Source organism: Pseudomonas knackmussii B13, from assembly GCF_000689415.1.
GTDB lineage: Bacteria > Pseudomonadota > Gammaproteobacteria > Pseudomonadales > Pseudomonadaceae > Pseudomonas > Pseudomonas knackmussii.
On sequence record NZ_HG322950.1, the window covers coordinates 5,249,873 to 5,305,156 of the forward strand.

The 55,284-nt window shown below is 64.5% G+C and carries 58 protein-coding genes, 1 other RNA gene and 1 riboswitch (2 of these 60 only partly in view); of the genes, 15 read left to right on the top strand and 44 right to left on the bottom strand.

Features of this window, described 5'->3' with window-relative positions; all coding sequences use genetic code 11:
- The 5 genes from carA to grpE all read right to left on the bottom strand — a co-directional run.
- Positions 1–933 carry the 5' portion of a glutamine-hydrolyzing carbamoyl-phosphate synthase small subunit gene (carA, locus tag PKB_RS24540; protein ID WP_043255332.1) on the bottom strand. The gene continues 204 nt to the left of window position 1, outside the view, so only the first 933 of its 1,137 coding nucleotides appear in the window; the start codon lies at positions 931–933; its stop codon lies off the left edge, out of view.
- A gap of 196 nt (positions 934–1,129) precedes the next feature.
- Positions 1,130–1,936, bottom strand: coding sequence for a 4-hydroxy-tetrahydrodipicolinate reductase (dapB, locus tag PKB_RS24545; protein WP_043255333.1), 807 nt, complete (start codon positions 1,934–1,936; stop codon positions 1,130–1,132).
- An 81-nt stretch (positions 1,937–2,017) separates the two neighbouring features.
- The gene (gene dnaJ, locus PKB_RS24550) at positions 2,018–3,151 is read right to left on the bottom strand and encodes a molecular chaperone DnaJ (protein WP_043255335.1); all 1,134 of its coding nucleotides are present in this window, start codon (positions 3,149–3,151) and stop codon (positions 2,018–2,020) included.
- A gap of 129 nt (positions 3,152–3,280) precedes the next feature.
- Positions 3,281–5,197, bottom strand: a complete 1,917-nt coding sequence (gene dnaK, locus PKB_RS24555; RefSeq protein WP_043255338.1) for a molecular chaperone DnaK — start codon at positions 5,195–5,197, stop codon at positions 3,281–3,283.
- 90 nt (positions 5,198–5,287) lie between these two features.
- Positions 5,288–5,851, bottom strand: coding sequence for a nucleotide exchange factor GrpE (gene grpE, locus PKB_RS24560; RefSeq protein ID WP_043255340.1), 564 nt, complete (start codon positions 5,849–5,851; stop codon positions 5,288–5,290).
- A 170-nt stretch (positions 5,852–6,021) separates the two neighbouring features.
- Here grpE and recN point away from each other — a divergent pair, with 170 nt between their 5' ends.
- A complete protein-coding gene (gene recN, locus PKB_RS24565; RefSeq protein WP_043255343.1) occupies positions 6,022–7,698 on the top strand; it encodes a DNA repair protein RecN in 1,677 nt (558 codons plus the stop codon).
- A 77-nt stretch (positions 7,699–7,775) separates the two neighbouring features.
- Here recN and fur read toward each other — a convergent pair whose 3' ends face one another.
- Positions 7,776–8,180, bottom strand: a complete 405-nt coding sequence (gene fur, locus PKB_RS24570) for a ferric iron uptake transcriptional regulator (RefSeq protein WP_043255346.1) — start codon at positions 8,178–8,180, stop codon at positions 7,776–7,778.
- A 96-nt stretch (positions 8,181–8,276) separates the two neighbouring features.
- On the opposite strand from fur, the gene PKB_RS24575 reads away from it, so the two are divergent.
- Positions 8,277–8,810, top strand: coding sequence for an outer membrane protein assembly factor BamE (locus PKB_RS24575; protein WP_043255349.1), 534 nt, complete (start codon positions 8,277–8,279; stop codon positions 8,808–8,810).
- Positions 8,811–8,867: 57 nt separating this feature from the next.
- Here the strand turns inward: PKB_RS24575 and PKB_RS24580 are convergent, their stop codons facing one another.
- The gene (locus tag PKB_RS24580; protein WP_408004249.1) at positions 8,868–9,167 is read right to left on the bottom strand and encodes an RnfH family protein; all 300 of its coding nucleotides are present in this window, start codon (positions 9,165–9,167) and stop codon (positions 8,868–8,870) included.
- 1 nt (position 9,168) lies between these two features.
- Positions 9,169–9,603, bottom strand: a complete 435-nt coding sequence (locus PKB_RS24585) for a type II toxin-antitoxin system RatA family toxin (RefSeq protein ID WP_043255353.1) — start codon at positions 9,601–9,603, stop codon at positions 9,169–9,171.
- Between the two features lie 184 nt (positions 9,604–9,787).
- Between PKB_RS24585 and smpB the strand changes: the two genes are divergently transcribed.
- Positions 9,788–10,267 (top strand): SsrA-binding protein SmpB, encoded by a 480-nt coding sequence (smpB, locus tag PKB_RS24590; RefSeq protein WP_043255356.1) that lies wholly within the window; start codon positions 9,788–9,790, stop codon positions 10,265–10,267.
- Between the two features lie 77 nt (positions 10,268–10,344).
- On the opposite strand, the gene PKB_RS24595 is transcribed toward smpB, so the two are convergent.
- On the bottom strand, positions 10,345–11,109 hold the full coding sequence (locus PKB_RS24595) for an FCD domain-containing protein (protein ID WP_043255358.1): 765 nt from the start codon (positions 11,107–11,109) through the stop codon (positions 10,345–10,347).
- A 302-nt stretch (positions 11,110–11,411) separates the two neighbouring features.
- Between PKB_RS24595 and PKB_RS24600 the strand changes: the two genes are divergently transcribed.
- The 11 genes from PKB_RS24600 (at position 11,412) to PKB_RS29375 (ending at position 26,593) form a co-directional block, all read left to right on the top strand.
- Positions 11,412–13,085 carry a lactate permease LctP family transporter gene (locus PKB_RS24600; RefSeq protein WP_043255360.1) on the top strand — a complete coding sequence of 558 codons (1,674 nt, stop codon included), beginning with the start codon at positions 11,412–11,414 and terminating at the stop codon, positions 13,083–13,085.
- A gap of 74 nt (positions 13,086–13,159) precedes the next feature.
- Positions 13,160–14,305: an FMN-dependent L-lactate dehydrogenase LldD gene (lldD, locus tag PKB_RS24605; protein ID WP_043255363.1), complete on the top strand. Its 1,146-nt coding sequence runs from the start codon at positions 13,160–13,162 to the stop codon at positions 14,303–14,305.
- 61 nt (positions 14,306–14,366) lie between these two features.
- Complete coding sequence (locus PKB_RS24610; RefSeq protein ID WP_043255364.1) at positions 14,367–17,180, top strand: FAD-binding and (Fe-S)-binding domain-containing protein; 2,814 nt, start codon at positions 14,367–14,369, stop codon at positions 17,178–17,180.
- A gap of 263 nt (positions 17,181–17,443) precedes the next feature.
- Positions 17,444–18,118 carry a response regulator gene (locus PKB_RS24615; RefSeq protein ID WP_043255366.1) on the top strand — a complete coding sequence of 225 codons (675 nt, stop codon included), beginning with the start codon at positions 17,444–17,446 and terminating at the stop codon, positions 18,116–18,118.
- Complete coding sequence (locus PKB_RS24620) at positions 18,115–19,500, top strand: ATP-binding protein (protein ID WP_043255367.1); 1,386 nt, start codon at positions 18,115–18,117, stop codon at positions 19,498–19,500. The genes PKB_RS24615 and PKB_RS24620 overlap by 4 nt, the downstream gene beginning before the upstream one ends.
- Positions 19,501–19,598: 98 nt before the next feature.
- Complete coding sequence (locus tag PKB_RS24625; protein WP_043255369.1) at positions 19,599–19,853, top strand: hypothetical protein; 255 nt, start codon at positions 19,599–19,601, stop codon at positions 19,851–19,853.
- Positions 19,854–19,996: 143 nt separating this feature from the next.
- Positions 19,997–23,278, top strand: coding sequence for an acetyl-CoA carboxylase family protein (locus PKB_RS24630; protein WP_043255370.1), 3,282 nt, complete (start codon positions 19,997–19,999; stop codon positions 23,276–23,278).
- Between the two features lie 38 nt (positions 23,279–23,316).
- A riboswitch (yybP-ykoY riboswitch) is annotated at positions 23,317–23,493 on the top strand.
- A 57-nt stretch (positions 23,494–23,550) separates the two neighbouring features.
- Positions 23,551–24,561, top strand: a complete 1,011-nt coding sequence (locus PKB_RS24635) for a sodium:calcium antiporter (RefSeq protein WP_043255372.1) — start codon at positions 23,551–23,553, stop codon at positions 24,559–24,561.
- A gap of 100 nt (positions 24,562–24,661) precedes the next feature.
- Positions 24,662–25,339: a type 1 glutamine amidotransferase domain-containing protein gene (locus PKB_RS24640; RefSeq protein ID WP_043255374.1), complete on the top strand. Its 678-nt coding sequence runs from the start codon at positions 24,662–24,664 to the stop codon at positions 25,337–25,339.
- Between the two features lie 68 nt (positions 25,340–25,407).
- Positions 25,408–25,764: a transfer-messenger RNA gene (gene ssrA, locus PKB_RS29370) on the top strand.
- A gap of 115 nt (positions 25,765–25,879) precedes the next feature.
- On the top strand, positions 25,880–26,593 hold the full coding sequence (locus PKB_RS29375; protein ID WP_242411194.1) for a DUF4145 domain-containing protein: 714 nt from the start codon (positions 25,880–25,882) through the stop codon (positions 26,591–26,593).
- 188 nt (positions 26,594–26,781) lie between these two features.
- Here the strand turns inward: PKB_RS29375 and PKB_RS29705 are convergent, their stop codons facing one another.
- From PKB_RS29705 to PKB_RS24780, 27 genes are all read right to left on the bottom strand, one after another.
- Positions 26,782–26,958 (bottom strand): hypothetical protein, encoded by a 177-nt coding sequence (locus PKB_RS29705; RefSeq protein ID WP_156958070.1) that lies wholly within the window; start codon positions 26,956–26,958, stop codon positions 26,782–26,784.
- Positions 26,955–27,617 (bottom strand): hypothetical protein, encoded by a 663-nt coding sequence (locus PKB_RS24650; RefSeq protein WP_043255376.1) that lies wholly within the window; start codon positions 27,615–27,617, stop codon positions 26,955–26,957. The genes PKB_RS29705 and PKB_RS24650 overlap by 4 nt, the downstream gene beginning before the upstream one ends.
- 137 nt (positions 27,618–27,754) lie before the next feature.
- Positions 27,755–28,015, bottom strand: a complete 261-nt coding sequence (locus PKB_RS24655) for a hypothetical protein (protein WP_043255377.1) — start codon at positions 28,013–28,015, stop codon at positions 27,755–27,757.
- Entirely contained in the window at positions 28,012–28,386 is a 375-nt protein-coding gene (locus PKB_RS24660; protein WP_043255379.1) for a hypothetical protein, read from the bottom strand. The genes PKB_RS24655 and PKB_RS24660 overlap by 4 nt, the downstream gene beginning before the upstream one ends.
- A 9-nt stretch (positions 28,387–28,395) precedes the next feature.
- Complete coding sequence (locus PKB_RS24665; RefSeq protein ID WP_043255381.1) at positions 28,396–28,809, bottom strand: cell wall hydrolase; 414 nt, start codon at positions 28,807–28,809, stop codon at positions 28,396–28,398.
- 65 nt (positions 28,810–28,874) lie between these two features.
- Positions 28,875–29,933, bottom strand: coding sequence for a tail fiber domain-containing protein (locus PKB_RS24670; protein WP_043255383.1), 1,059 nt, complete (start codon positions 29,931–29,933; stop codon positions 28,875–28,877).
- Positions 29,934–30,138: 205 nt separating this feature from the next.
- Positions 30,139–30,654 (bottom strand): hypothetical protein, encoded by a 516-nt coding sequence (locus tag PKB_RS24675; RefSeq protein WP_043255385.1) that lies wholly within the window; start codon positions 30,652–30,654, stop codon positions 30,139–30,141.
- 3 nt (positions 30,655–30,657) lie between these two features.
- Complete coding sequence (locus PKB_RS24680) at positions 30,658–31,191, bottom strand: hypothetical protein (RefSeq protein ID WP_052355373.1); 534 nt, start codon at positions 31,189–31,191, stop codon at positions 30,658–30,660.
- A gap of 7 nt (positions 31,192–31,198) precedes the next feature.
- Positions 31,199–31,771, bottom strand: a complete 573-nt coding sequence (locus PKB_RS24685) for a hypothetical protein (protein ID WP_043255387.1) — start codon at positions 31,769–31,771, stop codon at positions 31,199–31,201.
- A 43-nt stretch (positions 31,772–31,814) separates the two neighbouring features.
- Positions 31,815–32,516: a hypothetical protein gene (locus PKB_RS24690; RefSeq protein WP_043255389.1), complete on the bottom strand. Its 702-nt coding sequence runs from the start codon at positions 32,514–32,516 to the stop codon at positions 31,815–31,817.
- A gap of 9 nt (positions 32,517–32,525) precedes the next feature.
- Positions 32,526–34,358: a hypothetical protein gene (locus PKB_RS24695; protein ID WP_043255391.1), complete on the bottom strand. Its 1,833-nt coding sequence runs from the start codon at positions 34,356–34,358 to the stop codon at positions 32,526–32,528.
- Entirely contained in the window at positions 34,358–34,684 is a 327-nt protein-coding gene (locus PKB_RS24700; protein WP_052355374.1) for a hypothetical protein, read from the bottom strand. The genes PKB_RS24695 and PKB_RS24700 overlap by 1 nt, the downstream gene beginning before the upstream one ends.
- A gap of 2 nt (positions 34,685–34,686) precedes the next feature.
- A complete protein-coding gene (locus tag PKB_RS24705) occupies positions 34,687–36,420 on the bottom strand; it encodes a hypothetical protein (protein WP_052355375.1) in 1,734 nt (577 codons plus the stop codon).
- Positions 36,421–36,930, bottom strand: a complete 510-nt coding sequence (locus PKB_RS24710; RefSeq protein WP_043255393.1) for a hypothetical protein — start codon at positions 36,928–36,930, stop codon at positions 36,421–36,423.
- Positions 36,931–36,974: 44 nt separating this feature from the next.
- Complete coding sequence (locus tag PKB_RS24715; RefSeq protein WP_052355376.1) at positions 36,975–39,569, bottom strand: tape measure protein; 2,595 nt, start codon at positions 39,567–39,569, stop codon at positions 36,975–36,977.
- A gap of 102 nt (positions 39,570–39,671) precedes the next feature.
- Positions 39,672–39,983 (bottom strand): hypothetical protein, encoded by a 312-nt coding sequence (locus tag PKB_RS24720; RefSeq protein ID WP_043255394.1) that lies wholly within the window; start codon positions 39,981–39,983, stop codon positions 39,672–39,674.
- Positions 39,984–40,378: 395 nt separating this feature from the next.
- A complete protein-coding gene (locus tag PKB_RS24730) occupies positions 40,379–41,131 on the bottom strand; it encodes a phage tail tube protein (RefSeq protein ID WP_043255398.1) in 753 nt (250 codons plus the stop codon).
- Between the two features lie 38 nt (positions 41,132–41,169).
- A complete protein-coding gene (locus PKB_RS24735; RefSeq protein ID WP_043255400.1) occupies positions 41,170–41,634 on the bottom strand; it encodes a hypothetical protein in 465 nt (154 codons plus the stop codon).
- The gene (locus tag PKB_RS24740; protein WP_052355377.1) at positions 41,631–41,945 is read right to left on the bottom strand and encodes a head-tail joining protein; all 315 of its coding nucleotides are present in this window, start codon (positions 41,943–41,945) and stop codon (positions 41,631–41,633) included. Before PKB_RS24740 ends, PKB_RS24735 begins: the two co-directional genes overlap by 4 nt.
- 3 nt (positions 41,946–41,948) lie before the next feature.
- Entirely contained in the window at positions 41,949–42,302 is a 354-nt protein-coding gene (locus PKB_RS24745) for a DUF2190 family protein (RefSeq protein WP_043255402.1), read from the bottom strand.
- Between the two features lie 70 nt (positions 42,303–42,372).
- Positions 42,373–44,394, bottom strand: coding sequence for a prohead protease/major capsid protein fusion protein (locus tag PKB_RS24750; RefSeq protein ID WP_242411195.1), 2,022 nt, complete (start codon positions 44,392–44,394; stop codon positions 42,373–42,375).
- Complete coding sequence (locus tag PKB_RS24755) at positions 44,369–45,874, bottom strand: phage portal protein (RefSeq protein ID WP_043255403.1); 1,506 nt, start codon at positions 45,872–45,874, stop codon at positions 44,369–44,371. Before PKB_RS24755 ends, PKB_RS24750 begins: the two co-directional genes overlap by 26 nt.
- Position 45,875: 1 nt before the next feature.
- Positions 45,876–46,079 carry a phage head-tail joining protein gene (locus PKB_RS24760; RefSeq protein WP_043255404.1) on the bottom strand — a complete coding sequence of 68 codons (204 nt, stop codon included), beginning with the start codon at positions 46,077–46,079 and terminating at the stop codon, positions 45,876–45,878.
- On the bottom strand, positions 46,079–48,025 hold the full coding sequence (locus PKB_RS24765; RefSeq protein ID WP_043255406.1) for a phage terminase large subunit family protein: 1,947 nt from the start codon (positions 48,023–48,025) through the stop codon (positions 46,079–46,081). Before PKB_RS24765 ends, PKB_RS24760 begins: the two co-directional genes overlap by 1 nt.
- Positions 47,997–48,530: a terminase small subunit gene (locus PKB_RS24770; RefSeq protein ID WP_043255407.1), complete on the bottom strand. Its 534-nt coding sequence runs from the start codon at positions 48,528–48,530 to the stop codon at positions 47,997–47,999. Before PKB_RS24770 ends, PKB_RS24765 begins: the two co-directional genes overlap by 29 nt.
- A 156-nt stretch (positions 48,531–48,686) precedes the next feature.
- The gene (locus PKB_RS24775; RefSeq protein WP_043255409.1) at positions 48,687–49,439 is read right to left on the bottom strand and encodes a hypothetical protein; all 753 of its coding nucleotides are present in this window, start codon (positions 49,437–49,439) and stop codon (positions 48,687–48,689) included.
- Positions 49,436–49,807: a hypothetical protein gene (locus tag PKB_RS24780; protein ID WP_043257734.1), complete on the bottom strand. Its 372-nt coding sequence runs from the start codon at positions 49,805–49,807 to the stop codon at positions 49,436–49,438. The genes PKB_RS24775 and PKB_RS24780 overlap by 4 nt, the downstream gene beginning before the upstream one ends.
- A 183-nt stretch (positions 49,808–49,990) precedes the next feature.
- Between PKB_RS24780 and PKB_RS29710 the strand changes: the two genes are divergently transcribed.
- Positions 49,991–50,473 carry a hypothetical protein gene (locus tag PKB_RS29710; protein ID WP_156958071.1) on the top strand — a complete coding sequence of 161 codons (483 nt, stop codon included), beginning with the start codon at positions 49,991–49,993 and terminating at the stop codon, positions 50,471–50,473.
- Positions 50,474–50,530: 57 nt separating this feature from the next.
- Here the strand turns inward: PKB_RS29710 and PKB_RS24785 are convergent, their stop codons facing one another.
- The 8 genes from PKB_RS24785 to PKB_RS30040 form a co-directional block, all read right to left on the bottom strand.
- On the bottom strand, positions 50,531–51,076 hold the full coding sequence (locus PKB_RS24785; RefSeq protein ID WP_052355378.1) for a YfbU family protein: 546 nt from the start codon (positions 51,074–51,076) through the stop codon (positions 50,531–50,533).
- Positions 51,077–51,251: 175 nt separating this feature from the next.
- The gene (locus PKB_RS24790) at positions 51,252–51,458 is read right to left on the bottom strand and encodes a hypothetical protein (RefSeq protein WP_043255410.1); all 207 of its coding nucleotides are present in this window, start codon (positions 51,456–51,458) and stop codon (positions 51,252–51,254) included.
- 186 nt (positions 51,459–51,644) lie between these two features.
- Positions 51,645–52,010, bottom strand: coding sequence for a hypothetical protein (locus PKB_RS24795; RefSeq protein WP_043255412.1), 366 nt, complete (start codon positions 52,008–52,010; stop codon positions 51,645–51,647).
- Between the two features lie 123 nt (positions 52,011–52,133).
- Positions 52,134–52,691, bottom strand: coding sequence for a hypothetical protein (locus tag PKB_RS24800; protein WP_043255414.1), 558 nt, complete (start codon positions 52,689–52,691; stop codon positions 52,134–52,136).
- Positions 52,688–52,969, bottom strand: coding sequence for a hypothetical protein (locus tag PKB_RS24805; RefSeq protein WP_043255416.1), 282 nt, complete (start codon positions 52,967–52,969; stop codon positions 52,688–52,690). Before PKB_RS24805 ends, PKB_RS24800 begins: the two co-directional genes overlap by 4 nt.
- Positions 52,966–54,366 (bottom strand): replicative DNA helicase, encoded by a 1,401-nt coding sequence (locus PKB_RS24810; protein ID WP_043255418.1) that lies wholly within the window; start codon positions 54,364–54,366, stop codon positions 52,966–52,968. The genes PKB_RS24805 and PKB_RS24810 overlap by 4 nt, the downstream gene beginning before the upstream one ends.
- Positions 54,363–55,205, bottom strand: a complete 843-nt coding sequence (locus PKB_RS24815; RefSeq protein ID WP_043255420.1) for an ATP-binding protein — start codon at positions 55,203–55,205, stop codon at positions 54,363–54,365. The genes PKB_RS24810 and PKB_RS24815 overlap by 4 nt, the downstream gene beginning before the upstream one ends.
- Positions 55,186–55,284: the final stretch of a hypothetical protein gene (locus tag PKB_RS30040; protein WP_197539239.1), read on the bottom strand. It continues 822 nt past the right edge of the window; only the last 99 of its 921 coding nucleotides appear in the window; its start codon lies off the right edge, out of view — the gene reads right to left on this strand; it ends in the stop codon at positions 55,186–55,188. The genes PKB_RS24815 and PKB_RS30040 overlap by 20 nt, the downstream gene beginning before the upstream one ends.

Consider the following 55,284-nt stretch of genomic DNA (forward strand, 5'->3'; position numbering starts at 1 on the left):
GTTCTGGCTGGTGATCATCACCACGCCGCTGTCGAGGTCCTGCACCGGGTGGTTCGCACCGTGGTGGCCGTGGCCCATCTTCACGGTCTTGGCGCCGGAGGCCAGGGCCAGCAGCTGGTGACCGAGACAGATGCCGAAGACCGGGATGTCGGTATCGAGGAACTCGCGGATCGCCTGGATGGCGTAGTCGCAAGGCTCGGGGTCACCAGGGCCGTTGGAGAGGAAGATACCGTCCGGGTTCAGCGCCAGGACTTCGCTGGCCGGGGTCTGGGCCGGAACGACGGTCAGGCGGCAGCCACGAGCAACCAGCATGCGCAGGATGTTCAGCTTGACGCCGAAGTCGTAGGCAACCACGTGGTACGGCAGCTCGGCAGCGGCGATTTCCGGGTGGCTGTCGGTTTCCAGGTTCCACACGCTGGAGCGCCATTCGTAGCGCTCGGTGGAGGAAACGACCTTGGCCAGGTCCATGCCTTTCAGGCCCGGGAAGGAGCGGGCCAGCTCGAGGGCTTTCTCTTCGGTGGCGTCGTCGCCGGCGAGGATGCAGCCGTTCTGCGAACCCTTCTCGCGCAGGATGCGAGTCAGGCGGCGGGTGTCGATACCGGCGATGGCGACGGTGCCGTTTTCTTTCAGGTAATCCGGCAGCGACTGCTTGTCGCGCCAGCTGCTGGCCAGCAGCGGCAGGTCGCGGATGATCAGGCCGGCGGCCCAGACCTTGTTCGACTCGGCGTCTTCCGGGGTGGTCCCGGTGTTGCCGATGTGCGGGTAGGTCAGGGTGACGATCTGTTGGGCATAGGAAGGATCGGTAAGGATTTCCTGGTAGCCGGTCATGGCAGTGTTGAACACCACCTCACCAACGGTATGACCGTCGGCACCGATGGCTTCACCGCGAAAAATGCTGCCGTCGGCAAGTGCAAGTATGGCTGGCTTAGTCAAGAAGACCTCCCGTAAATCAAGCCTGGCTGGGCGTGCGCAGATTGTAAAAAAGCGGGATGACGTCAGAAGAGGTCATCCCGCTTTTTTATGGTTCATGCTGCGCTGCTTTTAGTGGACACACTAAATCTGTAGTTTACAGAAAAGCGACATCCAGGTCCACCCAAAGCACGACATACGGCGCTACCGCCTGACCAACTCAACGCAAGCCGAGCACATCCTGCATGTCGTAAAGACCACTGCCCTGCCCGTCCAGCCAGAGCGCGGCACGCACCGCACCACGAGCGAAGGTCATGCGGCTCGAAGCCTTGTGCGTGATTTCCACGCGCTCGCCATCGGCGGCGAACAGCACAGTGTGATCACCGACCACATCGCCCGCGCGCACAGTGGCGAAGCCAATGGTTTCACGAGCACGAGCACCGGTCTGGCCTTCACGGCCGTAGACGGCAACCTTCTCCAGATCACGCCCCAACGCATTGGCAACGACTTCGCCCATGCGCAGCGCAGTACCGGACGGCGCATCGACCTTGTGGCGGTGGTGCGCCTCGAGGATCTCGATGTCGACATCATCACCCAGCACACGAGCAGCAGTGTCCAGCAGCTTAAGGCAGAGGTTCACGCCAACGCTGTAGTTGGCGGCGAAGACAATCGGGATCTCCTTGGCCGCCTCGGCGATCAGCACCTTCTCCTCAGCAGAGAAACCGGTGGTGCCGATGACCATGGCCTTGCCCGCCTTGCGGCAGATTTCCAGGTTCTTCAGGGTGACGGTCGGGTGGGTGAAATCGATCAGCACATCGAACTCGTCAGCCACCTTGAGCAGGTCGCCCGACAGCGGCACGCCGATGCGCCCCAGACCTGCCAGCTCTCCAGCATCGGCACCGACCAGCGTGCTGTCCGGACGATCGATGGCGGCGGTCAGGCCGGCGCCACCATTGGTCTGCTGCACCGCCTCGATAAGGATCTTGCCCATGCGCCCAGCGGCGCCCATTACAGCTATACGTCGCATTTAGTCAGCTCCAAGCTGCAAGCCCCAAGCTGCAAGCGGCGCCCGTCTCGAGGGCCGCCGCCTGCAACCTGCAGCTTCAAGTCATAGGTCGTCGAAGAAGCGCTTCATGCCTTCGAACCAGCCACTGGCACGGGGCGAGTGGGAAGTGTCGCCCTGCAGGCTGCCGCGGAACTCTTCGAGCAGTTCGCGCTGGCGCTTGTCCAGGTTGACCGGCGTTTCCACCACCACCCTGCACATCAGGTCGCCGGCACCGCCGCCGCGCACCGGGGCCACGCCCTTGCCGCGCAGACGGAACAGCTTGCCGGTCTGAGTACCCTCGGGGATCTTCAGCTTCACGCGACCATCCAGGGTCGGCACTTCCAGCTCACCACCCAGGGCTGCGTCGGCGAAGCTGATCGGCACTTCGCAGTACAGATGCTTGCCATCGCGCTGGAAGATGTCGTGCTCGCGCACGTTCACCACCACGTAGAGATCGCCCGCGGGGCCACCATGGGCACCGGCCTCGCCTTCGCCGGACAGACGAATACGGTCGCCGGTATCGACACCCGCCGGCACCTTGACCGACAGGGTCTTCTGCTCTTCCACTCGCCCCTGGCCGTGGCAGGTGCCGCATGGATCGCTGATCATCTTGCCGTTGCCATGGCAACGCGGGCAGGTCTGCTGCACCGAGAAGAAGCCCTGCTGCATGCGCACCTGGCCGATGCCGCCGCAGGTGGTGCAGGTGACCGGCGAGGTGCCGGGCTTGGCGCCGCTGCCGCTGCAAGTCTTGCAACCAACCAGGGTCGGCACGCGGATGGTCACGGTGGTGCCGCGCACGGCATCTTCAAGATCCAGGTCCAGCGTGTAGCGCAGATCGGCGCCGCGCTGCGGGCCGCCGCGACCGCCACGACCACCGCCGCCGCCACCGAAGAAATCGCTGAAGACGTCGCCGAAGATGTCCGAGAAGCTCGCGCCGCCGAAGCCGGCTCCAGCGCCACCACCCATCTGCGGGTCGACACCGGCGTGACCGTACTGATCGTAGGCTGCACGCTTGCTGGCGTCAGACAGGATCTCGTACGCCTCGTTGGCCTCCTTGAATTTATCCTCGGCTTCCTTGTCGCCGGGATTGCGGTCCGGGTGGTGCTTCATGGCCAGCCGGCGATAGGCCTTCTTCAGGTCCGCTTCGCTGGCGCCACGCTCGACACCCAGTACCTCGTAAAAATCACGTTTGGCCATAAATTCTTTGCACCTTCAAAACCTCTCCCCCAGACACGCCGACGCGGGAGCAAGCCCCCGCGCGACGGTTCATGCGCACCGACACGCTGGTCGGGGGTCGGTGCGCCGGAGCGGAAGCAAGCACGCGGCTTACTTGTTCTCCTTGACCTCTTCGAACTCGGCGTCGACGACATCGTCGCCAGCCTTGTCGTCAGCGCCATCGCCTTGAGCGGCAGCACCAGGCTGCGGTTGCTCGGCGTACATCTTCTGAGCCAGCGGAGTGGACGCCTGGGACAGCGCGTTCATCTTCGCCTCGATCTCGGCCTTGTCGTCGCCTTTCACGGCAACTTCCAGCTCGCCGAGAGCTTTCTCGATGGCAGCCTTCTCGTCAGCGGTGGCCTTGTCACCAGCCTCGGTGACCATCTTGCGAGTCGCGTGGACCAGCGCATCACCCTGGTTGCGGGCAGCGGCCAGTTCTTCGAACTTGCGGTCTTCCTCGGCGTTGGCCTCGGCGTCGCGAACCATCTGCTGGATCTCGTCCTCGGACAGACCGGAGGAAGCCTTGATCACGATGGACTGCTGCTTGCCGGTGGCCTTGTCCTTCGCGCTCACGTGCAGGATGCCGTTGGCGTCGATGTCGAAGGTCACTTCGATCTGCGGCACACCGCGCGGAGCCGGCGGAATGTCGGCCAGGTCGAACTTGCCGAGCGACTTGTTCTGGCCAGCCTGCTTACGCTCGCCCTGCAGCACGTGGATGGTCACGGCGCCCTGGTTGTCGTCGGCAGTGGAGAACACCTGCGACTTCTTGGTCGGGATGGTGGTGTTCTTGTCGATCAGCGCGGTCATCACGCCACCCAGGGTTTCGATACCCAGGGTCAGCGGGGTGACGTCGAGCAGCAGCACGTCCTTGACGTCGCCAGCCAGCACGGCGCCCTGGATGGCAGCACCCATGGCCACAGCTTCGTCCGGGTTGACGTCCTTGCGCGCTTCTTTACCGAAGAACTCGGCAACGGTCTTCTGCACCAGCGGCATACGGGTCTGGCCGCCGACCAGGATCACTTCGTCGATCTTCGATACGTCCAGGCCAGCATCTTTCAGCGCGACGCGGCACGGCTCGACGGTACGGGCGACCAGGTCTTCCACCAGCGATTCCAGCTTGGCGCGGGACACCTTCACGTTCAGGTGTTTCGGGCCGCTGGCGTCAGCGGTGATGTACGGCAGGTTGACGTCGGTCTGCTGGGTCGAGGACAGCTCGATCTTGGCTTTCTCGGCAGCTTCTTTCAGGCGCTGCATGGCCAGCGGGTCGCCCTTCAGGTCCATGCCGGTTTCTTTCTTGAACTCGTCGACGAGGTAGTCGATCAGGCGCAGGTCGAAGTCTTCACCACCGAGGAAGGTGTCACCGTTGGTGGCCAGCACTTCGAACTGGTGCTCACCGTCGACTTCAGCGATCTCGATCACCGATACGTCGAAGGTACCGCCACCCAGGTCGTAGACGATGATGGTGTGGTCGCCCTTGGCCTTGTCCAGGCCGTAGGCCAGCGCAGCCGCGGTCGGCTCGTTGATGATGCGCTTGACGTCCAGACCGGCGATGCGGCCGGCGTCCTTGGTGGCTTGACGCTGGCTGTCGTTGAAGTAGGCCGGAACGGTGATGACCGCTTCGGTGACCGGCTCGCCCAGGTAATCCTCGGCGGTCTTCTTCATCTTCTTCAGGACTTCAGCCGAAACCTGCGGCGGAGCCATCTTCTGGCCCTTGGCTTCGACCCAGGCGTCGCCGTTGTCAGCCTTGACGATGTTGTACGGCACCATCTTGATGTCTTTCTGCACGACTTCTTCTTCGAAGCGACGGCCGATCAGACGCTTCACCGCGTACAGGGTGTTCTTCGGGTTGGTCACAGCCTGGCGCTTGGCCGGCTGACCTACCAGGATTTCGCCGTCGTTGGCGTAGCCGATGATCGACGGGGTGGTACGAGCGCCTTCGGCGTTCTCGATGACCTTGACGTTACCGTTCTCCAGGATGGACACACAGGAGTTGGTGGTCCCCAGGTCGATACCAATGATTTTGCCCATATTTCACTCTCCAGAAATTAGATTCCGTGCGGGCCCCGCTGCGGGCCTATTGCTCGGTTGAATACCCAGATGGGGACCGGGTGGTGGATTTCAAGCCTTCTCGTCGATCGAAGGCGGAGTCTGTTCGGGTGCCTTGCTGACCACGACCATCGCCGGACGCAGCAGGCGGCCGTGCAGCAGGTAGCCCTTCTGGAACACCTTGACCACGCTACCCGGCTCCATGTGCGCGCTTTCCTGCATCGCCATGGCCTGATGGTGCTCGGGGTTGAACGGCTCGCCGTGCGGGTCGACCGGCTCCAGGTTGTAGCGCTTGAGGGTGTCGTGGAACATCTTGAGGGTCAGCTCGATGCCTTCGCGCATCGGCTTGATCGCCTCGTCGTCCGGGTTCGACATTTCCAGCGCGCGCTCCAGGGTGTCGACCACCGGCAGCAGGTCGCCGGAGAACTTCTCCAGGGCGAACTTGTGCGCTTTCTCCACGTCCTGCTCGGCACGCCGGCGGACGTTCTGCAATTCGGCAACCGCACGCAGGCTCTGGTCCTTGGCCGCGGCCAGCTGCTCTTCCAGGTTCTGCACGCGGACGTTCAGGTCTTCGCCGGCACCCTGTTCCGGCTGCTCGTTCATGCGCGAATCCTGGGTCTGTTGTTCGTCAGACATGCCACTCTCCTACCAAAAGAAATAAGCCTTAGAAAACAAAGCGAACCGACGGGTTCGCGGCTCTGCCGGCTATATGGGGGCCAAATCTGCCGCTTCAAGGGTCGGACGGATAATTGCCAGTCAGCGAAAATACTGTATAAATATCCAGAACACTCCACGGAGCCATTCCCATGCTGGTTCACCTGTCCGTACACAACTACGCCATCGTCGAACACCTCGATCTCGAGCTCGCCGCCGGCATGAGCGTGATCACCGGCGAGACCGGTGCGGGCAAGTCGATCATGCTCGACGCCCTCGGCCTGGCCCTTGGCGACCGCGCCGACAGCGGCGTGGTGCGCCCTGGTGCGGACAAGGCGGACATCCTCGCCAGCTTCGACGTCAGCGCCATAGCCGAGGCCCGCGACTGGCTCGCCGAGCGCGACCTGGAGCAGGACGGCCCATGCATCCTGCGCCGGGTCATCACCGCGGAAGGCCGTTCTCGCGGCTATATAAACGGCAGTCCCTGCCCGCTAGGCGACCTCAAGGCACTGGGCGAGCTGCTCATCGATATCCACAGCCAGCACGAACACCAGTCGCTGCTCAAGGCCGACACCCATCGCCGTCTGCTCGACGAGTACGCCGGCAGCCAGGACCTGGCGCGCCAGGTACAACTGGCCGCGCAGCGCTGGAAGCAGACACGCCAGGAACTCGACCGCCTGTCGCGCAGCGGCGATGAGCAGCGCGCCCGCCACCAGTTGCTCAGCTACCAGCTCGACGAACTGGAAAACCTGGCCCTGAGCGAGAACGAACTGGAGTCGCTGGAGGCCGAACACAAGACCCTGAGCAATGCCGGCGCGCTTCTTGGCGCCTGCCGCCAAGTCGTGGACATGTGCAGCGAAAGCGATGCCGGAAACGTGCTTTCGGTCCTGCCCGCGAGCCTCCACCGGCTGACCGCCTTCCAGAGCCAGCCGCAGGCGCTGGCCGAAGCCGTCAACCTGCTGTCCAGCGCACAGATCCAGGTCGAGGAAGCGGTCGGCGAGCTGAACCGCTTCGTCGATAACTTCGATGCCGACCCCAATCGTCTGCAGCAACTCGAAGAACGGATGGACAGCATTTACGGGCTGGCACGCAAGCACCGCGTGCAGCCCAGCGAACTGCTCGACCTGCAGCAGCGCCTGCTTGACGAACTGGAAGCGCTCAACGCCGACGACGAAGCCGTGGAGCGCCTGGGCGAGGAGCTGGCCGCCTACGAACGCCACTATCAGGAGAAGGCCGCCGAACTCGGCGCCCTGCGCCGCCAGGCCGCACCGCAACTGGCCACGGCAGTAGAGACGGAAATGCAGCGCCTCGGCATGCCCGGCGGCCGCTTTGCCATCGAACTGAGCGAAGCTCCCCATGCCGAACCCCAGGCCAACGGGCTGGAGCAACTGGAATTCCTGGTCAGCGCCAACCCCGGGCAGCCGCTCAAGGGCATCGCCAAGGTCGCTTCCGGAGGCGAGCTGTCGCGCATCAGCTTGGCGATCCAGGTCATCACCGCGCAGACCTCGCGCATCCCCACGCTTGTGTTCGACGAAGTCGACGTCGGGATTGGCGGGCCGACTGCGGAAGTCGTTGGCCAGCTTCTGCGTCGCCTGGGCGAGCGCGGCCAGGTACTGACCGTCACCCACCTACCGCAGGTCGCCGCCCAGGGTCATCAGCATTTGTTCGTGCACAAGGATCGCAGCAGCAGCGAAACCCGCACCGCGGTTGCCAACTTGAAGAAGGCCGAACGCATCGAAGAAATCGCCCGAATGCTCGGCGGTGTCGACCTCACCAAGGAGTCGCTGGCGCACGCTCGCAAGATGGTCGATCGGGCGCTGCAAGGCTAAACGCCCCGCCATCATTCACTCGACGCACAAACGAAAACGGCGACCCTTGGGTCGCCGTTTCACGCATCAAACGCGGCTTATTTCTTCTTGCGGATGTACAGGACCAGATTGTGGTCCACCAGCTCGAAGCCGCGCTCCTTGACGATCTCGCGCTGACGCTTCTCGATTTCGGCGTCCATGAACTCGATCACCTCGCCGGTATCGACGCAGACCATGTGGTCGTGGTGGCCGCTGTCGGCCAGCTCGAACACTGCGTGGCCGCCGTCGAAGTTGTGGCGAACCACCAGGCCCGCGGCCTCGAACTGGGTCAGCACGCGGTACACGGTCGCCAGGCCGACGTCCTCACCCGCCTCCATCAACGCCTTGTAGACATCCTCGGCGCTCATGTGGCGCTGCTCGGCGGAATCGAGCATCTGCAGGATCTTGACGCGCGGCAGCGTGACTTTCAGTCCGGCTTTGCGCAGTTCGTTGTTTTCAACCATGTTTGCTTTCTCGGCGCGGAATGCTTCGCAGCATCCTTCAATGCAGGTATGATCGGGGTTTCGTTGCCCAGCCAAGATAGTGGAAGTCACCCCCCGATGCAAAAAGCCAAGCTCACGCTGACCAGTCTCGCATTCGCGATGGGACTTGCCGCACTCGCCGGCTGTTCGTTCCCAGGGGTCTACAAGATCGACATCCAGCAGGGCAACGTCGTGACTCAGGACATGATAGACCAGTTGAAGCCCGGAATGACCCGGCGCCAAGTGCGGTTTATCATGGGCAATCCGCTGATTGTCGACACCTTCCATGCCAACCGCTGGGACTACCTGTACAGCCTGCAGCCCGGCGGTGGTCAACGCAGCCAGGAGCGTGTCAGCCTGATGTTCAACGACAACGACCAGTTGATCGGCCTGAACGGCGATTTCCGCCCGGGCGTCAGCCGCGACGAGGCAATCCTCGGCAAGGAAGCGGCTCCCGGCACTCCGCAGCAACCGACGCAGCAGAAACCCGAGCAGCCCAAGGAAGAACCGGCCAAGCCCGGCTCCGTGGAAGAGCAACTGCAACGCGAAGTCGACGAGGCCAAACCGGTCGCCGTACCGACGCCGCAGCCGCTGGACAAGAATCCGCAGTAATTCGCCTGCGACGAAAAAGCCCGGCCAATGCCGGGCTTTTTCATGCCTGCGCAAAACTCAGGACTTGCTAGCGCGGGCCCGCGCCGCGCGCTGCTTGCGCACTTCCTTGGGATCAGCGATCAGCGGCCGGTATACCTCCACCCGCTCCCCCTCTTCCAATACGCGCTCCTCGGGATTGGCCACAGCCTTGCCGAAGATACCCAGCGGACTCTGCCGCAGGTCCAGCTCGGGAAAGTGTGCAGCGATGCCCGACAGCTCCACCGCTTCGCGCATCTTCGTGCCATAGGGCACGCTCAGACGTAGCAGGCGCTGCCGCTCTGGCAGCGCACAGACCACTTCGATGGCGATGCTGCGGATTTCAGCCATACAGCTGCTTGGCGCGCTGGCAGAAGGCATCGACCATGGTGTTGGCGGCCTGGGTGAACAGCGGACCGAGGGTGGCCTTCACCAGCGCGCCGGCGTAATCGAACGTCAGCTCGAGACTGATCTTGCAGGCCTTGTCGCCCAGCGCCTTGAAGGTCCAGACACCGTGCAGCTCACTGAACGGACCCTCTTCCAGCTTCATCTCTATGCTCTCGCCGGGGACCAGCGCGTTACGGGTGGTGAAGCGCTGCGACAGGCTGCCCTTGGCGACGCAAAGCTCGGCGCGCATGGCCGTCTCGCTCACCTCGAGCACGGTGCTCGCGGAACACCAGGGCAGGAACTCCGGGTAGCGCGCCACATCGTTCACCAGGTCGTACAGCGCCCGCGCGGGAAATGGCAGGAGGGCCGAACGCTGGATATGCGTGCTCATAAGGTTCTCGCTCATTCAATGAAGGGAAGCCCGCGAACGCCGGGCGACGCGGCTTCCATCGGCAAAAAAAACAGCGCGCATTCTCCGAGATTAGCCACGCCCCCTCAAGCGCGCATCCCGCGCCGCGGCGAAATCCACGACGCCGATAGCGGCGCGGCCGACGACTCCCTATAATGCGCGGCCTATGGCTAAACAGAAGAAACACCCCGCGGGGACCATCGCGCAGAACAAGAAGGCTCTGCACGACTACTTCATCGAGCAACGCTTCGAAGCGGGCATCGCCCTGTCCGGCTGGGAGGTCAAGAGCCTGCGCGCAGGCAAGGCCCAGCTGGTGGACAGCTACGTCCTGCTCAAGGACGGCGAAGCCTGGCTGCTGGGCAGCCACATCACGCCGCTGACCGCCGCCAGCACCCATGTGATCGCCGACCCCGTGCGCACGCGCAAGCTGCTGCTGCACAAGCGCGAGCTGGGCAAGCTGTTCGGTGCCGTGCAGCAGAAAGGCTATGCCTGCGTCGCCCTGTCGATCTACTGGAAGAAGCACCTGATCAAGTGCGAGATCGCACTGGCCAAGGGCAAGAAGGAGTACGACAAGCGCGACACCGAGAAGGTGCGCGACTCCGATCGCGAGATCCAGCGCGCCATGCGCCACGGCAAGGGCGACTAAGGTCCTGCCTTTCTTACTCGCGAACAGGCTCCGAAGCGGGGCCGTTCGCGAGCAAGCTCGCTCCTACAGCTTCCGCCTCAGACACCCAGCCTGCGCTGCGCCCTTTGCAGCCGCCGCGCTTCGTCCTGCGCTTCATCGAGCACTTCCTGCACATAGGAAATGTGCCGATGGGAAATCTCCCGCGCCTCCTCCGCACGCCCCTGCATGATCGCGTCGTAAAGCTCGCGGTGCTGGCGCATCAGTTGCTCGCGGGTTTCCGTGCGCTGCGCATACATGCCGCCGATGTTGATCACCACGTTGCGTTTGAGCAGGTCGAACAGGCCGCGAATCGTGTGCAGCAGCACCGCGTTGTGGCTCGCCTCGGCGATTGCCAGGTGGAAGCTGGCGTCGGCCGCCCCCTCTTCACTGCTGACCTTGTCGCTCTCCTGATAGCAGCTCTGTAGCCGCTCGAAGGCAGTGGTCAGGCGCTGCTGGTCCACTTCGGTGGCACGCATCGCGGCGTAGTAGGCGCAGGAGCCTTCCAGGGTATGGCGGAATTCGAGCAGGTCGCGCTGCGCTTCGGGGTTCGCTTCCAGCAGATGCAGCAACGGATCGCTGAAGGTCGAGCCCAGGGCCTGGGCGACGTAGTTGCCACCGCCCTGTCGACTAACTAGAAGCCCCTTGGCCACCAGTTTCTGGATCGCCTCGCGCAGTGACGGCCGCGATACGCCGAACTGCTCGGCCAGCACGCGCTCCGCGGGCAGGCGCTCGCCCGCCTTGAGGGTGCCCTCGAGGATCATCGACTCCAGCCGCTCGACGATGTCGTCCGACAAGCGGCGCTGCCGCACCTGGTTGAAACTCATCTTCCACCTCTTCGGCCGACGTCACTCGCCGCCCGTGAATACGCAGGCCGGCAGCCTACCCAGCCACCGGCACGACAACAAGGCCAGCCGCCGGCTCCCGACAAAAGTAGTAGCGCGGCAAATTGACAGCCCGCAGGACATGCTTTTACCCTGAGCACCTGCTTTTGTAAATTGGTATTACCAATTTAGAAAGCATTGCCGAACCCGGTCGTCCGCCTTTTCCGCCTCGCCACAGCGCCGGGTGGCAATCACACGACACGGCAACAGACTCCACACCAAAAACAATTAGGAGCCGCATCAGCATGCAAACCTGGCAGCAGATCTACACGCCGCTCGGCAGCCTCGGGCTGTCCGCACTGGTCGCCGTGGTACCCATCGTCTTCTTCTTCCTCGCGCTGGCCGTGTTCCGCCTCAAGGGGCACATCGCCGGCACCATCACCCTGATCCTCTCGCTCATCGTCGCCATCGCCGCCTACGGGATGCCAGTCGACAAGGCACTGGGCGCGGCCTTCTATGGCTTCCTCTACGGCCTTTGGCCGATCGCCTGGATCATCGTGGCCGCCGTGTTCCTCTACAAACTCACGGTCAAGAGCGGCCAGTTCGACATCATCCGCAGCTCGGTGCTGTCGATCACCTCGGACCAGCGCCTGCAGGTGCTGCTGATCGGCTTCTCGTTCGGCGCCTTCCTCGAAGGCGCAGCCGGCTTCGGCGCGCCAGTGGCGATCACCGCCGCCCTGCTCGTCGGTCTCGGCCTGAACCCGCTCTACGCCGCCGGCCTGTGCCTTATCGCCAACACCGCGCCGGTAGCCTTTGGCGCCCTGGGCATCCCGATCATCGTGGCCGGCCAGGTGTCGGGCATCGAAGCGTTCAAGATCGGCGCCATGGCTGGTCGCCAACTGCCGCTGCTGTCGCTGGCGGTCCCGTTCTGGCTGGTGTTCATGATGGATGGCGTGAGAGGCGTGAAGGAAACCTGGCCGGCCGCACTGGTCGCCGGCGGCAGCTTCGCCGTCAGCCAGTACTTCACCTCCAACTTCATCGGCCCGGAGCTGCCGGACATCACCTCCGCGCTGGTCAGCCTGGTGTCGCTGACCCTCTTCCTCAAGGTCTGGCAACCGGCCAACGCCGTGGCAGTGCTCGGCATGTCCGGCGGCGCGGCAGTCGCCGGCGGCGGCAATCCGCGCCCGGAGCCCTCGCCCTACAGCGGCGGTGAAATCCTCAAGGCGTGGTCGCCGTTCCTGGTGCTCACCATTCTGGTCACCATCTGGACCCTGAAGCCGTTCAAGGCAATGTTCCTGCCCGGCGGCGCGCTCTACAGCCTGGTGTTCAACTTCCCGATCCCGGGCCTCGACCAACTGGTGATCAAGGGCGCCCCCATCGTTGCGACAGCCACCGCCATGCCGGCTGTGTTCAAGTTCGACCCGCTGGCCGCAACCGGCACCGCGATCCTGCTCTCGGCCATCGTCTCGATGTTCATCCTGCGCATCGGCGTGAAAATTGGTCTGACCACATTCAAGGAGACCCTGGTCGAGCTGAAGTGGCCGATCCTGTCGATCGGCATGGTGCTGGCCTTCGCCTTCGTCACCAACTTCTCGGGCATGTCCACCACCCTGGCGCTGGTCCTCGCCGGCACCGGCGCGGCCTTCCCGTTCTTCTCGCCGTTCCTCGGCTGGCTGGGTGTGTTCCTGACCGGTTCGGACACCTCGTCCAACGCCCTGTTCGGCGCCCTGCAAGGCACCACCGCGCACCAGATCGGCGTGCACGACACCCTGCTGGTGGCCGCCAACACCACCGGCGGCGTGACCGGCAAGATGATCTCGCCGCAGTCCATCGCCGTGGCCTGCGCAGCGACCGGCATGGTCGGCAAGGAGTCGGACCTGTTCCGCTTCACCCTGAAGCACAGCCTGCTGTTCGCCACGGTGATCGGCGTGATCACCCTGCTCCAGGCCTATGTCTTCACCGGCATGCTGGTTCACTAAGCTGTCTGCTGCCGGGCCGCACGGCCCGGCAGGTTTTTCGTCTTCACCGTCTTCCATCACCGGTGCCCCGCCAGATGATCATTTCCGCCTCAACCGACTACCGCGCCGCCGCCCAACGCAAGCTGCCGCCGTTCCTGTTCCACTACGCCGACGGCGGCGCCTATGCCGAGCACACCCTGCGCCGCAACGTCGCCGACCTGTCCGACATCGCCCTGCGCCAGCGCGTGCTGAAGAACATGGCCGAGCTGAGCCTGGAAACCCGGCTGTTCGACGAGACACTGAGCATGCCCGTGGCGCTGGCGCCGGTCGGCCTGACCGGCATGTACGCGCGCCGCGGCGAAGTGCAGGCGGCGCGAGCGGCGGCGGCGAAGGGCATTCCCTTCACCCTGTCGACAGTCTCGGTGTGCCCGATCGAGGAAGTGGCGCCGGCTATCGACCGGCCGATGTGGTTCCAGCTTTACGTGCTCAAGGACCGCGGCTTCATGCGCAATGCCCTGGAGCGCGCCAAGGCCGCCGGCGTCAGCACCCTGGTGTTCACCGTGGACATGCCGGTGCCCGGCGCCCGCTACCGCGACGCGCACTCCGGCATGAGCGGTCCGAACGCCCCGCTGCGCCGCGTCTGGCAGGCCATGACCCACCCGCAGTGGGCGCTGGACGTCGGCCTGCTCGGCAAGCCGCACGACCTCGGCAACATCTCCAAGTACCGCGGCAACCCCACGGGCCTGGCCGACTACATCGGCTGGCTGGGCGCCAACTTCGACCCGTCGATTTCCTGGAAGGACCTGGAGTGGATCCGCGACTTCTGGGAAGGCCCGATGGTGATCAAGGGCATCCTCGATCCGGAGGATGCGAAGGACGCGGTGAAATTCGGCGCCGACGGCATAGTCGTCTCCAACCACGGCGGCCGCCAGCTCGACGGCGTGCTGTCCAGCGCCCGCGCGCTGCCGGCCATTGCCGATGCGGTGAAGGGCGATCTGAAGATCCTCGCCGACTCGGGCATTCGCAATGGTCTGGACGTGGTGCGCATGATCGCCCTGGGCGCCGACACCGTGCTCATCGGCCGCGCCTTCCTCTACGCCCTGGCCACCCACGGCGAAGCGGGCGTGAAGAACCTGCTGGAACTCTTCGAGAAGGAAATGCGCGTGGCCATGGTGCTGACCGGCGCCAAGTCCATCGGCGAGATCACCCGCGACTCGCTGGTGCGCGAACTGGGCGCCTGAGCAACCCGCCAATAACCGACGGGCCGTCCAGCGGCCCGCACCGATGATGACTGGAGCCGTGATGAGCCTGCCCGCCGCATTCATCGATACCGTCGAACACCTGATTCCCCGCGAACGCCGCTTCGACGACCCGCTGTCGACCCTGGCCTTCGGCACCGACGCCAGCTTCTACCGACTGATCCCGAAACTGGTGATCCGCGTCGAGAGCGAAGACGAGGTGCGCACACTGCTGCGCGCCGCCCACGCGCAACAGGTGGCCGTGACCTTCCGCGCCGCCGGCACCAGCCTCTCCGGCCAGGCCGTAAGCGACTCGGTGCTGCTGGTGCTGGGCGATAACTGGAACGGTCGCGACATCCGTGGACAAGGCGAGCAGATCCGCCTGCAGCCCGGCGTCATCGGCGCCCAGGCCAACGCGTGGCTGGCCCCCTTCGGCCGCAAGATCGGCCCCGACCCGGCGTCGATCAACGCCTGCAAGATCGGTGGCATCGTCGCCAACAACGCCAGCGGCATGTGCTGCGGCACCGCGCAGAACAGCTACCACACGCTCGCTGGCATGCGCCTGCTGCTGGCCGACGGCACCCTGCTGGATAGCGAGGATGCCGAGAGCGTCGAGGCTTTCAGCGCCAGCCACGGCGAACTGCTGGAGCAACTCGCCGAACTCGGCCGGCAGACCCGCGCCAACACCGAGCTGGCCGCGAAGATCCGCCACAAGTACCGGCTGAAGAACACCACCGGGCTGTCCCTGAATGCGCTGGTCGATTACGACGCGCCGCTGGATATCCTCACCCACCTGATGGTCGGCTCCGAGGGCACCCTCGGCTTCATCAGCGCGGTGACCTACGACACGGTGCCCGACCACCCGCACAAGGCCAGCGCGCTGATCGTCTTCCCCGACGTGGAAACCTGCTGCAAGGCCGTGCCGGTGCTCAAGCTGCAGCCGGTGTCCGCCGTCGAGCTGCTCGACCGCCGCAGCCTGCGCTCGGTGGAGAACATGCAGGGAATGCCGGAGTGGGTGAAAAGCCTGTCCGCCAACGCCTGCGCCCTGCTCATCGAATCCCGCGCGGCAACCCAGACGCTGCTGCATGAACAGCTCGCGCAGATCATGGCTTCCATCGCCGAGTTCCCGGTGGAGAAGCAGGTCGACTTCAGCGAAGACCCGGTGGTCTACAACCAGCTCTGGCGCATCCGCAAGGACACCTTCCCGGCGGTCGGCGCGGTGCGCGAAACAGGCACCACGGTCATCATCGAAGACGTCACCTTCCCCGTCGAAAAGCTGGCCGAGGGCGTGAACCGCCTGATCGAGCTGTTCGACAAGCACGGCTACGACGAGGCGATCCTGTTCGGCCATGCGCTGGAGGGGAACCTGCACTTCGTCTTCACCCAGGGCTTCGACTCGCCCGAGCAGGTGGCGCGCTATTCGGCGTTCATGGACGACGTCGCGCACCTGGTCGCCGTCGAATACGGCGGCTCGCTGAAGGCCGAGCACGGCACCGGGCGCAACATGGCGCCCTTCGTCGAGCTGGAATGGGGCAACGACGCCTACCAGCTGATGTGGCAGCTCAAGCGCCTTCTCGACCCGCAAGGAATCCTCAACCCGGGCGTGATCCTCACCGACGACCCGCAGCTGCACCTGAAGAACCTCAAGCCGCTGCCGGCCGCCGACGAGATCGTCGACAAGTGCATCGAGTGCGGCTTCTGCGAGCCGGTCTGTCCGTCCAAGGGGCTGACCCTCAGCCCGCGCCAGCGCATCGTCATGTGGCGCGACATCCAGGCCAAACGCCGCGCCGGCATCGACACCACGCAACTGGAGCGCGACTACCAGTACCAGGGCATCGACACCTGCGCCGCCACCGGCCTGTGCGCCCAGCGCTGCCCGGTAAACATCAACACCGGCGAGTTGGTGAAGAAACTGCGCGGCGAAGAAACCCGCCACCCTGGCACCGCCACCTGGCTGGCCCGCAACTTCGCTACTGCCATGCAGGGCACGCGATTCATGCTGCATGTCGCCAACGGTGCGCGCATGGTCCTCGGCGCGCCGCGCCTGGCAAGCCTCAGCGCGAGCATCAGCCACGCAAGCAAGGGCCGCGTTCCGCAGTGGACGCCCGCCATGCCGCAGCCAGTCCGCCTGCCGCAGCCGCCGCGCGCTATCGACGACAGCCGCCCGCGCGTCGTCTACCTGACCGCCTGCGTGTCCCGCGCCATGGGCCCGGCGGCCGGCGACGAGGAGCAGGTACCGCTGATCGACAAGACCCGCCAACTGCTGGAGAAGGCCGGCTACCAGGTGGTCTTCCCGGATAACGCCGACAACCTCTGCTGCGGCCAGCCGTTCGCCTCCAAGGGCTACAAGCAGCAGGCCGACGACAAACGCGACGAACTGCTCGCCGCGCTGCTGCAGGCCAGTCGCGGCGGGCTCGACCCGATCTACTGCGACACCAGCCCCTGCACCCTGCGCCTGGTCCAGGACCTTGCCGATACCCGGCTGGATATCTACGACCCGGTGAAGTTCATCCGCACCTTCCTGGTCGAGCGCCTGGCGTTCGAGCCGCAGGACAAGCCGGTGGCGGTGCACGTCACCTGCAGCACCCAGCACCTGGGCGAAAGCCAGGCGCTGATCGACCTGGTCGGCCGCTGCACCTCGCAGGTGGTGATTCCCGAAGGCATCCACTGCTGCGGCTTCGCCGGCGACAAGGGCTTCACCACGCCGGAGCTCAACGCCCACTCGCTGCGCAGCCTGAAAGACGCGGTGCAGTACTGCGAGGAAGGCGTATCGACCAGCCGTACCTGCGAGATTGGCCTGAGCGCCCACGGCGGCATCGATTACCGCGGTGTGGTCTACCTCGTGGACCGCGTCACCCGCCCACGTGCTGACCTGTAGAAGCAACTGTCTATTGGGCTCCCGCGTTCGCGGGAGTGACGAGATTGGGGTTCGTTTTCCCCTACGTCATCTCCGCGAACGCGGAGACCCAGCGAACAACGTATCCGTCCGCGATGGTCGCCCCCGTGCGACCATCGCGAATGAATCCGCCCCTACCGCCTTAACCGCCTGTTAACCGACCGCTGCCAGCCTCTGCCGCGAATCCACCGCTGCGGCTATCCTGCTCGGGATTGCCGCGGCGACGCCGCGAGAGAGGACAGAAGATGCGCATCCTGCTGGCTGAAGACGATCCACTGCTGGGCGACGGCATTCGCGCCGGCCTGGGCCTGGAAGGCGACACCGTCGACTGGGTCACCGATGGCGTGGCGGCGGACCAGGCCCTGACCACTGACGAATTCGACCTGCTGGTGCTCGACCTCGGCCTGCCGCGCCGCGACGGCATGGAAGTGCTGCGCGGCCTGCGCAAACGCGGCGACATGACCCCGGTGCTGATCCTCACCGCGCGCGACAAGGTCGCCGACCGCGTGGCCGGCCTCGACGCCGGCGCCGACGATTACCTGAGCAAGCCCTTCGACCTCGACGAATTGCTGGCCCGCGTGCGCGCCCTTACCCGCCGCCACACCGGCCGCGCCGTGCCGCATCTGGAACACGGCGACCTGCGCCTGGACCCGGCCACCCACCAGGTCAGCCTCGCCGGCCAGCCGGTGGAACTGGCGCCGCGCGAATACGCCCTGCTGCGCCTGCTGCTGGAACAACGCGGCAAGGTGCTGTCGCGCTCGCGCCTGGTCGAAGCGCTGTATGGCTGGGACGGCGAGCTGGAAAGCAACGCCATCGAAGTCCACGTGCACCACCTGCGGCGCAAGCTCGGCAACGAGCTGATCCGCACCGTGCGCGGCATCGGCTACGGCATCGACCGCCCGAACAAGGACCCTGCTTGAACGTACGCCCACCCCGCGCCGGCTCGCTCAGCCGGCGCCTGCTGCTGTTGCTGATCGGCGGCGTCTCGCTGTGCTGGCTGCTCGCCGGCGCCCTCACCTACCACCTGGCCTCGCGCCAGGTGGACCGTCTCTACGACGAGGACATGATCGACTTCGGCGAGGCGGCGCTGCGCCTGGTCGACGTCGCCGACGACCACCTCACCGGCCAGGGCCGCAACGACCTGATCGCGCGCAGCCGCAAGGCCATCGAGGACCTGCCGCTGGTGCGCCGCGAATCGGCGCTGGGCTATGCCATCTGGTACAACGGCCAGCAGCTCTTCGCCACCAGCGGCCTGCCGCGTGGGGTCGAGTCTCTGGGCAGCGGTTACTCCGACCTCGACCAGGACGGCGTCCACTGGCGCGTGTTGCAACTGAGCACCCGCGACCAGAGCACACGCATCTGGATAGTCGAGAACCTCCACCACCGCAGCCACACCCTGCACCTGCTGCTGCTCAGCTCGCTCTTCCCGCTGCTGCTGGCCTTGCCGCTGCTCGCCCTGCTCGTCTGGCTCGGCGTCAGCAGCGGCTTGGCACCCTTGCGCGGGCTGGCCACGCAGCTCCACCAGCGCGGCGCGCGCAGCCTGCAGCCACTTGCGCTGAGCCGTGCACCGGTGGAAGTGCACAGCCTGGTCAATGCGCTGAACCTGCTGCTGGAACGCCTGGGCAGCGCCATGGAAGCGGAACGCCGCCTGACCAGCGACGCGGCCCACGAGATCCGCACGCCGCTGGCCAGCCTGCGCACGCATGCGCAGGTGGCACTGCGCTCATCGGACCCGACCGTACTCGCCCACGGCCTGCGTCAGGTCAGCCAGAGCGTCGAGCGCATCACCGCACTGATGGAGCAGATCCTCCTGCTCGCGCGCCTGGACAACGAGGAACTGCACGAGACCTTCATCCGCGTCGACCTCGGCCAGCTGAGCGAGGAAACCATCGCCGAACTGGCGCCGCAGGCCATCGCCAAGAACATCGAACTGACCCTGGAGAACCAGGGCGGCACGGTGCTCGGCGTGCCGGTGTGGCTGGGCATCATGCTCGGCAACCTGGTCGGCAACGCCCTGCGCTACACCCCCGAAGGCGGCCAGGTGGAGATCACTCTGGAGCGCCACGGGCAATGGGTCGAGCTGTGGGTACGCGACAGCGGCCCCGGCGTGGCGGCAAGCGAACAGGCGGCGATCTTCACCCGCTTCTACCGCAGCCCCGGGGTGAGCGGCAGCAGCGGCAGCGGCCTGGGCCTGCCCATCGTCAAGCGCGTGGTGGAGATCCACCAGGGCCGCATCAGCCTGCATCCCGGCCTGGGCGGCGCCGGCCTCGGCGTGCGCGTCGAACTACCGTCCGCGCCCTAGCACGGAACCCTGGCGAACTGATAGCGGTCCACCCTTCAAGGCCACGTCGCACTAAGCACCGCGGCCTGGGACACGTTCAGCCCGACAGGAGAACCGCCATGAAACGAATCGCCATGATCCTCAGCCTTGCGCTGTTGGCGTCGCCGGTGTTCGCGGCCGACCTGTGCAGCGAGAACCTGCAGAAGATCGACCAGAGCATGCAGACCACGAACCGCAGCGAAACCGTCCAGGAGCAGGCCATGCGCCTGCAGGAAAAAGCCGCCCAGGCCCAACAGGCCGGCAACGACAAAGCCTGCGTCGCCATGACCGAGAAAGCCCTGCGCCTGCTCAAATCCTCTGCATCCAACAGCTGATCCAGCAGCCGCGCCCGACAGCGGGCGCGGCCCATCCATAAGCGCCGCTGAGCGGGCGTCATTCGCGAAACCCCGTTTCATTCCGGCGCCCCTCGCCCTCCCTAAGATGGAGCGATTTCCCCGTAGCCCAAGCGGAATCGCCCATGCCCATCGCCTCCCTGCTGATCGCCAACCGTGGCGAGATCGCCATCCGCATCGCCCGCGCCGCCGCCGAACTCGGCATGCGCAGCGTCGCCGTGTTCGCCGAGGACGACGCCACCTCGCTGCACACCCGCCAGGCTGACCAGGCCGTCGCCCTGCGCGGTCGTGGCGCCTCGGCCTACCTGGACATGCAGCAGCTGATCGAAGCAGCCCTTGCCGCTGGCTGCGATGCGGTGCACCCGGGCTACGGCTTCCTCTCCGAGAACGCCGAATTCGCCCGCCGCTGCGAGGCCGCCGGATTGCGCTTCGTCGGCCCCGACGCGGATGTGCTCGATCAGCTTGGCGACAAGGCCCGCGCCCGCGCGCTGGCCAGCGAACACGGCATCGCACTGGCTGCCGGAACCAACAGCGCCACCTCGCTGGAAGAGGCCGAACGCTTCTTCGCCCAGCTCCCCAGCGGCGCCCGCATGATGATCAAGGCCCTCGCCGGTGGCGGCGGACGCGGTATGCGCGCGGTACGCAAGCGCGAGGAAATCGCCGAAGCCTATGCCCGCTGCCAATCCGAGGCCCGCGCAGCCTTCGGCAACGACGCACTCTATGTCGAGCGCCTGATCGAGCGCGCACGGCACATCGAAGTGCAGGTAATCGGCGACGGCAGTGGCCGCGTGAGCCACCTGTGGGAGCGCGACTGCAGCCTGCAGCGACGCAACCAGAAACTGCTGGAGATCGCCCCCAGCCCCGGCCTGCATCCGCGCCTACGCGGGGCGATAGTCGCGGCCGCCGTGCGCCTCGCCGAAGTGGTTCACTATCGCGGACTTGGCACCTTCGAATTCCTCCTCGACGAAGACAGCGGCGACTTCCTGTTCATGGAGGCGAACCCGCGCCTGCAGGTGGAACATACGGTCACCGAGGCCGTCACCGGCATCGACCTGGTCCAGGCACAACTGCGCATCGCCGGCGGCGCCAGCCTCGCCGAACTGGGCTTGCTGCAAGCGGATATCCCAGCGCCCAAGGGCTTCGCCATCCAATTGCGGATCAACCTCGAAACCCTCACCGCCGACGGCACCCCGCAACCGGCCAGCGGCGTGCTGCACAGCTACCAGCCGCCCAGCGGCCCGGGCCTGCGCGTGGACGGCTACGGCTACCCCGGCTACCGCACCAGCGCCGGCTACGACTCGCTGCTGGCCAAGCTGATCGTCCACGCGGTTGATTATCCACAGGCGCTGCGCCGCGCTTACCGCGCACTCTGCGAGTTCCACCTCGACGGCGTGGCGAACAACATCCCGCTGCTGCTCAACCTGCTGCGCCAGCCGGAGCTGACCGACAACCAGGTGCATACCCGCTTCATCGAACAGCACCTGCCGGAGCTGCTGGCGGCTCAAGGCGAAGCCCACCCGCACCGCTGGATCGCCCAGGAGGCCAGCGTGCAGAGCCGCCAAACGGCGGACGTTCCGCCGGGCTGCGAAGCGCTGAACGCGCCGAGTGCCGGTGTGCTGGTCAGCCTGCTCGCTGCGCCCGGCGACGCCGTGGCCCAGGGCCAGGTGATCGCGGTGGTCGAGGCAATGAAGATGGAATTCGAGATCAAGGCCAGCGCCAGCGGCATCGTCCACAGCCTGGCGGCCACGCCCGGCGACAGCCTCGACGAAGGCGCGCCGCTGCTGTTCATCGAACCCGCCGAAGTGGCCGCGCACAGTGCTGAACAGAGCAGCGAACTGGACCTGGATTGCATCCGCGCCGACCTCGCCGAAGTCATCGAGCGCCACGCCATTGGCCTCGACGAGCGTCGCGCGGAAGCCATCGCCAAACGCCACGCACAAGGCAAACGCAGCGCGCGGGAAAACCTCGCCGACCTGCTCGACCCCGACAGCTTCATCGAATACGGCGCCCTCGCCATAGCCGCGCAACGCCGCCGGCGCAGCCTGGAGGAGTTGCAGGCGATCAGCCCGGCGGACGGCCTGGTCACAGGCCTGGGTAGCGTCAACGCAGCGCTGTTCGACGAAGAGGCCGCGCGCTGCCTGGCCATCGCCTACGACTACACGGTGTTCGCCGGCACCCAGGGCGTGATGAACCACAAGAAGAGCGACCGCATGCTGCAACTCGCGGAGCAGTGGCGCATCCCGCTGGTGCTCTTCGCCGAAGGCGGCGGCGGGCGCCCCGGTGACAGCGATTACCTGGGCGTCGCCGGGCTCGACTGCGCCACCTTCATGGGCATGGCGAAACTCTCCGGGCTGGTGCCGCTGGTGGGTGTGGCGTCCGGCCGCTGCTTCGCCGGCAACGCCGCTTTGCTCGGCTGCTGCGACGTGATCATCGCCACCCGTGACAGCAGCATCGGCATGGCGGGCCCGGCGATGATCGAAGGCGGCGGCCTGGGCCGCTATGCCGCCGAAGAGGTCGGGCCAAGCCACGTGCAGGGCCCGAACGGCGTGATCGACGTGCTGGTGGAAGACGAGGCCGAAGCCACCCGCATCGCCCGCCAGTACCTGTCGTACTTCCAGGGCGAACTGCGCGACTGGCAGTGCGCCGACCAGCGCCTGCTGCGCCACGCCGTGCCGGAGAACCGCCTGCGCGCCTACGACATCCGCCAGGTCATCGCCACCCTCGCCGACGAAGGCTCGGTGCTGGAACTGCGCCGCCAGTTCGCACCCGGCATGATCACCGCGCTTGTGCGCATCGAGGGCAAGCCCTTCGGCCTGATCGCCAACAACCCCGCGCACCTGGGCGGCGCCATTGACGCCGTGGCCGGCGACAAGGCCGCGCGCTTCATGCAGCTGTGCGACGCCTTCGACTTGCCGCTGCTTTCGCTGTGCGACACCCCCGGCTTCATGGTCGGCCCGGAGGCGGAGAAGCAGGGCACGGTGCGGCACGTCTCGCGCATGTTCGTCACCGCCGCGAGCCTGAGCGTGCCCTTCTTCACCGTGGTCCTGCGCAAGGGCTACGGCCTGGGCGCCATGGCCATGGCTGCCGGCAGCTTCCACGCTTCGCTGTTCACCATCGCCTGGCCCAGCGGCGAGTTCGGCGCCATGGGCCTGGAAGGTGCGGTACGCCTGGGCTACGCCAAGGAACTGGCCGCCGTGGAAGACCCGCAGGAGCGGCAGAAGCTGTTCGACAGGATGGTCGCGGCCGCCTACCGCAACGGCAAAGGCCTGAACATGGCGAGCTTCCTGGAAATCGACGACGTCATCGACCCGGCCGAGACGCGCCGCTGGCTGCTGCGCGGCCTGGCCTCGGCGCCGAAGCCGGCAAAACGCGAGGGCAAGAAGCGCCCGCTCATCGACACATGGTGAAACAAACCCTTGAGCGCGCCGGGCATTCCGCTAGAATGCCCGGCGTCATTGGGGAGTAGCCGCCCGCCCGGTCCGTCCGGCGGGGATCACGCCAACATCCTTGGCCCGCAGGCCATGGTGTGATCAGCGCAGCGCCTGGCAAGACCTTTGACCATGCAACCTCCGCAACGGCCGGGGAGGCGCATGGTCATGGGTATCACACCGGCCGGGAGTTCCACCGTGATGCACCTTTCGCACCCCGCTTCGCCTTCTCGCCACGAGGAGCGCGCCGCATGCTGACTTTCGTCCTCGAACTGCTCGGCATGCTTTTGCTGATCCTGGTTGCTGCAGAAGTCTTCACCAACGCCCTGGAACACTTCGGCGAACGCCTCGGCATCTCCGAAGGCGTCACCGGCTCGCTGTTCGCCGCCATCGGCACCGCCCTGCCGGAAACCCTTGTCCCGCTGCTGGCCCTGCTCGCCGGCACCAGCAACGTGACGGTGAACGAGGAAGTCGGCGTCGGCGCCATCCTCGGCGCACCGCTGATGCTGTCCACCCTCTCCGCCTGCCTGATGGCCTGCTTCGTCATCGGCAAGCGCGGCCTGCGCGGGCGCCTGAAACCAGAGCGCAGCGGCCTGCTGCGCGACCTGAACTTCTTCCTCCTGGCGTTCACCCTGGCGACGCTGGCAATGTTCGTACCCTCGCAGCTGCACACCTACCGCATCGGCCTGAGCGTGCTGCTGGTGCTCACCTATATCGGCTACATCACGCTGACCATCCGAGCTTCGCGTGATCTCGTGGACGATGGCCATGGCACCGAGGCCGACGGCCCCATGCTGCTGTCGCGCATCGGCCTGCCGACCAACGCCTTCACCATCGCCCTGCAGCTGGTACTTGGCCTGGCCATGCTGGTGGCCGGCGCCAAAGGCTTCATCCACGGCGTGGAAGGCCTGTCGAACCTGCTCGGAGTATCCGCCCTGCTGATCTCGTTGCTGATCATCCCGATCGCCACCGAGCTGCCGGAAAAGGTCAACAGCATCCTCTGGGTACGTCGCGGCAAGGACACCCTGGCCTTCGGCAACATCACCGGCGCCATGGTCTTCCAGGGCACCCTGCTGCCGGCCATCGGCATCCTGCTGACACCCTGGCAGCCGCGCATCGAAGTACTGACCGGCGTGCTGATCACCCTGCTCGCCGCGGTCTGGCTGCGCATCAATGCGCATCGGGACGGCATCGCCGCGTGGGTCCTGCTGGGCAACGGCGCGCTCTACGTCACCTACCTGGCGATCACCCTGTCGCACTGACCGGCGCGCCGTGCAAGGCCGTCCGCAGCGCCTAAACTGACGGGTTCCAGCCAGCGCCACGGCGCTGGCTGCCGTCATACGCTGCAAGTAAGGAGAGGCCATGAAGATCCTGGTAGTGCTCACTTCCCACGATCAGTTGGGCGACACCGGCAAGAAGACCGGATTCTGGCTGGAGGAATTCGCCGCGCCCTACTACGTGTTCAAGGACGCAGGCGCCGAACTGACCCTGGCGTCGCCCAAGGGCGGGCACCCGCCGCTCGACCCCAAGAGTGACGAACCCGACGCCCAGACTCCGGCCACCGAGCGCTTCCGCCAGGACGCCGCGGCCCAGGCCGAACTGGCCAGCACGCGCGTGCTGGCCGAGGTCAGCGAGGACGACTACGACGCCATCTTCTACCCCGGCGGCCACGGCCCGCTCTGGGACCTGGCCGAGGACCGGCACTCCATCGCCCTGATCGAAGCCTTCGCCAACGCCGGCAAGCCAGTGGCCGCGGTCTGCCACGCACCGGGCGTGCTGCGCCACGTGAAGAACGGCGACGGCAAGCCGCTGGTCGAGGGGCGCCACGTCACCGGCTTCTCCAACAGCGAGGAAGACGCGGTCGGCCTGACCCAGGTGGTGCCCTTCCTGGTCCAGGACGTGCTCAAGGCCAACGGCGGTCGCTACAGCAAGGCCGACAACTGGCAGAGCCACGTCGAAGTCGACCGCCTGCTGATCACCGGGCAGAACCCGGCCTCCTCCGAAGCCGTCGCCAACGCCCTGCTCAAGTTGCTCGGCTGAGCAGGCCGCTTCGAGTGGCTATTGCGGCGGCCTTCGCGTAGAATGGCCGCCGACCTTCCAAGGTTCGTGGGGCCGATTAGGATTCGACGCCGGTGACGAAACTTGAGGGGCATGCCGAGTAGGTGACAGTTCTCGTAAATCCGCTGCCACACTTTCATAGTTGCCAACGACGACAACTACGCTCTGGCCGCCTAAGGGCGCCAGCAGACCCTAGGGGATGCCTGTAAACCCGAAGATTAGGTCTGTCAGATAGAACAGGATCGCCGCCAAGTTCGCTGTAGACGTAACGGCTAGAACTCATACAGCTCGCTCCAAGCGCCCTGCCACTCGGGCCGCGAGGAGTTAACCTAATAGAGATGGCTAAGCATGTAGAACCGATAGCCGAGTGCTGGCGGACGGGGGTTCAAATCCCCCCGGCTCCACCAAACAACCTTTACAAATTAGGCACTTACGCTTAACGCTAAGTGCCTTTTTTGTGCCTGAATGGGCCGTTTTGGCTGGGTAATGCCAGCTTAATGACAGCATCAAGGAGTGTGCGGTATGGCGAGGTCGCAGATCAGGTCTCACTGCAACAGGTGCCAGGGCGAGACGCGCCACCGCCTGATCGAGCAAGTCGTCAGGGAATACGACAAAACGGACCAGTGGGATAACTACACCGAGTGGACTTCAACCTACCGAATGCTCGAGTGTTGCGGATGCGGCGAAATCCAAATGCGAGTCGAGTATTGGCATTCGAGTCACGAACTGGACGAAGACGACTGGGACTATTATCCACCGAGAGTCTCCCGCCGCATTCCGGATTGGTATAGCCGACTCCCAAGAGATTGGGCTGAGCTGATGCGCGAGGTCTATGGGGCCCTGGCCTCTAATAGCAGGCGGCTGGCCGTGATGGGGGCGAGGACTCTCATCGATCTTTACATGGCTGCGACGGTAGGGAACCACGGAAGCTTTGATGACCGCCTCGACCGCCTTGTGACGGAGGGGTTCTTGGCAGGCAAGAACAAAGCCACCCTTCAAGCCGCACTCGAGGCAGGAAATGCCGCTGCGCATCGAGGCCATACGCCAAATGTCCAAGACATGGGGCTGGTAATGGACATCGTAGAGAATCTACTGCACACCCATGTCTTGGAGATCGATGCAGAGAAGCTAAAGGCGAACACGCCTCCTAGACCGCCAAGGCCGGCAAAAACAGCGCCGGCGCCAAGCTCGGTCACAGAGCCAGCAGAGGAATCGCCGCCAACCCCGGATGCATAGGGGGATAGGGATTTGAACCCCATGCGGCATTCCAGGACACCCTTCAGGCCCCGTAAAGCCTAGGCCGTGGTTTTCCGCCAACGCCTAGACCTGCCGCCACTGGCAAGGCACTCCTCTGCATCGAATGGGAAACGGCAGACACAAAAAAGGCCCCTACTGGAGGGGCCTTTCGGGGATTCGTCTCAGAGTCAGGCAATCATGTGCGGCTTGTCGATTCCCAGGCGAGCACAGGCCTCTTGAAGCTTTTGGTCAGCCTCTTGGAAGCGGCGAATACGCTCCAGAGTGAAGTCTTTCCCACAGCTTGCGCCATGCTTTTTCGACTCCTCACTCTTCGCTCTGAGATCACCAGCGGCCAGACTTTTCATGCTGCGACTCCATTCAGGGATATAACGTAATCATTGTTGCCGTAGTAGGCCTCTCTGGCAAAGTGCAAGTGGTGCTTATAGATCGCACCCTCATGCTTTACCGTGGCTGCATGCACTTGCCCGAAGCCTTGAAGGGCAAGGATACGTTCGAACAAATTATCGAAGATTTCAACCTGCGCGCTCAGATTTTCACGCACTGTCTCATCTTCGAAATCTTCTATGAAGCAGTAATACTCGCCACCCTCGCCGTGCGGCCATCGAGGGCGATGGAACAGAAGCACTGTAGGCTTCAGCGGGTCGACTGATACCACTCGTCCGACCCCATCGTCCCCCTGGATCGGATCCAGTAGAAACCACAACCACAGCGTAGCTGCTGCACTCATAGCGTAGCGTCCAATCGCCAACTCAACATCCGCTTGAGTGGTACCCAAGGCCTGGATCAAGAGAACAAGCTGGCGAATCTCTCCGCCACCGTTCGCTCTGATGTAGATCAGCAGGCGTTCAGCAGGCTTGGCGTTGCGAAGCTCTTCGATAACCGGGGTCACTGTCTCAGCGTTAACCACGCCTTTCAGTTCCAAAACACGCCTGTCTGGTGTGACAACTGCGTTGATTTCGGGTTCAGCGACATTCTCCGCGCTTGCGGTCACGCCAGCATCCATGAACACCCCTTTTGGCGGATCGAAAATTGGTCGGCGATTTTACACAGCAAGTGGCCACCAGTTGATAGATTTATTATTCGAATAGCCAAAAAATCAATTCGCAAAATCTATCATTCAACCTGACGTCACGTGGAACCTCACTGGCAAGCCAGCACCGCAGCGCGCAGCTGCGCCTCATAACCCAGGCGCTGCTGCCGCTCAGCCAGCAACGCCCGCACCTTGACCTGCAGGCTATCCCCCTTCTTCAGCATCGCCGTCGCCCAACTCGGTTCCTCCACCGCCGGAGCCCGGCAAGGTACGGCGACCGGCACCTCTACGCGCACCGTGCGCGGCTCAGGCTCGACCTGGCCGGCGCACCCAGCCAACGCAACTAATCCCCACAGCACCAGCCACTTCATAGACCCAACTCCTTGTCGATGATGTCGGACGCAATCTGCGCCGGGTCACCGTCGGCGTGCTCTTGCTGCAGGCGCTGTGCCGCGGCGTAGTGCTGGTCAGCCTGCTGCTGTGCACTGGCGACAGCCTGGGTAGCCTTCGCCTGGCGCTGCTCGGCCTGGTTGGCCAGGCCTGCGATGGCGGTGTTCTGGTCGCCCACCAACGTTTCCAGATTGCCGCGGGCGGCGCGGCATGTAGTCAAGTCCTGGGCCGACTGGTCGAGCTGCGGCCGGTAGTGCCCGGCGGCCAGCCACACGCCCAGCCCGGCGCCCGCGGCTACCAGCAGCAGCACGGCAAGCACCAGGCCGGCCGCCTTCCAAGGGAAGCTCTGCATGGCTCGCTCCTACGGGACGTCACGGTAGAAGGCGTGATGGCCGATCACCGCCGTGCGCTTCGCCTGCGCGGCCCAGGCTGGCGGCTTGGCCATGGTGGTGGCGTAGTAGTGTGTGGCCCCTCCGGTCGGGTCTGCCTGACTGCCGCTGATCACCGCCACAGCAGCTTCGCGGGCACGCATGTACTCGCCAGCCGGGATCTGATTCGCGCCGGATAGGTAGAGGTAGTTCGGGTCGTTCTTGTTCCAGCAGCTGAACTGCCAGGGCGCCTGGCAGACGCTGACGATGTCCTTCCCCCACCAGCCGGGCTTCGCCGCGCGGTTCCGGATCGTCCAGCCGACAGCGACCATGCCGGCCGCCCCTTCGCCGCGCGCTTCGCCCCACAGCGTCCGCGCCAGCACATCAACATCACGGTCTTGGCCCATGGTTTCCTCCGGGCATGAAAAAGCCCGCCAGGTGGCGGGCTCAGTTGCTGGGATGGTGGATTGATTCAGGCGCCCTGGAGGGCGCGTAGTGCCGCCTTCGTTTCGTCGAGCTCCCGGCGCATCTTCTGCAGCATGGCGACCATGTCAGCGATCATGAACGAGGCGTCCATGCCCTGGTACACCGGGACTTCCTCGGTGAACGACCAGGCCGCGTCTTCGCCGTATGGGGTAAGGTCTGCCGGTTCTTCCACGCGCTCGGCGAGCAGGGTGTAGTTCGCCGCGCGGATATTACCGACGCGCTGGACCTGGTCCTTCGTGCCGGTGGCCACGTCGGGGTCTACCGCCTGCGCCTCGTGGGCGATGAAACCCTTACCCGGCTGGCCGTTGGATTTCCATATCCAGGTGGCAGGACGGTAGGCCAGCACCCGCGCTTCGGCCGCTTGGGGGTCGATATCAGCGACCTGGTCCTTGAGCCGGTAATCGGAGCTGGTGTTGTACGCAGTGGTGGTGCCGTTGGTGGTTATCGTACCTACCGTAGTCGCACCGTTGCTGATGAATGTTTCCAACGTCTGGTTGCCGGAGGCCACCCCGAGGCGCAGCGGCCCGGAGCCAGTGGCGTAGGCTGACAGCGTGCCCGCAGCACCGCGGTACATTCCGACGGTCTGTGTGCCGATAGGATCGCTAGAGCTGCTGCCTACGTACCAACCTCCTGATGGATCGAAGCGCATCCGTTCAGTGTTCGCCGTACCAAAAAGCAGTGGCAGCTGAGTGCCCGTACCAGTGGCGTTGACCATTATCTGAACGTAGACGCCGTTGTTCTGCAGGATGCCGATCGAGGTGTTCTCCGGATCAGTCGCACCGAACAACTGCATGCCGCTGATGCTAGATGTACCGTTGGGCAATACCGGCAGCATGGTCTGCCCGTTGGTCACGTTGCTCTGGAACCAGGTGCGGTTGGCCACCGACCCAGCAGGGGAGGAAAAATCCCCTGTGATCCGCCGGCCGCTGCCGCTGAAGTTCAGGTTGCCCGGGTGCTGCATCGTTTCGCCCGGCTGGTACTCGGCAATCGCCGTCACTGCCGAGCCGGTGTAAGACAGGCGCACCGGAATGAAGGTATCAGCCATTGAGGGTCACCGGGAGCGTGGTTGATGTTCCGCTGCTGAGAAGAATCGGCAGGCTGTAGGTTGCCGACAGGTCCAGCGATGTAGCGACTCCACTGCTGAGCAAGACGGGAAAGTAGGCGGGGATGCCGGCGACAGAGTCGCCGGCAGGCAGTTCGCGCGAGTACCCCGACACCTGCACGAGAGGTCGGCGGACGGTCATAGCCGGTTACGCCAAGATGACCGGCTGTCCCAGTTCGACGTTCACCGAAGTGGCCGCCACCGCAACTCCGACCTTCTGCTGGATGTTGCCCGTGGCAGTTGGTGGCGTTGCCACGCCCTTGCCGGGAGTCGACGCGCTGAGCCAGACATCACCAGGGGTCATTCCGCTGACTTGGGTGTTGGTGCCCTCGAAGTACACGGTCGCGGCGGCGGCGGAAGCCACAGCAGCCAGGACAAAGCCGTGCGCCTGCTTGGCGACGCCCCCCGAGGCATCGGCCTTACGCACAGCGAAGGCGGAGGCGTTTGACCACACGTTGACGTAGTCCCCGGCCGCCAGCGCCTCACTCGCAGTGATCACTGCGGTATCAGCGCCCAAGCCGACCGGCATCATCGAGGTGTCGAGTCGGCCGCTGGCGTCCAGCGCCGGGATGTCCCCTGCGTTCGCGACACCGGCGGAGGTTTGGGTGGCAACCACTTCTTGCAGGTTGCCGTTATTGTTCGTCAGGTACTTGTCACCAGCCATCTATCAAGCCTCCAGCGTGATCGCCACGCCCATGTCGAGAAAGAGAGTCGTCGCGTTCATGGCGAATCCGACGACCAGGGAAAACGCCGCGTCCTGCGGCAGGGATTGGGTAACCTGGCCGGCATGCCCGAGGAACACCGGGCCACTGCTCCAGGCCCAGCCCTCAAACATCACCTCGCCAGAGCGCTGGATGTTCACCGGCGCTCCGGCATCCGCTGCTCCCAGCGTCAGGCCGAGCGTGTTGCTCCGGCTGTCCAGCGCGCCGCAGTCGGCGTAATCAACCGCGACGCCGTCGGGGGAGAAAACCAGCCGGTGACCGCTCAGCGGGACGGCGGCGACCTTCTGTAACGCACTCCCGCCCGCCGGACCCGGATTACCTTGCGGCCCTGGCGGCCCCTGCTCACCAGCAGTGACCACCAGCAGTTCCGCGCCTGCGGTGACCGTCACCGCGTATTCGTTGATCTGTTCGAGCACAAGCGGGGGCATGTCGCTCTCGACCGCCACCGCCCAAGGCTCGATCTGCTCCGCATCGCTCATGCTGTCCTCACTGCTCGACGGTCACCTGGCCGCGGAAGAACCGCGACACCGTGCCGTCGGGGAAGGTGATATCCAGGTGATACCAGCCGGAAGTCCAGGTGAGCGCCGCGGTGTCGGCGGCAGGAATCTCGACCACCAGCGTTCCGGGCGCACCTGGGCTGATGCCATCACCACTGGAGAGCGTCAGCAGAAGCGCGCCGCCCTCCTCCCGCTCGCGGATCTCCAGGCTGGCCGTGGCGCCGGTCAGGTCTACCGGCGACTGGTAGATCAGCTGGCCGCCGGCTGGGTTGAGGCCGACGCCGCTCAGCGCGTTGATCTCCAGCGTGTCGGCGTCGATCACCTCCACACGGTGTGCAGGCTGCCGGCCAGGCTCGCGGTTGAGGTTCGGGAATCCGCTCGCCCCGGCGATCCACGCCAACCAGTCGCCGTCCAGGCCGTGGCCGGGGGCGGTGAGGCGGAGCGGTGCTGTGGGGGCAATAGCCGAGATCGCTCGGTATTCCCGGCGCGGCTGCATGAAACGCCGGGTGTCGCGGTAGGTCGCGCCGCGAGCGATGCACATGGGCACGCGAGCTGCCTGCATGGGGTTCTCCCGTCAGAAATGAAGACCCCGCCAGGTGGCGGGGTCAGAAGGTGGTCAGGCCGGCGTAGTTCTCGATTCGGATGATCGGCTCGCCGTGCTGCAGGTACTCGATGATGTAGCCGCCGATCGGCGACTCTGGGATCGTCAGCGTGAAGTCGCCGTCCTCATTGGTCCCGGTCGTGCCGGCCGGCACATCGAAGTGGGCGGAGCTGACGCCCGGCATGAAGAGCACCAGCGGGCCGGTGCTTGTCGGCCAGAGTTCGATCCGATGACCGGGGAAAGGCGTCTCGCCAGGGGTATAGCCATACCCATTGACCGACAGGGTCAGAATCTCCGCCTCCGGCGGGTACCAGGCCCACGCACTCTGGAAGTTCTCCGGCCCGGCGATCGTCAGCAAGGCAGCCTCGCACTCCTGCACCAGAACCCGAGTGCTCTCGAAGTGCCCCATCGCTTCGGCGGTGACATTGCAACTGCAAATCGAGCCGGCGGGCCAGTCGAGCTGGCTGCCGCCTTCATAGGCGCGCCGCAGGGGCTGGAAAATCGTCCCGTTCGGTTGGTAGCGGATAACCTCGCACGCGCCCGTGCCATCGGCGCTTGACAGGGTCAGCAGCACATAGTCGTTCTTGCCGGGAAGCAGGGCGGCCAGCGCATCGAGGGCGGCCTGCGCCAATGGCAGGACGCTGTACTCGTCCGACGGTAGCGCGCCCACGAGAGGCTCGCTGAAGTTGTTCAGCCAGTACTGCATGGTGACTCCTTAAATCCAGGTCCCGCGGGCGCGGTTCGTTGGGCTCCAGTCGAGGTCGACATTGAGCGCATGCGTGATGGGGTGATAACTGGCCGTGAGGCGCGTTCGGTCGACGTTGTCGGTTGCGGTGCGCGGGTTTACCCAGGCCGAGCCAACGGTGGCCACCGCCTTTTTCGACTTAGCCCACACCGGCGTAGATGCCGAACTGTCCTCAAAGCGTTCCACCCGCAGGGCGGAGGCGTGATTGCAAAGCCGGATGACGTTGCAGTCGAAGCGCAAATACGGCTCCTCTGCGCGCATCACGACGGACATTCCCACCCGCTGCACCGGGAGGGGATCGCCGCCGACATTGGCGTACCCATGGCCATGGAGATCAAGCGTGCTCAGCACCTCTCCGTCGTAGGTCACCGTCATCGGATTGCTCCAATGGTCGCCAGACGGAATCGTGTTGAACGAGTCGGGACCGCCGATCATGTAGCGCGCGGTCGCCCCGACCGGCGAAAAGACCAGGTCGGTGAAGCCATCCAGAGTGGCGTCGTTGACGCTCAAGGATACCGAGTAGGCGTAGCTGACATTAACCGGAGCCGTGAACTCGCAGCGTGAGAACTCCTCACCATCGCGCTTATGGATCATCCGCTCGGTGTAGCTGCCCGAAGCGTTGAGCGTAAGGGCTACGGTGACCGTACCACTGCGCGACCCGGTTACCGCCGACCCAGTGACCAGCTTATAGCTGCCGCTGTAGGTCATCTCCGGCGTGTTGTAGGTCATCTGGGAGTCCTGCTCCCAGTCGATGGTCGTCCGCACCAGGTTGTTGTTCTCGTCGAACACCACCGACACCAGGCGATTCTTCAGGTATGCCTGGCCCTGGACGGTGCCGATCGAGAAGTAAAACGTCGTCGTGGAATAGCCGTACTGCCAGTCTGGGTCGCCAACCTGAAGCACCGAGAACGGGGTCGGCTCATAGATGGCTTCCCCGTGTAGCAGGTTGCCGCCGGCATCGCGTTCTTCGACCAGCACCGTGCCTTTGAATTGAGGTCGGATGCGCCAGTTATTCGGTACCGAGCCAATCAACTGATTGTGGCGATCACCGAACGTCTCAATGCGCGTGTGCAGAACCGACAGCGCGACCGTGAAGTTCGGGCCGTTTCCTACCAGGTCGAGCTGCAGAAACCCATAGGGCAGATCGCGGATATCCGCCGGCAGCGTGCGGTTCGGCATCAGCGCGATAACCACCGAGCGCCCATGACTGGCGATACTCGAAATCCGCATGGCCAGCATCGAGCCGTTCGGCGCCACCAGGTCGGGCGGATTCTCCTGGCCGAGCGAGCCAAGGATGCCGCCAATCGACACGGGCGCATCGACCGGGTCGCCGACGTAGCCGAACGGCGTGACGTCGAAGCTGAGACTCAGCGAACCGCCGGCAGCGACGCTGCCATAGCGCAGGCTGGGCGTACCGGTTGGCTTCACCAGCCAGCGCTTCCCTGCCGGGTCAATGCAGATCCAGCCCTTCAGGGCCTGGCCCGCGAGAGCCTGAGTCGATCCGGAGAGCAGCGCATAGTCCTGCCACACGCGCCCTTCCTGCAGCTCGTCGGCGGCCTCCTCCTCGGTGATGTCCAACTCGGCGACGCCGGGCACCTTTACCAAGTGCACATTGCCCTGGTCCTCGTTTGGAATGCCCACGGCCGCGTCAACCAGCGAGGTCGCGATATCGGCTGGCAGGGCGAACTGAAGCCCCGAGGCCTTGTAGACCGGAGAGGTACCGCCAATCAGGGCCAGTCCATGTATGGCATGCCCCCACCAGCGGACCTGGCCGAGGTCCAGGATGTTGATCTCGTCGTTCATTAGGTCTCCGGCTCGGCGTAGATCATCAACACCTCGGCGCCGTTGGAGTCGTGGAAAGTCACCTGCTGGATCGGCTTCACCCGGAACGACCAGAGGCCGTCTGAGCTCTGCAGGGTCTGCTCGGCGTAGTAGGTGCGCGCCGCGACCTCCACAATCGGGCTGGCGATCCCGCCGCCGGTGCCGGTGGACGCCGGGTCCTGCCAGTCACCGCGCCCCTTCGTCGCCGGTCGGGAGCCCTTGGCTTCGAGCGGCGACAAGCTGCGCCCCTGCCGATCCTGGGCCTGCAGACTGTTGAGGTCGGTCTTCAGCTGGTTGATACCGGCCATCGCTACAGCTCCAGCAAGTCGTTCGGGATCGCCACCCGGTAGGTGGCCGTCTGCTCGGCGGTGAACTCATCGCGGTGCGTCGCCGGCACCTCCGGCGCGGTGAGCTGGAAGCGCCGCGGGAACTCTTCCGGTGGCGTACCCGGCGCCGGGTTGTCGTAGTTGCCCGCGAACCCGTCGAGTGTGTCGTCGTAGACCAACAGCGGGTTCTTCCCGCGGATCTGGCTATCCAGTTGAATCGGCGACGGCACGCTGCCGGACGGCTGGGTGTCCGGCGGCGCCGGCAGTTCCAGAGGGTCGGAGATCACGCCACCGCCACGGCTGATCGCCAGGGTCAGCGTGGTGATCGCTGTCTGCCCGTCGAAGCTCCACTCATCCACGATGGAGAAGACCTTGCCCCGGGCCCGGCAGTGGTCGCCGAGATACAGGCTGTGGACAAGGTCGATTCCGCGCGCCATGGGCGTCGGCACCTGCCATCCCACCTTGTTGCCGCGATGGGCCGCCAGGATGCTCACTGACGCGGTGGCTAGCTGGCACTGCGCACTCAGCGCAAGCCGCTCGTCCTCACGCAAGTCGACGACCCAGTCCTCGAGTGCGTCCTGCTCTGCATCGGAGTCAGGGCCGCCGAAGTCGGCTTCCTCGAAGTCTTTCGCGCGATCCAGGTCGCTCTCCAGTGCCGTGCCATCGCGGCGCAGCACCTCACCGGCCTGGGCGATGCTCTCCGGCGCCTCCACCGTGAGGGTGTAGGTCTCGGTGATCGGCTGTCCCCAGCGCATGCCGCCGGCGAAGCTCGCCGCCAGCAGCAGGTTGTCGAAGTTGTTGATCCAGGCCTGCGGCGGGGTGCAGTAGATGCCGGTCGGCGGTAGCGCCAGCAGCTCCGCTCCGTTCAGCAGGTGATACCCCGCGCTGCTTAGCGCGTCCTTGATCATGTCGGTGCTGGGCACTTCCGACGACTCGTGCCGCCAGATGCAGAAGCTCGCGTCGATGGAAGTGCCCTGGATATCGGGGTGCTGCCAGTCGAAATCCTGGTGCCGCTCGCGCAGCCGCGTGAAGCGGTAGCTGATCGACAGCTCGACCCGGTTGACCCGCTCGGACAGTTTGGCCATCTCGACCGACAGCGACTGGTCAACGGTAGTGCCCGGGCCGAAGCTGGCAACCGGCGCCGTAGCCGCCCAGGGCGTTACGCGCAGCTCGCCGGTGACCGCGCGATCGAGACTGGCCGGCTGGGTTCCCAGGCGCTCCAAGGCATAGTCCCAGTGGCTGCGCCCGTCGACCGGATCGAACACGTCCTCAGTCCACAGGCCGCCCACCAGGGTGTCGATGTCGGTGATATCCATCGCCTCGACCAGGTCCTGCAGGCGGTCGGTCGCCTCGCACGACACGATGCGATTGCGCGGGTCGTAGGTCGGCTGTTCGAGCCAGCCGGAGAAGCGCAGCTCTTCGAGCCAAGTGCCGTCCTGGCGGTCCTGGAAGTAGATCTCCACGGGACGCCCCGTCCAGCCGATTACGTCCACGCCAGCCGCTGGCAGGTAGATCGAGAACTCGGCGATGGCGGCGGCGCCCTCCTCCCGCTCGATGCGCACGGTGCCGGTGAGCTGCGCGGTCATGTCTACGCCACCGAGCATCAGCCGGCAGCGCCATACGACCACCAGCGGCGGAACCACCGGTTCCACAGTCCCCGACGAGGAGCTCAGCGTGTTCAGCGGGACGCTGTTGAGTGGCGCGCCGTTGATCAGCATTCAGAGCTCCTCGCAGTTGATCTGCCATCCGTGGGTGTTTGCCGCAGGGTCCATGTCGCCCTGGGGGCGCTTCGCCGAGACGGTGAACATCGGCATCCAGCACACCTGATACGCGGTAGCTCCGGTCACCGGAGTGACCTCGGCATTTGCGCCACTCAGCGCCAGCTCCGCCTCTACCCAGTCGCGGCCGACCAGTGCCAGCGCCCAGGGCGCGAAATCCGGCCGGGGCGTGCCAACGATGACGAAGCTGGTCGAGGTGCTGACGATCGAGAGCTGCTTCGTGCAGCGCAGCTCGAGCGGCTGGGTGTAATCCAGGCCATCGAGGCCGGGCGGCATCCAGCCGGAGCCGCTCAGCGCGATCGCCGAGCGCTCCCAGTGCGTCATGGGCACGCCCACGCCGCCGCTCAGCCGGACGATCTCCGGACCGCCCAGTGGCGTGATCGACTGTGACACGCTGCCAGCGTGCGGCACGATCGGCACGCCACCCAGCATGACCATGGGAAGGGACATTCAGCTGCTCCAGAAAAGAGAAGGCCCCGCGAGCGGGGCCAGGTTCAAGGCTTGGTTCGACGGTGCCCCTTCTTCAGGGACTCCCGGTGCAGAGCGGTGAACTGGTCGCCGGAGGCCTGCATGCTGTAGGACCTGCCGTCCAGCTGCAGCACCACGGTGCCCAGGCTATCCCCGCCTCCACCGGCGGCCAGCGCCTGAGACAGCTGCGGGATGCTCGGCACCAGCCGCGGAGACACCAGACCGCCAGTGGCGTACCCACGCCAGCCGCGACCAATCTGCGCGCGCATCGCCTGCATGGTGTTCTGGAACCCATACAGCCGAATGCGCTCGAGGAACGACAGTGCACCGGGCTCGCGCACCACTTCCTTCGGCTGGACGTGCTCGTCCGCATGCACCACACCCGCCGGCTGGTACTTGCCGCCGGGGCCGGTCCATCCACCTTCAGCGAAGCCGGCAGACGTATCGGAGGTCGGGAAGCTCACCTGCGGACTCACCGTGCCAGGCGCCTGCATCTCCGCCGGCGCCTGCAGGGTGACCGGAATCACCATCTGCTGCGCGAGGCCCGCCGCGATCTGCTCCATCTGCGCACGCAGAGCGTCCAGGCTCTCGGCATTGAGGCCGAACGACACCTGCACGTTCTGAATCCGCTGAATTCGCTCCTCGAGGTCGGACAGGTTCATGCCGTTGATGGCATCGACAGCCTTGGCATTGCCGGAGTCGATCTCCGCGGCCTGGTTCGCGATCCCTTCAAGCTCCTTCGCAACCCCGTCGAAGCCGTAACTGTTATCACCGGCCTCCTTCAACTGCTGGAGCATCTGCAGAGCCCGGCGAGACTCGTCGATCGCTTTCTGGGTGTCTCCTGACTGAAGGGCGTTCCGGGCGCTGACCTTGGCCTGGGTAACGTCGCCGAAGCTCGCCTCGCCGGAAGCCCCCGAAGACGCCACTCCAGCGCGCAGATCCGCGAACTCCTTGCGGACATCCGCCTGCCGGCTCATCGCAGTCTGCAGGTCCTTGGTGGACTGATCCAGCAGGGCCTTGGTCTTGTCGATCTGGCCATTGAGGTCGGCGACCATCTCGTCCTGAACGCGCTTCAGGTTGGCCTTGTGCTCCTTGTAGACCTGCTCGCGGGCGCGCTGCTCCTTCCGAATCGCTTCGGTCAGGTCGCCCTCTTTCTCGACCACCAGGTTGTTCGTACCGTTGATGGATTTCGCCAGGTCGTTGATCCAGTTCGCGATGCCATCAGTGACGCCGCTCTCTTTCGCAAAGCGCCCCATGCGCTTCTGTAGCTCACTGAAAACACGACTGATCGAAGCTCCGATTTCTGGAGCAAAAGACTCGAGATCCTTGCGCATTTGAGGCAGCTGACTGCGAAGCGCCGTGACGACCTGCTCCGTCGACAGCTTTCCTTCCGTCGCCATCTGCCGCAACTCCCCGATCGTTACGCCCAGCGAATCGGCCAGAGCGCCAGCGATACGATCGGAGCCTTCGAGAACGCTGTTGAACTCGTCGCCGCGGAGAGTGCCGCTTGCCAGTGCTTGGGACAGCTGCTGGATTACCGAAGCGGATTCTTCTGCTGAGGCGCCGCCGACCTTCAGGCCAATGGAAACTGCCTCAATCGTGTCCAGCGCGGCCTGCTGATCCATGCCAACGTCACGAAGCGGACGCTGCAGCCGCGAGTAAAGCCCGATCAGGTCGCCGACATCCCCCTGGGTTTTGTCAGCAATCTTGTCGAGCTCAACTTGTGCGTTGTTGAATTCGTCTTGGGACTGAGTGGCCAGCCTAAGACGCGCGTCCAGGCGACCAACTTCGTCGGACCCTTTCGCGGTCTTCTCCGCGACAACAGCAAGACCAGTGGCAAGCGCAGCGCCAGCCAGGACCGCCCCGCCCCCTTTTACCTTTGACAGGATTGGGAGCTCACCGCCCAGGCCGGAAAGCGCGCCGCCGGATGACGAGCCTTCGCCGGCACCGTCCCCTCCTCCTCCCGCAGCGGCCCGGCGCCGCACCTCTGCCTGGGTCAGGCGATCAATCGCTCGACGCGTAGAGTCGACCTGGCTCTTGTACTGAGCCTCGGCCACGGTCAGTTGTGATGCGGTTAGCACGCCCGAGGCTTTCAGGCGGGCCATGTCGCCATTCAGGGACGTCAACTGCATGCGCAGCTGTCGCAACTGGTCGATCCCAAGATTCGAGCGTGCGGAAGACAGCAGGCTATCAGCCTGGCCAGCGGTCAGCCGCTTGCTGTATTCGGAGCGCAGTCGAGATCGCTCCTCGGTCAGATTTCTGGTGTCGACTCCCGCACCTTGGAGGTCTGCCCGCAGAGAGCTCAGACGCACCTGCTGCTGCGCCTGAGCCCTGTCCAGCCGCTGAAGTTCGGTAACTGCAGCCCGGTAGCTCTGCTGAAGTGCCTTGCTTGGCGTTCCAGCGCGCGCCAGTTCGTTTCCCAGATCTCGGACCCGGCTCCGAGCCTCCTCAGCGGCGCGCGCTCCACCCTCAAGATCATCCTCAAGGTCCCGAAATGCCTTGATCTGCCCCAAGGGTCGCTCGATCTCGCGGACCAGCTTTTGGTATTCAGTCCGAAATGCTCCGATGTTGCGGGTAGCCCCATCCACGTCGGCGCCAAGGCGGACTTCAATATCGGTCATGGTGTTATCCCTTCAGGGCACGCAGAAACAGGCGCCACGGGTAGGTCAGAACAGAGGAATGGCCTGCGCGCGCAAGAGCGCAGATGGATTCCTCGAGAGCGATTAGGGACGCCCCCGGGGCCTGCTCATCCGCTCCCCCATCGCGAAAAAATGGCGGTTCATCGCCTTGCACTGATCGAGCACTTCGGCCAGCTGGCTCGGCAGCATCTGCTCTACCTGAGCCTTGGTCAGCGTGGTAAAGGCCAACAGGTCGCGCAGCCGGATCTCCTCAAACAGAAAATCCCCAGCAACGTCGACTTCGCTATCGAGGCCATCGCCAAGGATCAGCGCCCTGACTTCCGCCACTGTGAGTTCCTTGATGGTGAACTCGAATCCCGCAATGGAAACGACCTTACGGCCCGCAACCTCGGACATGCTTTTCTCCAGACAATAAAAAACCCGCCGAAGCGGGTTTCTCTGTGTAACGAGGGATCAGCAGGACTTGTCGGACCTGGTGATCACGATCTTCTCATCGGGCGCACTGCAAGAAATCAGCACGCTGCCATCGGCAGTGCATATCCTGGTAACGGTCATTTGCGATGTGTTCACGATGTGAACGATGTCACTCGGCGGGACATTGAGCTGAGTAATGACTTTGGACTGAGTTGCCTGGCACTCGTCGAAGGTTGCATGCGCAGACTGAGACGATGCCTCCGCCCAGGCCCCGCCAGACAAGGTCGCAACAAGGCATGCAACTGAAACTCTCGAAAGCATTGGGTTTCCCTCCCATCAGATGACGGGAAGGAATGTACCCAACGCCGGCCAGCCCGTCACGCGGCGGCCTTCTCCTTCTTGATGCGGCAATACTTCGACTTGCCGGGGCCGACCTTGGTCGGATCGGAGAGCACCTTGGCGGTCGCCTGCGACTGCAAGAAGTCGTCGGTATTGATCCAGTCCTGTTGGTTCGCCGGGTTCAGGCGGCAGCGCCAGTAACGGCACTCGATGCGCTTCTGGGTACCGGCGGCGTTCTCGCCTTCGAAGAGGAACTCGAAGACCTTGCCACTGTTGGTCAGCGCCTCGACAACATCCACCGCGGCGCTGGTGTAGCTGACCTTCACCGGAGTGGCCGCGCTGATCGCGCCGCCCTCGATGAACTCGATGCCGGAGCCGGTCATAACGTAGTCGGTGCCTTCTTCGTAGGTGGTAGTGCCGGCGTCGTTGGTGACTTCGGTGATTTCGAGCGGCATCTGCGCCAGCGCCACGGTCGCGCCCGGCACAGCCGTCACGGCTTCATCGTCGATGGTGGTCGATGCAACGCTGGATGCGTCGCCCCAGACCAGCGCGGCCAGCACCCAGGTGTAGAGCTCGCGGAAGTTGATCGACAGGTTCATGCCGGTGATGCGCGAAACCGCGTCGTATTCGCCGCCCTGAGGGGTGGTGGTGTCGTTCAGGGTGATGTCGTTGGTCTCGATCGCCTGCTGGATGGTGGACACCAGACCAACCTTCTTGAACGGGTCGCTGGTACCGGCCAGGCGCGCCTTCAGCCAGCCGCCGATGATGAACGTCTCTTTCTCTTGAGCCATGGGGGTTTCCTCTGGCCACACGGGGCCGGTGATGGGCGTCAGCCCTTCTGGATAACGGTTTTCAGGTAGATGGGGATCACCACAGTGGCGCAGCGCAGGCCTTCGCCCGGCGGGAAGCTCTGCGCCGCACCGTAGGTGGCTGCGGTGACGCCTTTCGGCAGCCAGGCCGGGAGCTGATTCAACTCCGGCATCAGGCAGCGCAGCAGGTCCTCCTGCAGGTCTTCCAGCGCGTCGTCGTAGCCGTCGAAGCCAGCCTCGACGGCGCCGATGACGTGGAAGCCGGGATGAACCACCATCGCCGCCGGCCCCGGCTTGGGCTCGAGGTCGCGGGCCTTCTGCACGACAATCAGCGGGAAGCCGCTGGTGTCCTGGTTGACGATGTCCGTCAGCCAGCCAGACGAGACGCGCTCGCCTGCATTGGTCCGGTAGCCATTGGCCGGCGTGATGCTGCCCAGCCGCCGAATCATGGCCTTGCGGCCCTCGGTGATAAGGTTGGGTTTCATAGCTTGGTCGTCGCTGCAGTGATGGCGTGGCCGTCGTCGGCGATGAGCTTGTTGATCTGGAAGCGCTCGGCTCCGATCGAGAAGACGTCGCCGCGTTCGGCCCCAGCCAGGTCCTGCTTTAGCCAGGTGAAGCCAACCTGGCCGGTCACGAAGATGCCGTCGGCGCCCTCGTAGGCCAGGTTCCGATCGATCACGACAGGTACGCCGCAAGGCGGGCGTTGGCCCGTCTTGTCGGTGAACTGGGCCACGCCATCGTTGAAGGTCGTGACCGCCAGGCGATGCAGGCGATCACGCATGCTGGCCCAGCCCATGGCTTAGCTGGCCGCCGCCGGCGCCGAAACGCCGTTCAGGCGCACACGGCCGACCGCGGACGGGTTGGCCGCGACTTCGGTTACCGCGCCCACCAGGACCAGACCAGTCGCCGAAGCGTTGCTCAGGATGCCGCTGGCAGGGTTCATGTACGCCAGGTCGCCGACCGCCCAGGCCTGCGCGCTGGTTTTGGTCAGCTCGAAAACGCCGGTGGTCTTCAGGGCCACCGGGTCGCCGGCCGCCTCGCTGGTAGCAGCCACGCCGACGATCGCGCCGACCTTGTAGAGCTTGCCGGAGACGGTGCCGCCAGCAGGAGCCGGTACGGTGATGACGTCGCCGTTCTGGATGAAGGTCTTCATATGGACTCTCTCTCGAAGGGTGCAGAAACACAAAGGGCGCCATGCGGCGCCCCGGTGAGGTCAGGCGGGATCAGTTGCCCGCGTTCTTGTAGGTGCCGCGGTAGTCGACCCAGGCGGCACCGAATACCAGGCGAGCCTTGATCTCCATGCCGTCAACCTCGAAGCCCTGACGGGTCTCGGTGAACACACCCTGCTCGCCCTCGAGGTAGGCGTACTCGAAGGTATCCACAACGCCAGGGGCCGCGTAGAGGTACCACTGGTTGCCCTCGATGCGAGCATCGACGATCACGGTAAGCGCAGCGTTGCGGCTGTCGTTGATGTCGGAGTTCTTCGCCGGCACGTAGTTGGAACTGGTGAACTGGTATGCCTCCAGCTCCTTGTCCGGCCCTACCACCAGGTACTCCGGAGCCACGTTGAGGAAGTGACCAGCTTTGGACTTCTGCTTACGCATCGCCGCGCGAGCGGCAGCCAGACTGGCCGTGCTGATGGCGCCGCCAGACTGGCGGTGCTGAGTGCTGAGGGCGCCGCCACTGGCGGCCACGTTGCCGTGCGTGGTGTCGTAGATGGTGTGGCCATCCACGAAGTTGGGGTTGCTCAGCAGCAGGCCCCATACCAGGTTCGACTCGGTCTGGCCGGCGGCAGCACCGAGAGCTTGGGGAATGCGGGTCAGCGCCGACAGGTCGTCGTTGACGATGGATTCCCAGGTGATGGCAATGATCTTGCCGAACTTGGTCACCTTGATCGGGGCGCCCTCTTCGTCGAGAGTGCCGTATTCGTACTCGCCCGACTCGTTGACCTGTTTCAGGGCCGCGATGTCGCCCAGGGCGACGCGGGTAGCTTCGCGGAAGTCCGGCAGAGTGGTTTGGCGGCCCAGCGGGCGCCAGGTCTGCGGCGCCAGCTCATACGCGGCGCGCAGGGTGCGGTTCACAGTGCTGCCCAGCAGCAGCGGGAAGTCGCTGGTGGTGTGCATGCCGGCGGCGCGGACGGACTCGGCACTGCAGCCAAGGGCGGCGGTGGCGATCTCGCGCGCAGTCAGGCCGCGGGCGTTGCCACCGGCTACATCGATGCACTCGCGGGCCAGGTCCAACAGGCGCATGCCGCGGAACTCGCGAGCGGTGTCTTCCAGCTTCACCGCCGGGTTGCAGCGATGCTGCAGCGCATTCTCCATGGCGGAGCGCTTGGCGCGCAGCACGGCGAGGTCAACGGTGCCAGACGGAGTCGGCTGCGAGCTGCGGGTAGGCGGCTGGTCCTGCTGCTGACGCTCAGCCAGCTTGTCGATCATGGCGGTGCTGGCCTGCTCGGTGGTTACGCCACGCTCGATCAGCTCATCGGCGAAGGCCTCGTCCAGGCCCACCTTACGCGCCATCAGGCGGATGGCCTGGCCACGCTTGCGCTCGCCCTCGGCCGCCTCGCGACGGGCAGTGTCCTCAGCCGCGCGGATTTCTTCTTCGGTCATCTTGGTTTCCTCTTGGGGTTTGGCCGAGACGGCCGGTTGCTCGGTCGGCGCGGCGGCCTCCCGGGTTTCGAATACGGTGTTGAAGCGCGGGCCCTTGTAGTCGCCCTGCTCGGTTGCGCTGCGGACCTTGGCGCCATCGTCGAAGCCGATCGGCACCAGCGAGAGCTCCATAGGCTCCCAGTCCACCGCGCGGTAGGTGGGCAGCTTGTCGTCGGGCTCCTCGGTCATTTCGTAGCGGTGCACCGAGTAGCCGACGCTGATGTTCCGCAGGATGCCGTCGCGCACATCGCGGAAGATCGGCTCGACGTCGTCGCGCTGGCTGAAGCGAATCAGGGCCCGGCCCTCGCCGCTTTCAATCCAGGCCTTCTCGACCACGCCGATAACGTCGTCCAGCTCCCAGGAGCTGTGGGTGTTGAGGAAAGGAGCGCCGTTGTTCAGCCGATCCAGGCGCACGGCCGAATCGCTGACCTCCAGCTCTTCCATATAGCTGCCGATGTCCCAGGACCAGCGGCGCCCCTTCGCGCCAGTGGTCCAGGTGATCTCGACAGTGCGATCGTCGATGTTCACCGAGTCAGGGCGAACGGCCGCGCGCAGCTGCAGCAGCGGCGTATCAAACGTTTGTGCTTTCGCCGTCATTGGTCGGGGTCTCTCCGGTAGGTGAAGGCGTCGTAGAGGCGTTGCCGGCTCCCGACATCCGCCGCGGGTCGCAGTCGAGCACCAGGCCCAACTGGTCAAGCAGCTCGTTGGCTTTCTGGATCTGCTCGGCGTGGGCATCCGGATCGGTCACGCCGAGCTCGCGCAGGGCATCGGTCCAAGGCGTGAAGCCATTGCGCACGCGGTCCTTGAGGTTCGTGGTCTCGGTGGACGGGTCCACCATCTCGCGCCGAGGCGGAATCCACTCCGCAGAGACTTGGCCGATCACGCCCCCAGGGATCAGCAGCTGCGCCTCCATAAACCAGCCCCACACGGTGTCGCACAGCTGGGGGATCAGCATCCGCCACTGCCACACATCCACGCGGCGCGCGAAGTGCAGCCAGCCCATGCGTCCGCTGGAGAAGTTCACCCCCTTCAGGTCGCCAGACAGCAGTTCGTAGGGGATGCCCAGGCCGACGGAGATGGCGTGCAGGGCCTGCCACGAGTACGTGGTGTACCCGTTGAAGGCCGGCGGCGAGGCGAAGCTGACGCTTTCACCTACCCCCAGTTCCTGGATGATCCCGGGCTCAATCCGCTCAATGAGCGGCTGCGGCTTGCCGCTACGGCTACTCGCCTCATCCTTGGTGACGAAGGCGGCATAACAGGCGGCAATCTTCGCCTGCTCCATTACCGCGTCTTCCATCTCGTCGAAGCTACGCACCCGCTGCATGACGGGTGCCAGCCAGGTGTAGCCGCGCGCCTGTCCTGGCCGCTTCGGCATGAAGATGTGCGCCACGTCCTCTGCCGGGATGCGCCGGGACTGGATGCTGCGCCAGGTTCCGCTCGAGCCTGGATGCTCATCGAACAGCCAGTACGCAACCCGGCGGCCGATGGGGTCGAACTCGACACCCTGGATGATCAGGTTGCCTCCGTTCTGACCGTTCTTCTCCTCATCGAGGAAGTCAGGCTCCAGCACCTGCAGCTGAAGCGGGACCGGCAGGCCGTCGGTGCTCAGCCGGCGCCGGCGCCGCACCAGGCACTCGCCAGACTCGGCCACCGTCTCCATTATTTTGTGCTGCAGGCCGGAGAAGTTCTCCAGCCCATCGGCGTCGCATAGGACAGTGTCCGCCCAGGAGCGCCAGAGGAGCGCCAGCTTCTTGCCGGCGCGGTCACTGCCGCCTTTCGGGCGCGGCACGATACCGGCGCCGACGACGTTGTCAGCGATACCGGTGATCGCGCGCTCGACGTAGGGGTTGTTGCGCCGGAGATCCCGGGCGCGATTGCGAAGCACCGCCAAGGCGGGTGCGTTCTCAGCGTTGGCGTCAGAGCCTGCCGAACGCCAGCCCTCATTCCGCCGCCCGCCGGCAGCACCCTCGAAGCGACGCTCCACGAGCTGCAGGCGCTGCTCCGCCAGCTTTTTCCGCAGGCGAGCCTCGGCGCGCTTCGCGGCACGGCCGGGAAGCCAGGTATCGAGGATGCTCATGTCAGAAGCCTTTCGAGAAGGAAGCGAACCGGCGACCGCCATTGCTGTTGGCGTTCAGGCCCAGGTCGGACTCCATGAGCCGCAGAATGCGGATCATCTCGTCGATGGACCGATAGGTGACTTGGCGGTCGGCGAAGCGCACCGACAGCGCGCCCTCAGCGATGGCCGCCTTCAGCGCCTCGTACTGCTCTAGGGTGTAGGCCATCAGTCTCGCTTCCAGTAGTTGGATTTCGCCCGTGGGCGGTCTTCTTCGTTGGCAGCTTCATCGCCGCCGGGTACTGGCTGTTGCGCCAGCAGGTCAAGATCAGCACCGAAGCGCTGCTGGCTGATCCGCAGCGCCGCCAGGGCGCCCACCAGACAGTCGAGCGCCTCGTTGCGGCGCCCTCTGGCATCCCAACGGTGCACCCAGACACCGTTGGCGAGCTTGCGCACCTTCTCCTCGGCAGTGAGCTGCTTCACCTCGCTCTCGTCGCAGAGGTCGTCGTTCGCCGGCAGGTGAATGACGCCTGGCTGGTTGATCCCGGCCTGCGACTTCACCGTATCGACCGGCATCCGGTAGCGGCTGTAAATCAGCTCCTTCGCGTTGTCGGTGCCGACCTCGGTCAGGTAGACCTTGCTTGCCTTGCTGCGAGTGCGTGGCATGTTGGCGATCGGCTTCCCGTACTGGCTCGCGCCCTTGGTGGGGATAACCCAGAGCACGCCATGCTTCCGGCTCTCGGCATACACCTCGTCGGTGTAGTGGCCGCCGGAGTCCCAGCCCCAGCGGTCGACCTTCATCACCAGGCCGTCAGCGCGAGTGAACTGCCGCTGTAGCTCCAGCCCGACCTTGCGCCGTAGCTCCTCACTGGCCGGATCGCCCATGAGGATGAAGCGATACACCAGCCAGGCTTCCTCACCCGGCCCCCAGGCCCAGACGCGTCCCTCGTAGCGGTCATCCTGCGTGTCGATGAAGCCGGTCAGCAGAACCGCCAGCGCCGGCACCTGGCCGGTCCATACCTCGCGGCGACCGTACAGGACTTCCCAGTCAACCTTCTCGCCTTCGCTCTCGTCGAAGGTCTCGCCGAGCGTGGTGTTGACGAAGGTCTTCAGCTTGTTGCGGTCGTCCTTGGCCTTGAGGAAGTCCAGAACGATTCGCCCCCAGGTCGTGAACGGGCTGTACGCCGTCCAGACATGAAAGGTGACCGACTCGGGCGACGGGATCGCCTCGCCGTCGGCGCCGTAAAAGTCCAGCGCATCGCGCGTCCAGATGCCGGTGCGCTCGCAGACCCAGCGGCCCTTCGACTGCTGCGCTTGCATCTCGTGTTGCTGCACGTCGCAGCCGCTGGCCGCGCACTTGTACCAAGCATCCTGTGGCCGCTCGGGGCTCCACTTGATGCCGAAGGCACAATCCTTGCCGCCCCAGAGCAGCGGCTGCTCAGCGGCACAGTGCGGGCAAGGCACATGCAGCCGGAACAGGTGAGGCGACTCACTGGCTGCCGCCTCAATCTGGCAGGTGCCCTTGATCTTCGGCGTGCTCCCCCGGATCGACTTCGGGAACGTCGATCCCTCGATGCGCTTGTCGCCGAGAAAGGTCGGCGAGCCTTCTTTCTCGACATCGGGCTCGAAGGCAGCCAGCTCGTCGTAGATGACGGTGTCGGCCGACAGCTCCCGGTAGTTCTTGGCCGCTGCGCCGCCGCGGCACCACAGCTGCTTGCCGTGGCTGAAGCGCTTGGTGTCCAGCGTGTTGTCGCGATGCTTCGAGCCGTACCACGGCGCCAACTCGCGCACAGCCGGAACGTCGCGAATCATGGTTTCGATCTGCGACTTCATGAAGCCGGCGGCGCTGCCATCGGTGGGCACCAAGAACAGGATGTTCCGCCGCTTGTGCTCGACCTGGTAGGCCGCGGCAGCCAGCAGCATCTTGGAGTACCCGACCCGCGCCGACTTGATCACGTTGACGGTGCGGATCTCGTCGTTGCCCATGGCATTGAGGATCGCCACCTGAAAGGGCAACGTCTCCCAGGCGCCTTCCTGGTACGACGACTCGCTGGACAGATAGAAGTTATCGTCCGCCCACTCGACCGGCGTCTGCGGCGCTGGGCGCTCGAGCGGCTTCAACCCGGCCCGGATGGAGCCGGCGAACTCAGTCAGCTGCGGTTGCGAGATATTCATCCAGGAGTCCAGGCAGGCGCTCGTCGAGCTGCGCGGCCCGGTTGCGAGCCTTCGACAGCTCGCGTTGCACGGATTCGATGTGGCGAACCTCGAGGTCCGGGTGGCGCCGCTTCAGGGTCAGCGGCAAGGTGTCGAGAATCGAGGCGATCTCGGCTGCCAATCGGGAGAACACGAACATGGCGAACTCGGTCGGCACCGCACGGCGCCGGCCGATGTCGTTCTTCAGCTCCTGCCCTTCCGCTTGGGCGGCAGTGAGGCGGAGGCGTTCCTGCGTCAGCTTGTGCTCGGCCAGGGGGTCGATCCCTTCCGGAAAATCGGGGTCCGCTTCCGGTTTGACCTGACTGCTCCCGAGCCCCCGCAGATAGCGGATGTACGCCAGGCGGCAAGCCTCAATATCGAAACCGCCCTTCCCCTTCGAACCAGGAAGGACGCCGTCTGCGAGCAAATTGCGCACCTGGCGGTCGCTCAGGTCGAGGTGCTTTGCGACTTCGATCTGCGTGGCCATGAATCACCAAACCGGAACCGGAAACGGCTCCCCCTGAAAAAGCTGGTATGTAGTCCGCGATCGGGGCTCGAATCACCCTCTGGCCACACCCCTCCCGGAAGGACCCAAACCGGGGGGGTGGGGTCTGCCGCTGCTGGGGAAGTGTCGTGCCACAGATCAGCGCCGCCTCGATCGAGCCGCGAACCGCTGTCGCACCGTGGCCATAGCCTTCTCGAACTCGGCAGGCAGGTGCTCGCGTGTGTACTCCTCGGCGATCTGGAAGAAGTTCAGCCGCTCGCCATAGCGAGGCTTGGCAACGAAGGCCAGGATCATCTTCACATCGCCGCGCTTCTTGCCCGTGCGCTGGGCGATGCCGATGGGCTTGCCCGCTCGCTTCATCACGAAGTAGCTCTTGGCGTTGCCCTTCTTGGTACTGCGCACGCTGTCGGTCGCGTTGGCCTGGTAGCCGGCCTGGCTGAAGCCCTTTACCCCAGACATGGCCTTGATGATCTGGCCACGCTTGATGTTGCCGTAGGCGTCGAGCTCGGCGCCCTCGCCTGGCACCACGTACATGCCAGCAGGGAGGATGCCGCGAGCACGCAACTGCAGCTCGGCTGGCTTGTTCCGGCGCTCGCCACCGTAGACCTCAGGAGCCAGCCAGACCGAGGCAGGCTGTGCACCATCAGACTCGTTCTTGAACCAGACGCGAGCGCTCAGCTTGTCTTTGGTCGCAGGCATCAGGCGCAAGGCGTTCAGCGTGTAGGGCGTGGGCTTGTCGAACACCACGCGCATTTCATCCTGCAGCCGACCGATCAGGCCCTGGGCCGTCTTGGTCAGCGCGGTGGATGTGGCATAGGGGATCAGGTCGTGCTCCAGCTCGTCGAGCGCGGCGAGCTGGTCGGCCAGCCCAGCAGCGCCGACGACGATCACAGCCCCGTGCCCTCGCGGAACTCCTTAACCATGTCGGGGAGGCTGGCCGACTTACGCGCCTCGCTCCATGCAAACCAGGCGCGGACAATCACCCAGGCCGGCAGCCCGCAGACGAAGACAACGCCGATCAGCGCAATCAGGCCGATGTCGTCTTGAACCCAAGAGCCGATGCCCAGCCAGCGCACCAGGAACGCGCCACCGCAGACACTCGACACGACAGTGCTAATCAGCGCCACGGCCCACTCCTGCGTCGACTTCGGCCGAGTCATGATCATGACCACGACCGCGGCGAACGTGGCGCCGAACAGGAGCGAGAGCAGCTTGTAGAGCGCGATCCCGCCAACTGCTGTCGAGGCCGGCTCGGTCATGGTGAAAATCCTCATAAGGGTGTCCCCAGGCTTGGCCAGCCTTGGCACTGCGTAAACGAAAAGGCCCCGCATAAGCGGGGCCATGTGTAGGTTCTGCCATTCAATTCTGCCAACTCTTGCGGTATCGCTCCGAGGGCGGGACATTTACGCCACTATGAAGGTGCCACAAACAAGGAGCGATACATGGCTGCCAAGAATATCGATGAGTTCAACGAAATCACCGGCAAGGTGTTCGCAACTCTCTACGAGGCATTTCCAATCCCGACCCTTCTAAGACCCTCTGACTTCGGAATTGACGAAAGTCACGAGGGCGATTGGGGGGCTGACGGTAGATTCATCGAGGGCCCTCCGCGCTCTCATGAAGAAGTGTTGTTCAGCCAGACAGTTCAATGGCTAGAGCAGTCAGGATATTTGACTGTCAGTGGAGCTCCTCCGGGCAGGCTAGTAGGCCCAGATCGAACGTTCTTTGGCCACGCAAGACTCACAGCAAAGGGTCTAGAGGTCATGAATGCCATCCCTCCTAGTCTCACCAAGCGCGAGCCAATTGGCCAACAGCTGGCCGAAGCTACAAAGAGCGGCGGCAAAGAGCTACTTCGCTCCATTACAACCGAGGCACTCGGAATCGGGGTTCAACTTGCAGTGAAGGCCGCCGGGCTTGCTCCATAGAAGGTAGGCCCGATCGATGACCAGGCCCCTGTCGCTACCAGCTAATCCAGATAGCACTCAACGGTTGGCAGGGTGGACTCGCTCGTTGAGCACTTCAGCGATCTCATCCACCGACAACTCGTGTGAGTGATCCTCAAACTCGCCGTACTTTTCGAGCATCCGGCGATAGCCATCTTCGCTCGGGAAATGCGAATTAAAGTCTCGACCGTCAAAACGGCTCCAGCGCCCTAGGTCGTTGACCAAGATTCTAGCCGTCGCCATGAGCTCCGTTTCGTTGTTTCCATCAAATCCTTGGAATACGACATTTTTGCCAAAATGCGGAGAGAGCTGGGCTAGACGAGCCCGTCCGTTCTCATCGAGCGCTTCGACGGCCTCCTCCAGGTACTCCCACATTTCAAGCACGTCAGCAACGAACTTCACATGCTCCGGGGTCTCTTCAGCAGACTCAAAGATTCCTGGGTAAGCCCATTCAAGAGCCCATCCACGATCACTATTGACCAGCCGCTGCACAAGCAATGGGTCAACACTGTTCTTGATGCCAAGAGCGCTATGAATATCCGTGAGCAACGTGATGATCAGCTTTTGCTGTTTCGAAAACTCCATTTCGTACCTCTTCAGTGGTTAACGTCCGCTACCAAAGTGTGTCGACATCCTGCCTGATAGCGAAAAGCCCGGTTCATAGCCGGGCGTCTTGGTCGCCATGGCGAAGGTAGGGCTAGCTTTGGCGGCCTAGCGTGAACACAGCTATTGAGACCCAAAGCAACGACCTAGCCTTCGGTCACATCCGTGGTCCCTTGCTGAGTTTTGGTTTTCTGCTCTCTTCGGCATGCTCCAGTTGGGCGGCCAGTCCATAGGCATCCTCCTCCGACAAGCAAAAGTCAACGATTCCGCCGTTAACCATTACTTTCCAAACTGCCTCGACACCGGGCCTAGAAAACCTCTCTGGGATATCCTCCCCAATGAGCTTAACAATCGTGACAGCCATGCATCTCTTCCTTCTGAGTGGAGTGGCACGACGATATCACGAGCTAGAAAAACGCCTCAACGAACGAATCTGGAAACGAAAAAACCCGGCTCAATGGCCGGGTTTTTATTGCCTGTCTGTGCGGCGCGCACGGATCAGCAGATGTGGTGAATTTCGCTCATTCGCTCACACAAGTCAACATCCAGATTATTCCTGGCTCAGGGCGCGACGGTGGTAGAAGAACAAGTACAACAGGCCAATTGGCGCAACGAAGATCGAGAACGTCCAGCACATCATCATCGTGAACGCCTTCACCATCAGCATGAAGCCGGCATTCCAGATGAATACGTTATCGCCAACGATGAAGCCCACTATCCGCTCGTATACAAAGCGCGAGTAGGGATAGAGCAGAGTGCAGATCACCGAAAACACCAGGACGTCGATTCTGATCTTCTGCGGGTTCATGATCTGCATCCAAACCAGCAGCGCTAAGAAAATTGCTCCGAAGAACAGCTGGCGGAAGTAGTACTGGGCCGACAGGCCGCCAAAGGTCATACGAAAGAAGCTCTGCATCTAACTGTCCTTGGTTTCAGATTGCGCTTGGCCCAGCAGCCGGCAGAAGCGACCTTCCTTGGAGACCGGGCGGTGAATCGCGATGATATTATTTTGACGTCATTCTTTCCACCGCCCGCTCTATCACGCCACGCTCAGAAGCTTCTCGCGCTCCAGAATCTCCGTCACACGCACCACTGCTTGCTCCTCAAGAGCATCCAACGCCTTCCAGATGTCACGCCGCCAGCGACTACGTGTTGAGTCAGGTCGCGCCTCAGTGTCCCAGGCGTTAATGTCGTACCACTCTGCCGACAGCATCAGCACCTCCGTCGAGCGCTTGCCCTCCTTGCCCTTCATCCTGGGAATGCACCAGGTAGTGACTGCCTTGGTGAGGAACAGGTGCGGCGCCGGTGTGCTGATCCGAGGGACCAGCCTGGCGATGGCCTGGACGCGTCGACCGTTGTGAGTGGAATACCTCGCGTAGAGCACATCCCACTCCGCAGTTGACAGCTCGCGGTGTAGAAGAGCGTGCAGCATGCAATCGAACTCAAACTGATCACGGGCTGACAGCAGAGCGCGAAAGCCACCGTCGATCTTGCGATCGATCAACCGCTGCCAACTCTGCTTCGCCGTGTTGTCGATTGCGTCGGCCGCCAAAGCTCGGATGATGGCGGGAAGCACATCACGATAAACGCCTCTCATGCAGCCCCCTTCGGCGGTGGAGTGATCCCCAGAACATCGCGCAGCAACGTCTCAGCGGCGCCCCCCTTCACATTTCCCTGCTGAACCCAGGACTTCGCGAACGCCTCGAATCCGAGCGGAGAAGGGCTTCCCATCCAACTAGCGACCAACTGGAGCAGGCAGGCCATCACCGTGGGCCCGGCAGGGAGGTTAGGCAGTTCCTGGGCCAGCACCTGGAGCAACTTACGCTCGGGCTGGGTCATGCTTTTCCGCGGCGCCAGGGCCGTTACATTGGTCATGCTGCTTTCCCCTTCTTGCCGTACTGGTTGGCGAACGTGCTTCGGCCCATCTCGACCTCTTCCTGGGAAGGCTCGCGGTAGCCGAACAGGTTGACGAATCGGCCGTACTGGCCCTGCTGCTGGACGTGGCACATCCCCGGCTGCGCATTGCGGTTCTTCGGCATGAGTACCTCGGTTATGCCGTTCTGCCCTTCCTCGCTGTCCATGTCGCGATGGACGATGAGGATGCAACTGGCATCGGCCTCGATCTCGCCCGAGTCGCGAAGGTCGCTCGCCTGGGGCCGCTTGGCCTTGCCGGTGCGCTTAGTCGACTCCCGGTTGAGCTGCGAGAGGACGATGACAGGCACGTCCAGCTCCTTGCTCAGGTGCAGCAGGGCCTTGCTCACGGCGCCCACCTCGTCTGAGCGAGTGCGGCCCCTCACATCGACGGGCACCAGGCCCAGGTAATCCACGACGATGCCGGCCAGTCCATGCTCGCGCTTGGCGCGCCTGGCGATAGCCCGCATACGCGACGGCGTGACGGCGGGGTCGTCGCAGATGAACAGGGGCGCGTCCTTGGCCTGATTGGCGGCGACGCCTACGCGCTGCCAGTCGTCCTCGTCCATGTCCTTGGGCGCGTCCAGGCGCTTGAGGTCGATCCCACCCAGCGAAGCGATTGCACGGGTGCCAAGCTCCTCCTCGGGCATCTCCAGGGAGAACACTAGCCAGGGCCTCCCTCGCTTCACGGCGTTGTGCTGAGCGATCTGCAAGGCCAGGGTGGTCTTGCCGCTACCGGGCAGGCCGGCGATGACGGTGACCTTCTTCGGGCGGATGCCGCGCATCAGTTTGTCGAGATCGGCCAGGCCAGTTTCCTGAAACTTCGGCAGGCGGTCGTTCAGGCCGTCGTCAAGTTTGTCGCAGACCTTCAGCACCACCTCGTCCAGGCGCCGATAGGCCGGCGTATCGTCGTCAAGGTCGCGCAGGTCGGCCATCGCCTCCTGTGCCCTGGCAATGATCTCGGCCAGCGGCCGGTCCTCGGTTGCCAGGTCCTCGACAGTGCGTGCGGCGTCGATCAGCCGGCGCAGCACTGCACGCTCGCGCAGGTGCCGCGAGTAGGTGCGCCAGTTCGCCGTCGACGGGACATTCATGGCGATCTCGCCGGCATAGGCCAGCGTTCGTCCAGTGCTCGGCAGTGTCGGGCGAACCTGGGCAATCGTCACGGGATCGACAGGCACTCCCTCTGCGTGGAGATCCGCAATCGTCTGGAAGAGCGCAGCGTTGTCGTCGAAGTAGAAGTCCGCCGCTGTGATCGTCTCGACGACCTGGTCCACCAGGGCCGTGTCCTGTTGCACTGCGGCGCGCAGGATAGCGCCGAGCACACCGTGCTCAGACTCGAGGCTGTACAGTTCACGGCTCATGCGGATACCCCGCGGCGCGCCGATCCCCAGGTGAAGCGCACCGCCCTGCCGCCCTGTCGCAGGCGGTCCAACGCCCGCTCGCCGATGAAGTCCTGCAGCGTCAGCTCCCCGTGCTGGTCGCCACCGGCCTCGGCCGGCAGGTTCGAGATCAGCACGGTTGGCAACACCTGCTGGTAGCGCTGGTCGATCACCTCGTGCAGCAGGCCGCGCTCGTACTCGGTGCCGCCTTGGGCGCCCACCTCGTCGATCACCAGCAGGTCGAAACCCACCAGCTCCTCGATCACGTCGCGCTCGGTGTACTGGGCGGTCCTGGCCATGGCGCCCTTGGCCGCCCGGATGATCTGGGCGGCGCTGGTGATGACGGCCTGGGCGCCGTGCTCGCGGATCACGTGCTGGGCGATGGCGCTGCCCAGGTGCGTCTTGCCGGTGCCGACGTTGCCGACCAGCAGCAGCGAGCGGCCGGCCTCGTAGTGCTCCGGGAACTTCTCGGCGAAGTCGCGGCAGCGGACCAGCACCTGGACCATCGGCACGGTGTCTCCGGTCTGGTAGCTCTGGAACATGGCGTCTCGGAATCGAGGGGTGATCCCGGAGCCGATCAGCAGGGTGTTCAGCCGGCGCTGTTGCTCGACCTGCAGGGCCTGCCGATGTTGCTCGCTGCCTTCTGGCGAGGTGCGCAGGCCGGCGAAATGGCAGGCCGGGCAGCCGGTGGAGAGCTTGCCACCGTCGAACTGCTCCACGCTGACCTCTGTGTAGCGGCCATGCACCGGGCACTCGGCGCCGTTATCAGGCCCCTGGGTGCGCTCCGGAGCGCGGACGAAGTTAGAAATTCGGGCCGTCATGAGCCGACTCCTCTCGATACATGTCAGGGGTGTGCTTAGGGAGATTGACGAAGTTCGAGGGCCTGGAACCCAGCGATGG

Coding starts and splice junctions, on each gene's coding strand:
- PKB_RS24810 (WP_043255418.1), bottom strand. CDS start 54,366: ATGAGCCGTGAACTGTACAGCCTCGAGTCTGAGCACGGTGTGCTCGGC.
- PKB_RS24800 (WP_043255414.1), bottom strand. CDS start 52,691: ATGAGAGGCGTTTATCGTGATGTGCTTCCCGCCATCATCCGAGCTTTG.
- PKB_RS24710 (WP_043255393.1), bottom strand. CDS start 36,930: ATGTCCCTTCCCATGGTCATGCTGGGTGGCGTGCCGATCGTGCCGCAC.
- PKB_RS24615 (WP_043255366.1), top strand. CDS start 17,444: ATGCGCATCCTGCTGGCTGAAGACGATCCACTGCTGGGCGACGGCATT.
- PKB_RS24750 (WP_242411195.1), bottom strand. CDS start 44,394: ATGACGGCGAAAGCACAAACGTTTGATACGCCGCTGCTGCAGCTGCGC.
- PKB_RS24600 (WP_043255360.1), top strand. CDS start 11,412: ATGCAAACCTGGCAGCAGATCTACACGCCGCTCGGCAGCCTCGGGCTG.
- PKB_RS24660 (WP_043255379.1), bottom strand. CDS start 28,386: ATGCAGAGCTTCCCTTGGAAGGCGGCCGGCCTGGTGCTTGCCGTGCTG.
- PKB_RS29710 (WP_156958071.1), top strand. CDS start 49,991: ATGGCTGCCAAGAATATCGATGAGTTCAACGAAATCACCGGCAAGGTG.
- PKB_RS24735 (WP_043255400.1), bottom strand. CDS start 41,634: ATGAAACCCAACCTTATCACCGAGGGCCGCAAGGCCATGATTCGGCGG.
- PKB_RS24595 (WP_043255358.1), bottom strand. CDS start 11,109: ATGAGTTTCAACCAGGTGCGGCAGCGCCGCTTGTCGGACGACATCGTC.
- PKB_RS24695 (WP_043255391.1), bottom strand. CDS start 34,358: ATGAACGACGAGATCAACATCCTGGACCTCGGCCAGGTCCGCTGGTGG.
- PKB_RS24765 (WP_043255406.1), bottom strand. CDS start 48,025: ATGAATATCTCGCAACCGCAGCTGACTGAGTTCGCCGGCTCCATCCGG.
- PKB_RS24575 (WP_043255349.1), top strand. CDS start 8,277: ATGCAAAAAGCCAAGCTCACGCTGACCAGTCTCGCATTCGCGATGGGA.
- PKB_RS24640 (WP_043255374.1), top strand. CDS start 24,662: ATGAAGATCCTGGTAGTGCTCACTTCCCACGATCAGTTGGGCGACACC.
- PKB_RS24760 (WP_043255404.1), bottom strand. CDS start 46,079: ATGGCCTACACCCTAGAGCAGTACGAGGCGCTGAAGGCGGCCATCGCT.
- PKB_RS29375 (WP_242411194.1), top strand. CDS start 25,880: ATGGCGAGGTCGCAGATCAGGTCTCACTGCAACAGGTGCCAGGGCGAG.
- PKB_RS24720 (WP_043255394.1), bottom strand. CDS start 39,983: ATGTCCGAGGTTGCGGGCCGTAAGGTCGTTTCCATTGCGGGATTCGAG.
- PKB_RS24610 (WP_043255364.1), top strand. CDS start 14,367: ATGAGCCTGCCCGCCGCATTCATCGATACCGTCGAACACCTGATTCCC.
- PKB_RS24770 (WP_043255407.1), bottom strand. CDS start 48,530: ATGGCCACGCAGATCGAAGTCGCAAAGCACCTCGACCTGAGCGACCGC.
- dnaJ (WP_043255335.1), bottom strand. CDS start 3,151: ATGGCCAAACGTGATTTTTACGAGGTACTGGGTGTCGAGCGTGGCGCC.
- PKB_RS24745 (WP_043255402.1), bottom strand. CDS start 42,302: ATGAAGACCTTCATCCAGAACGGCGACGTCATCACCGTACCGGCTCCT.
- PKB_RS24635 (WP_043255372.1), top strand. CDS start 23,551: ATGCTGACTTTCGTCCTCGAACTGCTCGGCATGCTTTTGCTGATCCTG.
- dapB (WP_043255333.1), bottom strand. CDS start 1,936: ATGCGACGTATAGCTGTAATGGGCGCCGCTGGGCGCATGGGCAAGATC.
- PKB_RS24665 (WP_043255381.1), bottom strand. CDS start 28,809: ATGGGCCAAGACCGTGATGTTGATGTGCTGGCGCGGACGCTGTGGGGC.
- PKB_RS24700 (WP_052355374.1), bottom strand. CDS start 34,684: ATGGCCGGTATCAACCAGCTGAAGACCGACCTCAACAGTCTGCAGGCC.
- PKB_RS24680 (WP_052355373.1), bottom strand. CDS start 31,191: ATGAGCGATGCGGAGCAGATCGAGCCTTGGGCGGTGGCGGTCGAGAGC.
- PKB_RS24790 (WP_043255410.1), bottom strand. CDS start 51,458: ATGGCTGTCACGATTGTTAAGCTCATTGGGGAGGATATCCCAGAGAGG.
- PKB_RS24705 (WP_052355375.1), bottom strand. CDS start 36,420: ATGCTGATCAACGGCGCGCCACTCAACAGCGTCCCGCTGAACACGCTG.
- PKB_RS24655 (WP_043255377.1), bottom strand. CDS start 28,015: ATGAAGTGGCTGGTGCTGTGGGGATTAGTTGCGTTGGCTGGGTGCGCC.
- PKB_RS24630 (WP_043255370.1), top strand. CDS start 19,997: ATGCCCATCGCCTCCCTGCTGATCGCCAACCGTGGCGAGATCGCCATC.
- dnaK (WP_043255338.1), bottom strand. CDS start 5,197: ATGGGCAAAATCATTGGTATCGACCTGGGGACCACCAACTCCTGTGTG.
- PKB_RS24585 (WP_043255353.1), bottom strand. CDS start 9,603: ATGAGCACGCATATCCAGCGTTCGGCCCTCCTGCCATTTCCCGCGCGG.
- PKB_RS24670 (WP_043255383.1), bottom strand. CDS start 29,933: ATGGCTGATACCTTCATTCCGGTGCGCCTGTCTTACACCGGCTCGGCA.
- PKB_RS24685 (WP_043255387.1), bottom strand. CDS start 31,771: ATGCAGGCAGCTCGCGTGCCCATGTGCATCGCTCGCGGCGCGACCTAC.
- PKB_RS24785 (WP_052355378.1), bottom strand. CDS start 51,076: ATGGAGTTTTCGAAACAGCAAAAGCTGATCATCACGTTGCTCACGGAT.
- PKB_RS24730 (WP_043255398.1), bottom strand. CDS start 41,131: ATGGCTCAAGAGAAAGAGACGTTCATCATCGGCGGCTGGCTGAAGGCG.
- PKB_RS24805 (WP_043255416.1), bottom strand. CDS start 52,969: ATGACCAATGTAACGGCCCTGGCGCCGCGGAAAAGCATGACCCAGCCC.
- PKB_RS24625 (WP_043255369.1), top strand. CDS start 19,599: ATGAAACGAATCGCCATGATCCTCAGCCTTGCGCTGTTGGCGTCGCCG.
- PKB_RS24675 (WP_043255385.1), bottom strand. CDS start 30,654: ATGGCTGGTGACAAGTACCTGACGAACAATAACGGCAACCTGCAAGAA.
- lldD (WP_043255363.1), top strand. CDS start 13,160: ATGATCATTTCCGCCTCAACCGACTACCGCGCCGCCGCCCAACGCAAG.
- PKB_RS24815 (WP_043255420.1), bottom strand. CDS start 55,205: ATGACGGCCCGAATTTCTAACTTCGTCCGCGCTCCGGAGCGCACCCAG.
- PKB_RS24690 (WP_043255389.1), bottom strand. CDS start 32,516: ATGCAGTACTGGCTGAACAACTTCAGCGAGCCTCTCGTGGGCGCGCTA.
- PKB_RS24795 (WP_043255412.1), bottom strand. CDS start 52,010: ATGCAGAGCTTCTTTCGTATGACCTTTGGCGGCCTGTCGGCCCAGTAC.
- fur (WP_043255346.1), bottom strand. CDS start 8,180: ATGGTTGAAAACAACGAACTGCGCAAAGCCGGACTGAAAGTCACGCTG.
- PKB_RS24650 (WP_043255376.1), bottom strand. CDS start 27,617: ATGGATGCTGGCGTGACCGCAAGCGCGGAGAATGTCGCTGAACCCGAA.
- grpE (WP_043255340.1), bottom strand. CDS start 5,851: ATGTCTGACGAACAACAGACCCAGGATTCGCGCATGAACGAGCAGCCG.
- recN (WP_043255343.1), top strand. CDS start 6,022: ATGCTGGTTCACCTGTCCGTACACAACTACGCCATCGTCGAACACCTC.
- PKB_RS24755 (WP_043255403.1), bottom strand. CDS start 45,874: ATGAGCATCCTCGATACCTGGCTTCCCGGCCGTGCCGCGAAGCGCGCC.
- PKB_RS24780 (WP_043257734.1), bottom strand. CDS start 49,807: ATGACCGAGCCGGCCTCGACAGCAGTTGGCGGGATCGCGCTCTACAAG.
- PKB_RS29705 (WP_156958070.1), bottom strand. CDS start 26,958: ATGAAAAGTCTGGCCGCTGGTGATCTCAGAGCGAAGAGTGAGGAGTCG.
- PKB_RS24715 (WP_052355376.1), bottom strand. CDS start 39,569: ATGACCGATATTGAAGTCCGCCTTGGCGCCGACGTGGATGGGGCTACC.
- smpB (WP_043255356.1), top strand. CDS start 9,788: ATGGCTAAACAGAAGAAACACCCCGCGGGGACCATCGCGCAGAACAAG.
- PKB_RS24740 (WP_052355377.1), bottom strand. CDS start 41,945: ATGGGCTGGGCCAGCATGCGTGATCGCCTGCATCGCCTGGCGGTCACG.